The organism is Pseudoalteromonas sp. NZS100, from assembly GCF_015864815.1.
GTDB classification, from domain to species: Bacteria; Pseudomonadota; Gammaproteobacteria; order Enterobacterales; family Alteromonadaceae; genus Pseudoalteromonas; species Pseudoalteromonas distincta.
The window spans coordinates 230,685-288,050 of record NZ_JADYWM010000003.1 but is presented as its reverse complement, the minus strand read 5'-3'; the positions used below and the strand labels follow the sequence as shown (position 1 = coordinate 288,050).

The window sequence follows — 57,366 nt, the reverse complement described above, 5'->3', positions numbered from 1 at the left end:
GCAGAGCTTGATGAGTTAAGTGATTCAAAACACGAAATGAGTGGTGATGAAAAACGGAAACTCGACACTATTTTAGATATTCCCGTTACTATTTCAATGGAAGTAGGGCGCTCTAAAATCAACATTCGTAACTTACTGCAACTTAATCAAGGCTCTGTTGTTGAGCTTGACCGTGTTGCGGGTGAGCCGCTAGACGTGCTAGTTAATGGTACTTTAATCGCTCATGGTGAAGTAGTTGTAGTAAACGACAAATTTGGTATTCGCTTAACTGACGTGATAAGCCAAGTAGAGCGGATCAAAAAATTACGATGAGCTTATTAGTTGCTTTAACGACTACCGTTTTTTCAAAAGCAGATGTGGCAACACCAACTGGGGATATATTCTCTATGGTGCTGTCGCTTGTAATGGTGCTAGTACTGATTATTGTACTGGCATTTTTTGTTAAAAAGCTTAACCCTAATTTAGCAAATAGTGATGAGTTTAAAGTAGTTAGAAGTCTACCTTTAGGTTCTCGCGAGCGTTTAATGGTTGTTGAGATAGATAATGCTCAGCATTTGCTTGGTGTAACTCCCCACAGTATTAATTATTTACACAAGTTAGAAACCCCATTAAGTGAAAAAGAACTGCCTGAACTCGCTAAACGATTTGGTAAACTTTTAAACCCGCAATCAAACCAAAATAAAAAGAATTAAACCTATGACAAAGTGGCTGCTTATTATTTTTGCCATGGTGTTTGTACCAAATGTAAGTGCAGAAGGAATTGATGCCCTTACTATTACAACAAACGCTGATGGCACGCAAGATTACTCAGTAACGTTACAAGTTTTAGCAATTATGACGGCGCTGAGTTTTATACCGGCCGCCATAATTATGATGACCTCTTTTACACGAATTATTGTTGTACTCGCCATTTTGCGCCAAGCAATTGGCTTACAGCAAACACCGTCAAACCAAGTGTTATTAGGTATGTCACTTTTTTTAAGTATTTTTATAATGGCGCCTATTTATCAGCAGGTAAACGAGCGAGCTATAGAGCCTTACTTAAATGAGCAGGTTACATCAGTAGAGGCTTTAGAGCTTGCTAAAGAGCCAATGAAAGCATTTATGCTTTCACAGGTGCGTTTAAAAGATTTAGAAACGTTTGCTAAAATTGCTGGTTACGATCAGTTAAATTCGCCACAAGATACGCCATTAATAGTGTTAATACCGGCCTTTGTAACCAGCGAACTGCAAACGGCATTTATAATTGGGTTTATGTTTTTTATCCCATTTTTAATTGTTGATTTAGTGGTCGCTTCGGTCTTAATGGCGATGGGTATGATGATGCTTTCTCCCATGATAGTGTCCTTACCGTTTAAAATTATGCTGTTTGTACTTGTTGATGGTTGGAGCTTAGTGATGGGGACTCTAGCTAAAAGCTTTGGTTTAGGGACTTAGTATGCAAAGCATTAACATGACCCAACAATAGGAGTACAACATGGAACCGGAAATTTTTGTTGATATTCTGAGTGACGCGCTGTTTTTAGTTATTAAATTGGTGTCTGCAATTGTAGTCCCAGGCCTAATTATTGGTTTAGTGGTTGCTGTATTTCAGGCGGCAACATCAATCAATGAACAAACGTTGAGCTTTTTACCTCGTTTATTAATTACCATTAGTGCGCTAATTGTAGGTGGGCACTGGCTTACTCAAGAACTGATGGATTTTTTTACTCGCCTAGTATTACTTATTCCTGAAATTGCAGGTTAAACGTGGAATACCCCTTTGCAGTTGTTATTCAATGGTTGAGCGATTTTTTGCTGCCCCTGGTACGCATTAGCTCAATGATTATGATTATGGCTGGTTTAGGTGCTAAAAATGTCCCTACGCGTATAAAAATGGGGTTATCAGTTGTTGTAACTTTTCTTGTTGTTCCTGTTCTGCCGCCCGCTACATTCACTAATTTATTTTCGTTTGAGATGATTTTAGTCGTTATTCAACAAATGCTGATTGGTGTTGCTATTGGTTTTGCATCTATACTTTTATTAAATACTTTTGTGTTAGCAGGGCAAATACTTGCGATGCAAACCGGTTTAGGTTTTGCTTCGGTTATTGACCCCTCTAATGGCGCAAGCGTCCCAGCGGTTGGCCAGTTTTTCCTTATTTTGGCCACCTTGCTATTTTTTGCTTTTAACGGTCATTTAATGATGATTCAAATGGTGGTGCATAGCTTTCAAGTGCTACCCATTGATGGCACATGGTGGTCTGTAGATCATTACTGGGACATAGTGACTTGGGGCGGCTGGATGTTTACTACAGCACTTGTGCTCTCACTTGCACCGCTTACCGCAATGCTCGTTATTAATATGTCGTTTGGGATTATGACACGTGCAGCGCCGCAATTAAATATTTTCTCTATTGGTTTTCCGTTTACCTTGGTAGCGGGACTTATTATTATTTGGGCAACACTAGGTAACTTTGTTACTCAGTTTGAGTTTCAATGGTTAAAAATGGTTGAGCTAATGTGTACTTTAGTTGGTTGCTCACCTTAGGAGAAAGTCATGTCTGAAGACTCAGGACAAGAAAAAACAGAAGAACCGACATCCAAAAAGCTTGAAGAATCTAAAAAGAAAGGCCAAATAGCACGCTCAAAAGAGCTAGGTACCATGTTTGTACTTATTTTTTCGGCTATATCGCTTTTGATGTATGGTCCTGAAATTGGTAAAGGTTTATACAATGTAATGGGCCGAACCCTTAGCTTAAACCGCAACGAAGCCTTTGATACCACTAAAATGTTTGCCGTGTGGGGAGAGGTTGCAGACGCGTTAATGTTTCCTATGGCTATGTTTGTGTTAATTATCGTTTTGGCTGCATTTATTGGTAATACGTTACTCGGTGGTTTTAATTTTAGCTGGGAAGCTGCTGCACCTAAAGCGAGTAAAATGTCGCCAATGAAGGGCTTTAAGCGGATGTTTGGTCCACAAGCGGCTATTGAGCTTGTAAAGTCACTTTTAAAATTTGGTTTGGTTGCAAGTTTTGCAGTGTTTTTAATTAATACTTATTTTGATGAAATACTGCATTTAAGTTTAGAAAGTGCACCGGGTAATATTATTCATGCCTTAGAAATTTTAGGGTGGATGTTTTTAGGCCTTTCGTGCACTTTAATTGTTATTGCCGCCATTGATGCGCCATTTCAAAGTTACAACCATAACAAACAACTTAAAATGACAATGCAAGAAATTAAAGATGAGTATAAAAATTCTGAAGGTGACCCGCAAATAAAAGCGCGCATTAGGCAAACACAAAGGCAAATGTCGCAAAACCGCATGATGCAAGATGTTCCTGACGCTGATGTTATTGTTACCAATCCAACTCACTACTCTGTAGCATTAAAATACGACACGGAGCGCGCAGGTGCGCCTATAGTACTTGCTAAAGGCATTGATGAAATGGCGATGCAAATTCGAAAAGTAGCAATAGGGAATGAAGTACCTATATTAGAATCCCCCATGTTGACCCGAGCGCTTTACCATACGGCTGAAGTAGGGGAGCAAATACCCGATCAGCTATTTACCGCAGTAGCGCAAGTTTTAGCGTATGTATTTCAGCTTAAGCGCTTTAATAAAGGGCGCGGAAAACGTCCAACTAAGCTCAATAAAAAGCTGCCAATCCCCGATGCCTACAAGTATTAAACCGTTAACTGAGTAACTTGGAATAGTTATTGCAAATTCTATGTAGTGTCAATTTTTTGAAATTGTAGAATTATGAGTTTTAAAGCGGTATTACAACAACTTAACAGAGACAAAAAAGACTATGCCAAAGGGGTAGGTACACCTTTGCTTGTGCTTGCTGCCTTGGGAATGGTGATTTTACCATTACCGCCATTTTTACTCGATATCCTTTTCTCGTTTAATATTGCTCTCGCGTTAGTGGTTTTACTTGTAACTGTTTACACGATGAAGCCGGTTGAATTTGGTATTTTCCCCTCTGTATTACTAATCGCTACAATTATGCGCTTAGCACTTAACGTTGCCAGTACTCGAGTTGTGTTACTTGAAGGCCATAATGGTGGTGATTCTGCCGGTAAAGTAATTGAAGCGTTTGGCTCAGTTGTTATTGGTGGTAACTACGCTGTTGGTTTGGTTGTGTTTTTAATCCTGATCATTATTAACTTTGTAGTAATTACTAAAGGTGCTGGTCGTATTTCTGAGGTATCTGCGCGTTTCACCCTTGATGCAATGCCGGGTAAACAAATGGCAATTGACGCCGATTTGAACGCAGGCTTTATCAGCGCAGAACAAGCGCGTGACCGCCGCGAGGAAGTAACTCGCGAAGCTGATTTTTACGGCTCAATGGATGGTGCGAGTAAATTTGTAAAAGGTGATGCGATTGCAGGTATTGTTATATTAATCATCAATATTGTTGGTGGTTTATTTGTCGGTATGATCCAGCACAATTTGAGTTTTGGCAATGCAATGGAAGTATATACATTACTTACCATTGGCGATGGCTTAGTTGCTCAACTCCCTTCTTTACTGCTTTCAATTGGTACCGCGATTGTTGTAACACGCCAAAATGAGTCGCTCAATATGGGGGACCAATTTAAGAAACAACTAGGCAACGAAAAGTCACTCTTTATTGCATCTGGTATTTTGATCATCATGGGCTTAGTGCCTGGTATGCCGCATATTGCTTTTTTAAGTTTAGGTGCGTTACTGGGTTACTTAGCTTACTACACACAGCAAAGTAAATTAAAAGCTGCTGCGGCAGAAGCTGAAGAGGCCGCTAATGGCGGAAGCGTTGCAACGGGTGTTGCTAATAAACAAGAACAAAAAGAACTTGGCTGGGATGACGTTCAACAGGTTGACGTAATTGGCTTAGAAGTCGGTTATCGATTAATTCCGTTAGTGGACCAATCACAAGGTGGTGAGCTACTTAATCGTATTAAGGGTGTACGTAAAAAGCTTTCTCAAGAGCTTGGTTTTTTAGTACCGCCGGTACATATACGCGACAACTTAGAGCTTGACCCTAATGCTTACAGAATAACGCTAATGGGGGTTTCAACCGGTGAAAGCGAGCTTAAGCATGGCGACGAGCTAGCGATTAACCCAGGACAAGTATTTGGTCCAATTAAAGGGGTTGAAACAAAAGATCCTGCGTTTGGCCTTGATGCAGTATGGATCAAGCCAGATCAAAAAGATGAAGCACAATCACTAGGTTATACCGTTGTAGATTCAGCCACGGTAGTTGCCACTCATATTAGCCAGTTATTAACTAACAGTGCAGCGTTATTACTAGGGCATGAAGAAGTTCAAAACCTACTTGATATGCTTGCTAAAAGCCATCCTCGCTTAGTGGAAGGACTAGTACCTGATGTATTGCCATTAACTGCTATTGTAAAAGTACTACAAAATTTATTAAATGAAGGCGTGGCTATTCGCGATATGCGCTCAATTGTTCAAACCCTTGTTGAGTATGGCCCACGTAGTCAAGACCCTGATGTATTAACGGCTGCAGTGCGTATTTCACTGCGTAGATTAATTGTTCAAGATGCGGTGGGAATGTCATCAGAAATCCCTGTCATAACCTTGGCGCCTGAGTTGGAACAGATGTTGCATCAGTCATTACAAAATGCAGGCGATGAAGGTGCCGGTATTGAGCCAGGACTTGCAGAGCGACTTCAAGTGTCATTGACACAAGCGCATCAAAATCAAGAAATGGCCGGCGAACCTTCTATATTGCTAACGTCAGGAATGTTACGCACTGTGTTATCTCGTTTTGTTAAGTACACCATTCCAGGATTGAGAGTGATGTCTTATCAAGAGGTACCAGACGAAAGACAGATCAAAATTGTAAGCTCGGTAGGCCAACAATAAGATTTTAACAGGGGTTGAATCATGAAAATTAAACGTTTTTTTGCTAAAGATATGCGCACAGCACTTAAAGAAGTTAAAGATGAGTTAGGTGTTGATGCGGTTATTATGTCAAATAAAAAACTGGCTAACGGTGTAGAAATTGTGGCGGCAGTTGATTATGACAAAGCAGCCCCTAAAGTAGCAGCGCAACCACAACGCCCTGCAGAGCCGCGTACTCAGGCGCCACAACAAAGCATGCATAACTTTGTAAAACCAGAGCCACAGCGTGCCAAGCCTGAGCCTCAAGCAAAAGTTGCTGACAGCCTACAAGCATTATTAGAGCGTCAATCACCGCGTCCTCGTTCTCCTGAGCTTGCATCGATGTTTTCACAATCGGGTATTGATACTACTGATAACTATCAAGAACCTGATATGGGGCAGCGTACTAAAAATATGTTTGCTCCTGAAGCTGCTGCGCCAGTTCGTCCACAAACTCAAGCGGATAGCTTAGGTTTTGATGATTTAGACCGCGACTTTGATGATTTAGATAGCCCAGTAACCACTCGCCAACAAGCACCTAATAATGAAAGCGAAGAAATGACAACAATGCGTGAAGAAATGAACGCAATTCGTCAATTACTAGAACACCAAGTATCAGGCTTGATGCAACAAGATATGGCGCGTCGCGATCCAACACGCGCTTGTATGGTTGACCGTTTAGTCGGTATGGGTATTGATAAAGAAGTAGCACAGCAAATGGCATGTTTTGTACCTGATGATGTGTCTCGTAAGCAAGGTTGGAAAGCATTGTTAACTATGGTCGAAGATCAAATGCAAACAACCAATAATGAAATACTTCGCCAAGGTGGTGTATATGCGTTAGTGGGTCCAACAGGTGTGGGTAAAACAACGACAGTTGCTAAGCTTGCAGCTCTAGGCGCACAAAAATATGGTGCCGATAAAGTGGCGTTAATAACCACTGATACATACAGAATTGGTGCTTATGAACAACTTGCAACATATGGCCGTATTATTGGTTGTGGTGTGAAGCAAGTTAAAGATGCTAATGAATTAGCTGAAGTTTTATATCATTTACGAAATAAACGTCTAGTATTAATTGACACAGCAGGTATGAGCCAGCGAGATTTACGTTTAACTGAGCAATTAAACACGTTAATGCGTAACCAACGTGTAGATATTCGCAGCTACTTAGTACTTAGCGCAACAGCACAGATTAATGTATTGCAAGAAACTGTACGCCACTTTAAAAAAGTACAGTTAAGTGGCTGTATTTTCACTAAGTTAGACGAATCATTAAGTTTGGGTGAGATTATTAGTATTGCGATTCAAAATCGCCTTCCAATAGGGTATCTTACTAATGGTCAACGAGTACCAGAGGATATTCGTGTTGCAAATGCTGAGAAACTAGTTAAAAAGGCTGAGCAATTATATTTAAAAAGAACAAAAGCACAACATTCAAGGCACCAAGCAGTGGCGCCAAGCACAGTAGGGATGTATGATTAACACAGTATTAGATCAAGCAAGCGGCCTGCGCAAAATGAGTCAAAACAATAACAACGGCGTAAAAGTTATCGCTGTAACCGGTGGTAAAGGTGGAGTAGGGAAAACAAATGTTTCTCTAAATACAGCTATTGCACTTGGGCAGCAAGGTAATCGAGTATTAGTGCTGGATGCTGACTTGGGTTTAGCAAACTGTGATGTGATGCTTGGTTTACGTGTAGAGCGTAACTTGTCACATGTCTTGTCTGGTGAATGTGAGCTTGATGAAATTTTAGTTGAAGGTCCTGCAGGAATTAAAATTGTACCCGCTACATCGGGTTCGCAAAGTATGGTTGAATTATCACCATCTGAGCATGCTGGGCTAATTCGTGCGTTTAGCGAATTGAATACCGAATTTGATATTTTAATTGTAGATACAGCTGCTGGTATTTCAGACATGGTACTGAGCTTCTCGCGTGCAGCGCAAGATGTAATGGTTGTGGTATGCGATGAGCCGACATCAATCACCGACGCTTACGCACTTATTAAAGTATTAAGTCGTGAGCACGGCGTTTATAAATTTAAAATTGTTGCCAATATGGTTCGCAGTATGCGTGAAGGCACTGAATTGTTTGCAAAGCTATCTAAAGTTACCGACCGCTTTTTAGATGTATCAATGGAGCTAGTAGCAACGGTTCCTTATGATGAAAATATGCGCAAAGCAACACGTCGTCAAAAAGTAATAGTAGAGCTCTTTCCAAATTCGCCAGCCGCTCTTGCGTTTAAAACGCTGGCAACAAAAGCAGTTAAATGGCCAATACCCAACCAACCATCTGGGCATTTAGAGTTTTTCATTGAGAAACTAGTAAACGGTTAATTATGACAACAGTGGTGAATAGAGCTATGGGATATCAATCAACACAAAATTTAAATGTGATTGTTGAGAAGCATGCATCACTTGTTAAAAAAGTGGCATGTCATCTAATTGCTCGATTACCACCTAGCGTTCAACTTGATGATTTAATTCAATCAGGAATGATAGGTTTAATAGAAGCTTCGAAAAACTTTGACGCAACAAAAGGCGCAAGCTTTGAAACTTTTGCCGGTATTCGTATTCGCGGTGCTATGCTTGATGAAATGCGCCGTGGTGATTGGGCTCCTCGTTCAGTTCATCGTAAAAATCGGCAAGTTGCAGAAGCAATTACTGAGCTCGAAAGTAGTCTGAACCGCGAACCAACGGATATAGAAGTTGCTGAAAAACTTGAAATTTCGCTCAATGAGTACCATCATATTTTAAATGATGCGAATACGAGTAAAATATTAGGCATTGAAGACCTTGGTGTAGATGAGGATGTTATTACTCCCGTAGGCCAAGATTTAGCACAAGATAAACCTTTCAATAATGTTAAAAATGATAGGTTTAATGAGTCTTTGCTAAGTGCAATTAAGTCATTACCAGAGCGTGATGCAATGGTGCTTTCTTTGTACTATAACGATGAAATGAATTTAAAAGAAATAGGACATATACTCGATGTAAGTGAATCGCGTGTAAGTCAGATACATGGTCAGGCGATGATTAAGCTTAAAGCTAAAATCAATGACTGGATAAATTAGTAGTAAGTAAACAAAGGTTAATACCTCACTGGGGGATGTTTTGGATAAAAACATGAAAATTCTTGTAGTTGATGATTTTTCAACGATGAGACGCATTATAAAAAACCTGTTACGTGACTTAGGTTTCACTAACGTTCAAGAAGCTGATGATGGGTCTACAGCTTTGCCTATGTTGCAAAATCAAGTGTTTGATTTTGTAGTTACGGATTGGAATATGCCTGGAATGCAGGGTATTGATCTTTTAAGAGCAATACGTGCAGACGAGAAGTTAAAACATATCCCTGTATTAATGGTAACGGCAGAGGCTAAAAAAGAACAAATAATAGCTGCAGCGCAAGCTGGCGTGAATGGTTATATTGTTAAGCCATTTACGGCTGGAACATTAAAAACTAAATTAGAAAAAGTATTTGAACGCTTAGGCTAATGATGGGGGAGAGGCTTATGCCAGCACCAGCTGCGCCTCAAATAACGTTAGAACAAGCTCGTCAGCTCGTTGTTTTTTTAGAAAATGATGAGCAAGATAAAGCAAATCAGTTGATTTTAGAGGCTGCATCTAAAGAGCAGTCTGAATTATTTGCTGAAGTTGGAAAGTTGACTCGTCAACTGCACGAAGCTCTTAAAAGTTTTGAGCTTGATACTCGCTTAAGTGACATAACTACAGATGCGATTCCAGATGCTAAAAAGCGGCTTAATTATGTTATAGAAATGACAGAAAATGCGGCTAATAAAACAATGGATGCAGTGGAAGCGAGTCTTCCTATAGCCCAACAGTTAGCGGACGAAATATCTCATATCAAACCGACATGGGATCGTTTAATGAGCCGCGAGATTGAGCTTGGTGAGTTTAAGCAACTTTGCCATAGCATCGATAAGTTTATGAACAACTCTCATCATAAGACTGATGAGCTTCAAAACTTAATGACAAATGTATTAATGGCTCAAGACTATCAAGACTTAACAGGTCAAGTTATTCGCCGTGTTATTGAACTTGTTAGGGAAGTAGAAGAAAGTTTACTTCATCTTTTAACTGCGTTTGCTGAACAAGACGACAGTAACAGCACCGCGAATAAAGTAGAACAACAAAAAATAAAAGAACCAGTTGCCACACAAACTTTAGCAGGTCCTGAAGGCCCTATTATTGATAAAGAATCGCGTAATGATGTTGTATCTGATCAAGATGAAGTTGATGATCTTTTATCAAGTTTGGGCTTCTAAGAGGAGAGTAACTGCATGTTTGAAGTCGATGAAGATATTTTACAAGACTTTCTTGTAGAGGCTGGAGAAATCCTAGAGCTTTTATCTGAACAGTTAGTTGAGCTGGAAAATAATCCAGAAGATACCGAGTTACTAAACGCTATATTTAGAGGTTTTCACACTGTAAAAGGTGGTGCAGGCTTTTTAGCTATGACAGAACTTGTTGATGCTTGTCACGGTGCCGAAAACGTATTTGATTTACTACGTCAAGGCGTGCGAACAGTCAACTCAGAGTTAATGGATGTTATTTTACAAGCACTAGACACCATTAATGAGATGTTTGCGACTATCCAAAACAGAGACAAGCCTGAACCTGCAGATCCTGAATTACTTCATACTCTTCATATCTTAGGTCTACCTCCAACAGAAGCCGAAGCCACTGAAGCCTCTTCACAAATAGAGGTTGAACAACCTCATAATGAAGTGGTGGATACACCAGTAGCTGATGATGAAGATCCGTTTGCATTTGATGAACTATTTAGCGGAGCGCCTTCGGTTAGCGATGCTGAAATAGATGAAATCACTGAAGACGAATTTGAAAGCTTACTTGATGAGCTGCACGGTAAAGGACAAGGTCCTGCAGTTGAAAAACCAGTAGCAAGTAGTAGTGATTTTAATGGTGATATTACTGATGATGAATTTGACAGCTTATTAGATGAGTTACATGGTGTTGGCAGTTTTGGGGAAGTTACTAGCAAACCTGAACAAAATAATGCCAATAAAACACCTGTAGAACCAGCTACACCAGCTACACCAGCGGCTAATGCAGTTAATTCATCAGATGATGAAATTAGTGATGACGAATTTGAAGCGCTTCTTGATGAACTTCATGGTAAAGGTACTGCTCCTAAATCGATAGAAAGTGCGCCAACTGCAAAACAACCTGAACCTGTTTCACCGCCAGCTAAACAAGTGAGTGAACCAGTAAAAAAAGCTGCGCCAGCTAAAGCTCCTACTCCAAAACCAGTTGAAAAAGCGCCAGAGAAGCCAGCAGCTAAAGCACCACCAGCAGCAGCTCCAAAAAAATCAGCGCCACCAGCAGCAGAAACCACCGTTCGCGTAGATACAAAACGACTCGATCAAATTATGAATATGGTTGGTGAGTTAGTTCTTGTACGAAATCGTTTGGTTAGTTTAGCGACTAACTCAGACAGTGAAGCGATGGGTAAAGCAATCTCTAACTTAGATGTAGTGACTGCGGATATTCAAGGTGCGGTTATGCAAACGCGAATGCAACCAATTAAGAAAGTATTTGGTCGCTTCCCTCGCGTTGTACGCGACTTAGCACGTAGCTTAAATAAAGATATTGATTTAAAACTTATTGGTGAAGAAACCGATCTAGATAAAAACTTAGTTGAAGCACTTGCCGATCCGCTTGTGCATTTAGTTAGAAACTCAGTTGACCATGGTATTGAAATGCCCGCTGTTCGTGAAGCTGCAGGTAAGTCTAGAACAGGTAATGTTACTTTATCAGCGTCTCAAGAGGGCGACCATATTTTGCTAACCATCAAAGATGATGGTGCAGGTATGGATGCTGAGAAACTGAAAAAAATTGCAATTAGTAAAGGCGTACTCGATCATGACCAAGCGAGTCGACTTTCTGACACCGAAGCATATAACCTGATTTTTGCACCTGGCTTTTCTACAAAAGAAGAAATATCTGATATTTCAGGCCGTGGTGTAGGAATGGACGTAGTTAAAACTAAGATCACGCAACTTAATGGCTCAGTAAGCATTCAGTCTGAACTTGGTGTTGGTACTATTTTAGAAATAAAAGTACCACTTACCTTGGCTATATTACCGACATTAATGGTCGTTGTTGGCGCACAAACATTTGCGTTACCACTGGCTGGTGTTAGTGAGATATTTAATTTAGATTTAACGAAGACGAATGTAGTTGATGGGCAATTAACAATTATTGTGCGTAAAAAGGCGATACCGTTATTTTACCTTGAGCATTGGTTAGTAAAAGGCTCAGATCGTTCTCAGCGAAAATCTAAAGGTCACGTCGTTATTGTACAAATTGGTACGCAACAAATTGGTTTTGTTGTTGATTCATTAATTGGCCAAGAAGAAGTAGTGATTAAGCCGCTTGATGCGTTACTTCAAGGAACGCCAGGTATGGCAGGGGCTACAATAACTTCGGATGGTGGCATTGCACTGATTTTAGACGTTCCAAACATGTTAAAACATTACGCAGGCTAATAATAAAGTAGGTATATATTTAATATATACCTACGCATAAATTTAATAAGAGAGCTAAATGGCCGTTAAAGTTTTAGTTGTTGATGATTCAAGCTTTTTTCGCCGTAGAGTAAGCGAAATCCTTGAGCAAGATAGCGATATACAAGTTATAGGCTTTGCTGTTAATGGCAGAGAGGCTGTTGAGAAAGCAGCTCAATTGCGTCCTGACATGATCACCATGGATGTCGAAATGCCTGTGCTTGATGGTATTAGCGCAGTTAAAGAGATAATGGCGAGTAACCCAACTCCTATCTTAATGTTTTCATCACTTACACGTGATGGTGCAACAGCAACGTTTGATGCGTTAGATGCTGGCGCAATGGATTTTTTACCGAAAAAATTTGAAGATATTGCACGCAATAATGAAGATGCAATTAAGCTTTTGCAAAGTAAAGTAAAAGATATAGGGCGAAGACGTTTACCGCGAACATTTAGAGCGGCAACACCAGTTAAACCATCCATTTCAACTAAACCAACAAGTTCACTTTCGCAAAGAGCAAGCACATCAACAACTCAAATCAAGCAGCCTGATAGAAGCTTTCAAAGAGCTGCGCCTGCTGCATCGACAAGTTCAAATGTTGCCTCAATGCGAGCAAGTGGAAAACAATATCAACTTTTAGCTATTGGTACTTCTACAGGTGGTCCTGTTGCTTTGCAAACTATATTGACTCAATTGCCTGCTAATTTTCCTCACCCTATTTTACTTATTCAGCACATGCCAGCTGCATTTACACCCGCGTTTGCAGCGCGCTTAAATGGTTTGTGCCAAATAAAAGTGAAAGAAGCACAACAGGGCGATCGCTTACAACCAGGAACTGCTTATTTAGCGCCTGGCGGGCAGCAGATGATGGTAGAGGGGCGTGGAGCTAATAGAACGCTGCGCGTATTTGAAGATCATAGCGAGAGAATAAGTTATAAACCAAGCGTAGATGTAACGTTTGCTAGTGCAGCTAAAACGTATCAAGGCGATGTACTTGCTATTGTTTTAACAGGTATGGGCGCTGATGGTCGTGATGGTGCAAGAATGTTAAAACAAACGGGGGCAACTATTTGGGCACAGGATGAGAAAAGCTGTGTCGTTTATGGAATGCCCCAAGCAATTGCTAATGCGGGGCTTTCAAGTGAAAGCTTAGCATTGAGCGATGTTGCAGCGCGTATAATGAGAGAGGTAGGTTGTGGATAAACTCTCAATATTTGGACTATTGGTAGCACTCAGTGCAATAGGTCTAGGTTATTCTTTAGAAGGCGGTGTTGTTTCAGCTTTATTTAATGGCCCTGCGCTTATTATTGTACTAGGTGGCACGCTTGGCGCTGTTATGTTGCAAACCTCTGCTAGCACATTCAAAAAGATGCTAAATATGAGCTCGTGGGTTTTTGTTGCACCACAATACGATATTGAAGACGCAATAGAGCAAGTTAAACGATGGTCTCATAAAGCACGTCAAGAAGGTTACTTAGCGCTTGAGAATGAAGCTTTAGCTCACCCAGATGCGTATGCAGCAAAAGGTTTAAGCTTACTTGTCGATGGTTGCTCAGAGCAAAAACTACGTGACACGCTTGAAATTGATTTACTGCTAGAGCGTGATCGTTTGCTTGAAGCCGCGCGTGTTTATGAAGCAATGGGGGGTTACAGCCCTACCATTGGTATTTTAGGTGCGGTGCTTGGCTTAATACAGGCAATGTCGTTTATTACCGATCCACAAATGCTTGGCGCCGGCGTTGCAACGGCATTTATTGCGACCATTTATGGTGTTGGTTTAGCTAATTTATTGTTTTTACCTATGGCAAATAAGTTAAAACAGCGTGTAGAGCAAAAAATGCTTTACCATGAAATGCTTGCTGAAGGCGTTATTGCAATAAGCATAGGTGAAAGCCCAGTAAATATAGAATTAAAGCTTGAAGCCTATCGTGTAGAGCGCCCTAATTTAGTGGACGAATAACATGTTACGCCGACGACTTCGTCACTCTGCTGCTAAAAGTCAACATACCGAACGTTGGCTTGTATCGTATGCCGATTACATGACTATTATGTTTGCTTTTTTTGTGGTTCTGTATGCGATAGCGATTAATAAAGAAGAACAATTCCAAATATTGTCAGATTCCCTTGAACAGGTTTTTGATAAGTCAGCTCGCCAATACTCCCAGCAAGGTGAAGGTGTCAACGGTAATGGAATATTGACAGATAGAGTGACACCTGAACAAGAAGTTCTTTATGGCGAAAGTATATTAAAAGAAGAGCAAGGTCCTGAGCTACTCGACGGCCAAAGTGATACAAGCAACATCCAGCAAAAGTATTTAGGCAAACCTCTTGATAGTTTACTAATTAAATTACAGTCAGCGCTTATTGATGAAATCCGTGATGGAGAAGCCAGTTTAGAGCTTAACCAAGATTGGCTGATTATAGAGCTAAGCTCAAGTATGTTATTTTCAAGTGGTAGTTCAGTTGCACACTCTCGAGCAAAACAGGTCGTCAAGATTGTTAAAGATATTATTGCACCAGTAGATAACTATGTAAGAGTACGAGGTTATACTGATGATGAAAGTATTCGTAATGAGATATTTCGTTCGAACTGGGAACTGTCGGTAGCTAGAGCCACGTCAATTTTAGTAGAGCTGGAAGCACTAGGCATTAATTCAGCTAGAATGGCGATAGAAGGTTATGGCCAATATTCACCTTTTGCAAGTAACGATACAGAACAAGGGCGCGCAGAAAATCGTAAAGTTGTTATCGCACTTTCTAAGTATGGATTACCGCCAAAACAAGAGGTTAAAAGTGACGGGCAAGCTGATGAGCCTGCAGTGATTGAACCTGAAATTGAACTTCCTTCAGATGACGATACAATAAAAATAATTCGTTTGCCTCATGGCGGTATTCGCATAACAACGCGCAATGAACAGTAATTAGGATGTAATGTGAAGATTTGGACTGTCGCTAATCAAAAAGGAGGGGTTGGTAAAACAACAACCGCAGTGAGCCTTGCCGGTATTTTGGCATTACAAGGTAAACGTGTATTGCTTATAGATACAGACCCTCATGCGTCACTCACTTATTACTTTGGCATTGATTCAGAGGATTTAGAAGTCAGTGTGTACGATATTTTTGCCCGTGGTACAAGTATGCAAAGTGAAGAGATACTCCAAGCTTTATGTCCATCAACACTTCAAAACCTGGATATTTTACCTGCGACTATGGCAATAGCTACACTTGATCGAAGTATGGGTAATAAAACAGGGATGGGGTTAATACTAAAAAAAGCGCTTGCAAAAATTAGCGAACATTACGATTATGCCATTTTAGATTGCCCTCCAGTTTTAGGGGTGTTAATGGTCAATGCGCTTGCAGCAAGTGAGCGAATTTTAGTGCCAGTGCAAACGGAGTTTTTAGCACTCAAAGGGCTTGATAGAATGATGCGTACTATGGATTTGATGCAATCCTCTCAAGCAAAAGATTATCAATATACTATAATTCCTACCATGTACGACAAACGTACCAAAGCATCGTTAGAAGCATACAAAACATTGCAAAGTACATATGGTGATAAAGTTTGGCCAGGTGTGATACCGGTGGATACCAAATTTAGAGATGCAAGCTTTGCACAAAAAGTACCTGTAGAGTATTGTCCTCGCTCGCGCGGTGTATACGCATATAAAGCACTGCTAGAATATTTAATTGAACAAGGTTAATGAATGAGTAAGCAATTGTTTGCTAATGAAAAAGTAATGAAACAATACCTCGGGGCTTTGTTATGTGAAGATGAGCCTGTAGATAACCTTGAGCCAGTTGCAAAATTACTTGAGCAAATCCCAGATGATTCACAACATCATATTCATTCAAAACCTAAAGAACAATTAAAAGCAGCAGAGAGTACATTTGATAATGACTTGCTCAATGTTGAAATTGAGCCAATAGTTGAGCCAGCGTTTGAAACTGAAAAAGTTAATGAAGTGGTTGACGAGGAAGTAATAGCACCTGCAATTACTACTATAGAAAAGCCAGAGCTGGAGATTGTAACTACTAGCCAATCAGACTATTTTGATGGTGAATTTCAGGCACTGTTTTTTGAAGTTGCTGGCTTGACCTTGGCTGTGCCATTAAAAGCACTCGGCGGAATACATCAATTAGGTGAAGTAAATCATTTGTTTGGTAAGCCGAAATGGTTTAAAGGCGTTATGCTCAACAGAGAAGAAAAGCTTAATGTTGTTGATACTGCGCGTTGGGTTATGCCAGAAAAATATGATGATAAATTAGAGGCATCTTTAGATTATCAATATTTGATTACACTAGGTGATAGCCAGTGGGGTTTATTAGCTGAAAAGTTGATAAATAACATTACATTGAGTAAAGAAGATGTAAAATGGCGTACAAATAAAAGCAAGCGCCCATGGCTTGCTGGCGTTATAAAAGAAAAAATGTGTGCTTTGATAGACGTAGATAATTTAAATATATTATTAGAGAAAGGCTTAGATAGCCGTCAGTAGTAATGACCATTACGGGGTAATAGCATGAATCAAGATAAATTACTGTCAGCAAATAAAAACGCAGATAATAACGATGAAATTTTACAGTGGGTTACGTTTAAGCTAGAGGAAGAAACCTACGGCGTAAATGTAATGCAAGTACAAGAAATACTTCGTTATACAGAGATAGCTCCTGTACCAGGTGCACCTTCATATGTGATTGGTATTATTAACTTACGCGGCAACGTTGTTACCGTTATTGATACTCGCGCACGTTTTGGTTTGCTAGCTGCTGATGCAACTGACAACTCTCGCATCTTAATTATTGAAGCAGAAGAGCAAGTTATTGGTATTTTAGCCGACAGCGTATCGGAAGTGGTTTACTTGCGTAGCTCTGAAATCGACAGTGCGCCAAATGTTGGTACTGAAGAAAGCGCTAAGTTTATTCAGGGTGTTTGTAACCGCGATAATGAATTACTGATTTTGGTTGATTTAAATAAGTTACTCAGTGATGACGAATGGGATGAGTTAAGCGATATATAAGCTTTACCAAATAAATTATGGTGTTACTTAGTATAGCTATATCAGCGTTAGCGGTAGGACTTATATCGCTGGCGTTAATTATTGCATTAAAAAATAAACACGCGAATGAAATTAATGCTGTATCGCAGCAGCTTAAAGATAGCTCAGAGCAGACTCATATTTTGCGCAGTGAAATTTCGGAGATTAGAACCGGGCTCTTAAGTATTGGTAAGCGAGTGCTTGAAGTTGAACAACAAAACCAAGATTTAATGCAACAGCAAGCGGCGCAAAAATACGATGACCCTGATGCTAAAATTTACTCTCGTGCTGTAAAAATGGTTGAGTTAGGTGCAGACCTTGATGAAGTAATACGCGAGTGCGAACTACCACGAGCAGAAGCCGAATTACTATTTTCATTACATAAACAAAAAGGTGCTTAGCGCCTTTTTTTATGTGCGGATAAATTGGCTCAAGCCTTAATATTTAACTTACCTTGAAAATCCTGCCAACCTGGCGGAAATTGACCTCTTAATACATACGAAAACGCAATAAGCTCTGCAATAACATAATAAAGCTCTTTAGGAATTTCTTCTCCTAACTCTAAATGCGACAACGTTTTAGCAAGTGCTGCATCTTCGTGGATCATAATTCCTTTTAGTTTAGCCGCTGCAATTATTTCATCAGCTAATTCACCAAACCCTTTAACACTTACAGTGGGTGTGTTTCCAGCTTCGTACAAAAGCCCAATGGCTGATTTATTAATCGGTGTTTCATTCATAGCTAAACCTTAATATTAATAATTGCGTGAGATTTATAGAATGCCTGATTGTTGGCATCGCCTCTCTTTAAGTTGAGCTCGCCAACTTGTAAGCCATGTTTAGCTAGTTTTGATCTTAAATTATCTAAGTGAGGGTGAGCAATTGCACTTACTTCTTGGCTCGAGGCTAATAGCTGGCAATCGAGTGCTTTATCCATTAACTCAGCAGTAATTTGTAGCTGCCCAAGTTGGGCATAATCAAAGTTTAATCTGACAAACCATACATTTTTATCTTCTAATTTACCGGCGCTTGGCTTTTTATACTGTCCAAGTGTTATTTCTGTTTGGGCTGCTTCTGGAGGTAATCTCATCGGTAATAAAAATTGTGCAAGCGGGTTTGTGTCTGGCTGTTGATTTGGTGTTGAGACACTTACTTGGGTAAGTGTGTTTTTAACGTGTACGATTTCGCTGGCCAAAGCTTGTACTTGAGCTTGTTGAAGCTGTTCAAGCATTTTTGCTCCCGTGTTACCCATTTTAAAAGTAGGTATAAGCACTTGTAAGAGAGCATCTAAGCCAGTTTGATTATTAAAACTGATAGGCGTTGCTGATTGGCTAATCAGAGGCGCAGCTAAAATACTCACAGCCACCTGTTCAAGCCCTTTAGTGAAACTACTTTGTAGCATATCACCCGCTAGTTGAGTGGGCTGTAAAGTAGCAAGTATCTCACGCTGTATGGTTGCAGGGTTTATGTTATTACTTGAAACCATACGGTTAAATGCCTGATTAATTAAGCGAGTTAAATCAGGGGTGTCTTTTGTTGCCTTATCTGTAATATCAGTAATTTGACTGCTTAAAAGTTGTTTATTGTAAGCCAGCCTATCTATAGGGGTTGTGGCATCAGGAAGCTTTAATAATGTACTTAATAGTTTTGCTTCTATTGGTTGTAGCATTTGACTACGAGAGGGCGCATTAGATAATGGCTCAGTTAACAAGGTAATGCTTTTAGTGTTCACTGTGCTTGTGTTGTTTTGATTATTATCGTTTATTGCAAGCTGTGCTGAGGAGGTGGTAAGTCCCTTAGTGACTACTTCATTGGTAAGGTTAACCAAGGCGTTCGGTTTACTGTTTTCACTAGTAATAAGGGGTTTTAATTGGCTTGCTTTTAAATCACTTGGCTTAGCGCTCGCCACTTCACCTGGGGTAGTATTATTTGTTATTGGCGTGTAGGTTGTTGCTGTGTTTGCAGGTGTTTGCCAAACACTAACACTTCCTTTTACTAGTTGCGTTAATTGTACAATCGGCGGGAGCCTTGAAAAGTGCTCTGGCAAAATATTGCTCGTATTGTTATTTAACGCAGTACTCACACTTTGAGTAATGTTAACTCTATTTAGCGGTGATTCACTCAGTTGTATAGCTAAAGACGTTTTTTGTTGCGCGGGCGAAGTTGATAGCTGCGTTAACTCAGATTTACTTACTGTAGCAAAAGGCTTATTTTCAAAATATTTAACCGCATCATTAATTCGCGTTTTTAAATCACTAAAACTACTTTGTAGCCACGATTTTATTGGACTATTTAGGGTCAATAATGGATTTACTTTTACATTACTTGCAGAAACGGCTACTTCAGGTGCATTGCTTTTTTGCGCTAAAAGTAACTCGTTGAATGGTTTTGAGAATGAGTTGTTAAGCGTTACTTTTATATTGTTTGTATCGGTTTTAATAAATAATTTATCTGCCTGGTTCACTAAATTTACTTTAATAGGTGTATTCGGTAGTTCGGCAAGTTGTTGATTAGTGATAGGTGTTGTAAATGAACCTGACTTTTGAGGATGAGTTAAAATAGCCAGTTTTGGTGTTACTTGAAGCTGCGCACTGGGTAATAAGGCCGCGAGTAAATTAGTAAGTTTAGTTTGGCTAAGTGGTTGCGAGTGAACCGTATCAACAAAGCGGTTAATAACATTAATCTGTGCGCCTTTATTAGTCGTACTAACAACTACTTTTAAAGGCTGTTCAGTTGTAAGTAACTGGGCTACGTCTTTATTTATGGCAATACTTGCGTTGAGTTTATCAATAACTAACTTGGGAGACGGGGATACAGCAACTTTTACATCCATTGGTTGGCTTTGTACCTCAGTGCCCGTGCTTACATAATTTAACAAGCGCTGCAATTGTACCGGCTGATTTAAAGTAAGGGTTGTACTGTTTGGCGATATGTTGAGCTGCTTACCATCAGGGCTGATTTGTATGTTAGCACTGACTATTTTTTGCAGGTTTTGTGGTGTGCTTGTAGTGCCAAGCCTTAATGTTTGCCAATGCTTATCAATAAATACATCAAGCGTAATCGAGTCTTTCGAAAATTGGATGTTTTTAGCCGCAAGTACCTCACTAGGTAACTGTGGTAACTCATTGGTCTGGCTGTGAGCAGATTGATTGATAACCAATGAGTTAGATAATGTTATTTGCGTTGGTGTATTCATTATTTTAAATCAAGTTTTTGTTAATCGATTATAAAGCAATATTCGTATTACCCTATCATTATGGTAGACTAACGCCTAATTTTTGGCAGAGAGAATCGTCATCTTGTTACACATTAAGTCCGTCACCTGCATCAAGCAAGATCGTTGTTTGTTTGCGGATCTTAATTTTAGCCTTAATAGCGGTCAAATCATGCAATTAGCGGGTCCTAATGGGGCTGGTAAAACATCGCTATTGCGTATTATTGCTGGCTTTTCTGTGCCTGATGAAGGGTCTGTTCTGTTCCAAGAACAACCTATATCTAAGTACTATGAAGAGTATGCCAGAGAGCTGCTTTTTATAGGGCATAAAACAGGTGTAAGTACTCAGCTTAGTGCAGTTGAAAATGTTCGCCACTGGTTACAAATCAATGGCTACATAAATGAGCCTGATTTATATCCTATTTTAGCGCAACTTGGCCTTGTTGGACTTGAAGATGTACCCGTTAGAATGCTATCTGCTGGACAACAACGACGTGTAGCGCTTGTTAGGCTTTGGTTAAGTGATGCTAAATTATGGGTACTTGATGAGCCGTTTACCGCGCTTGATAAAAGCGGGGTCGCCTTTTTACAGCAGCGATTTACTGAACACTTACAAAGCGGTGGTGCCATTTTATTAACGACCCACCAAGACTTAACGACCCACTTTAGTAACTTACAAACGGTTACACTGGAGTATCGCCACTAATGACTCGTCAACACTCTTATTGGTTGCTATTTAGTGCGGTATTTACCAAAGATGTAAAACTTGCGTTTCGCCAGCGCGCCGAAATTGTAAATCCTATTTTATTCTTCTTAATTGTAATTTCATTATTTCCGTTAGCAATAGGGCCTGAGCCCGGTCTACTTGCGAGAATGGCGCCAGGTATTATTTGGGTTGCCGCATTACTCTCTACCATGTTGGGTTTAGATAAGTTGTTTAGGGATGATTTTAACGATGGCTCGTTGGAGCAGTTAATTGCATCCTCTTATCCATTATCGCTAACCGTACTTGCTAAAGTGGCTGCTCATTGGGTGGTAACAGGTTTACCGCTTGTATTAATGACCCCGTTGTTTGCGTTGTTGTTAAACCTAGAAAGTACGGCGTTAACAGCAACCGTTTTAACATTATTATTAGGCACACCATTATTGAGCTTTATTGGCGCAATAGGCGCTGGGCTTACTGTGGGATTACAAAAAGGGGGTATTTTGATGAGTTTACTCGTACTGCCTTTGTATATTCCTGTTTTGATTTTTGCAACGTCGGCTATCGATACCAGCACCATGTCGCTGGATTATAGTGGGCAGCTTGCCATCCTTGGTGCAATGTTACTTATTGCTATTATTAGCGCACCAATTGCCATATCGTCAGCTTTAAAAGTGAGTGTAAGTTAATGTGGAAGTGGTTACATCCCTATGCTAAAGCAGAGCGTGCATACCAGTTATGCAATACGTTACTGCCTTATTTTGCCGTAGTTACCGTAGTTAGTATGATTGTTGGATGGGTATGGGGGCTTGGTTTTGCACCTGCCGATTACCAACAAAAAGACAGCTACCGTATCATTTTTATTCATGTGCCTTCTGCCATTTTATCTATGGGCGCCTATTCCTCAATGGCTATTGCCGCCATTGTTGCACTTGTATGGCAGCTACGAAATGCCGAGCTTGCTGTTATTGCTATTGCGCCTGTTGGTGCATGTATTACTGCTATAGCGCTAATTACTGGCGCTGCTTGGGGCAAACCTATGTGGGGTGCTTGGTGGGTATGGGATGCACGTTTAACGTCTGAGCTTATTTTATTATTTTTATATCTTGGCGTGCTTTCGCTTTACCATGCATTTGAAGATAAGAAGTCAGCAGGGCGTGCGGCTTCTATTTTAGCAATTGTTGGCGTAATTAATTTACCTATTATTCATTACTCTGTTGAGTGGTGGAATACGTTACACCAAGGTGCAAGCATTACAAAGCTAGACACAAAAGCAATAGATCCAAGTATGTTTTGGCCTCTTATGGTTAATATTTTAGCCTTTGCTGCTTTTGTTGGAACAGTGACTTTAATTCGTCTTAAAAATGAAATTTTACAACGAGAAAAGCACCGACCGTGGGTGCGCTCGTTGTTAAATAAGGGGTAATTATGCAGTTTGACTCTTTTTCTGATTTTATTGCAATGGGAGGTTATGGATTTTATGTCTGGCTTTCTTTTGGTACATGCGCACTTATTTTACTCGGTATTTTAGTGAACTCTTTGAGAGACACCAAACGTATTATGGCTTCAGTTGAGCAACAAATAATACGTGAAGCGCGAATTAAAAAAGCTAAGCAGGAACAAATCTCATGAATCCAAGACGTAAAAAGCGCCTATTGGTAATCATTGCCGTACTGTTTGGTATTGGTGGGTCAATTGGTTTAGTGCTTTATGCACTGCAAGAAAATATTAATCTTTTTTATACGCCAAGCGAATTAATTGATGGCAAAGGCCCTAACAAAGAAAAACCACATATAGGTCAAAAGTTACGTATTGGCGGCATGGTTGTGCCAGGAACGGTTGAGCGTAATGAACAAAGCTTACAAGTAAGCTTTAAGTTGATAGATACAGGCCCATTAGTGACTGTGCGTTATCAAGGCATATTGCCAGACTTGTTTCGTGAGGGGCAAGGCATTGTAGCGCAGGGCGTATTAGTCGAGCCTAATGTTATTGAAGCATTTGAAGTGCTTGCAAAGCATGACGAAGAATATATGCCAGCAGAAGTTGCAGAAGCAGTTAAAGGTATTAAGCACGAAAAACCAAAATACAACTTAGATAGTGGTAATTAGCTATGATCCCAGAAATTGGTTATTTTTCTTTAACGCTTGCCATGGTGCTAAGCGTTTTACTGTGTATTTTTCCTCTTTGGGGCGCGCATACCGGTAATCTTCGATTAATGCGTGCGGCTCCATCTTTAGCAATAGGCCAGTTTGCTTTTGTACTAATCTCATTTGCTGCACTTATTTATGCAAGTTTAACAGACGACTTTACCGTATCTTACGTAGCGTATCATTCAAGTAGTACGCTGCCTTGGTACTATAAAATTACCTCTACGTGGGGCGGTCATGAAGGAGCTATTTTATTATGGTTAGTAATGCAAGCGGGTTGGACTGCTGCTGTAGCAGCGCGTTCTAAATCATTACCTTGGGTATTACGTGCTCGCGTACTGGGTGTACTTGGTTTTTTAGGTGTAGGTTTTATGATGTACACCTTACTGCTTTCAAGCCCGTTTGAGCGCCTACTTCCTTATTTTCCGGTAGAAGGGCGTGATTTGAATCCGCTGCTTCAAGATCCAGGTATGATTATTCATCCACCATTACTGTACATGGGTTATGTGGGGCTGTCGGTTGCTTTCTCTTTTGCTATAGCTGCATTGTTAACTGGTAAACTTGATAACACATGGGCTAAATGGTCACGCCCGTGGACGATGACTGCATGGGGTTTCTTAGGTTTAGGTCTTACTATTGGTAGCTGGTGGGCGTATTCAGAACTAGGCTGGGGCGGCTGGTGGTTTTGGGATCCAGTAGAAAACGCAGCGCTTATGCCTTGGCTTGTTGCAACCGCATTACTGCATTCATTAAGTGTGACAGAAAAGCGCGGTATATTTAAATCATGGACAGTATTACTCGCAATTGCAGCATTCTCTTTAAGTTTGCTAGGTACGTTTATTGTACGCTCGGGTATTATTGTATCGGTACATGCGTTTGCTACAGACCCTGATAGAGGCTTATTTATACTCGCCTTTTTAGGCATAGTTGTCGGTGGTGGCTTGGCGTTATATGCAATGCGTGTGTCACAAGTTCACAGTGAAGGACGATACAAGCTGGTATCGCGCGAAGTGGCGTTATGGCTCAATAATATATTTTTAGTTGTTGCTACATTAATTGTTATGTTAGGTACATTGTTGCCAATGGTTCATAAAGAAATGGGCTTAGGTAGCATTTCTATTGGCGAACCGTTTTTTAATAAGATGTTTGCAATAATTTTAGTACCATTTGCTATTTTGATGGGTATCGGACCACTTTTACGTTGGAAGCAAAACAAGTGGGCTTTTTTGCAAAACAAAATATTAATGGGCGTATTAGCAAGTGTTGTGATTACCTGCGCTTGGTTATTCTCAAGTTACGATTTAGTAAAACCACTTACGTTATTAACGACAACACTGGCGGTTTGGATTGCAATATCAACAGGGATTGATATTTACACCAAAGCAGCTGTGCACGGGAGCTTAAAAGAAGGCTTAAAACGCTTTACTGTAAGTTACTGGGCTATGGTACTTGGGCATATTGGTATTGCATTTATTATTGCGGGCGTAACACTTACCTCGGCTTATTCAGTAGAGCGTGATGTATCGATGAAACCGGGTGAAATAGCACAGCTTAATGAGTATGAATATCGCTTTGATGGTGTTAAAACTATCCGTGGGCCAAACTACAGCGGTCATGCGGGCGTTGTATCTGTGCTTAAAAATAATGAGCTAGTAACACGTTTACACGCCGAAAAACGTAAATATGACATTGGTATGCAGTTTATGACTGAGGCGGCAATAGATGCCGGTTTTAAACGTGATTTATATTTAGCATTAGGTGAGCAATTAAGTGGTGATGCATGGTCACTTCGCATTTATCATAAACCATTTGTACGCTGGATATGGATTGGTGGTGTGCTTATGTCATTTGCAGGTTTCATGATTTTATTTGATAAACGTTACCGTACATCAGCTAAAACAGCCCGTAAAAATGCACCGGAGAGTGTTTTATGAACCGTAAAATTTTAGCTATTGCGCCGCTTTTGGTGTTTGCTTTTGTGTGTGTATTTTTATACCAAGGTCTTTTTGCCAACCCTCGTGAAATTCAAACAGGGCGGTTAGGTCAAGAAATGCCAGCATTTAATTTACCTGATTTAATGCAAGACAATAAGCAGTGGACCAACGAGTCGTTAAAAGGCGAAGTTTACTTATTAAATGTATGGGGTACGTGGTGCCCAACATGCTTAGTCGAGCTTGGTTATTTAACTAAGTTACGTGAGCAAGGCGTTAAAATTATTGGACTATATTACGTACAAGGTTACGACGCTGATTTTGATGGCCCGTTTGATATGCAATCACTTCGCAGCGAAGTCACTGATATGCTGCAACGTGCAGGTGACCCTTACCAATTTAATATTTTAGATTTACACCGTACTTTGTCGTTGGATTTAGGCGTGTCGGGTGCGCCAGAAACTTTTTTAGTCGATAAAAACGGCACTATTTTGTTACATCACACCGGTGATATAAATCCGCGAGTATGGCGAGCTAAATTTGCGCCAATTATGCAGGAGCTTAAATAATGAAGTGGTTACTACTTACGCTTAGCCTTTTTGTAAGCATGGGTGCGTTTGCACAGCAAGATCGCTATCAATTTGATAACAACAAACAAGCAATATTGTTTGAAGAGTTAACCAAAGAGCTACGTTGCCCTAAGTGTCAAAATCAAAACATTGCGGACTCCGACGCTGTTGTTGCTAAAGACTTGCGCGATAAAGTGCTCGTATTGGTTAAAGAAGGTAAAAGCAAAGACGAAGTGATTGATTATATGATTGACCGCTTTGGCTATTTTGTTCATTACGACCCACCTGTTACACCAGCGACTTTAGTGCTGTGGGTACTACCGGTATTAATTGTAATTGTTGGCTTTGGTTTTATTGTTATTCGCCAACGAAAAGCATCAGTAAAACAAACATGGAGCAGCGACGATGAAATGCTGCTAGCGAAGCTAATTGAACAAAATAAACGTCAGGAGCAAAGCTAAATGATTTTAATGTGGGCGTGTTTTGCCTTACTCACACTGGTTGCTCTTAGCTTTGTTATGATACCTTTTTTAAAAAAAGAGCGTGTTCAAACGATTACTCATAACGCCAATGCTGAATTAATTAGTATTTATGAGCAGCGTTTAGTCGATTTGCAAACTGATTTAGATAATCAACGCATTGATAGCGTAAATCACGCAGAATCAATTGTTGAATTAAAACGTCGCTTATTGAACGAGCTATCACCAGAGAAATCACTTAACAGCAAAGGTAATAACCGTATTTTTGCTTTAACAGGCGGTGCATTTGTTCTTGCACTTACAGGGATTTTTTATAGTTTTACAGGCAGTCAGCAGCAAATTTCGGCTTGGCATGACGCAATGGATAATTTAGCTGATTATGGCGAGCGTGCTGTAATGCAAAAAGGTGAGCCGCTTAGCCAAAATGAGCTGCAGGCTTTTGCATTGGCGCTCCGTACTAAACTTAGCCGCTCTGGCGATGATGAAGTTGCTTGGATGCTACTTGGTCGAGTGGCTATGTCGCTTAATGAATTTGACATGGCGCAGCAGTCATTTGATAAAGCACTACGTATGAACCCTGATAATATGCAGGTTCTTATTAGTTACAGTCAGGTTTTATTACTTGAAGGTAGCGAAGCTAATATGACTCGTGCGGCAGGTATGCTTTCAAAAGTGCTTAACGTTGAGCCTACTAATTTAGATGCTATTTCGTTACTAGCGCTGATAGCGTATGAGCGTAAAGATTGGCCGCAAGCTAAAACTGCATTTGAAGTTTTATTGGCGAGCATGGAAAAAAATGATTCACGTTATAACATGATCTCAGAACGTATTGCTGATATTGAGCAGCAAATGCAAAGTGAAGGCTCAGTTATGCCAGTTACTACTACAACGGCTGCTATTGCAGTTACAGTCGACATTGCAAAAGAGCTTATTGATAAACAGCCAAAAGACGGTATTTTGTTTATATTTGCAAAAGCTGCAACTGGCTCACCTATGCCATTGGCTGCTGTTAAGCTGACTAAATATTCATTTCCAATTACAGTTGAGTTGAGTGATAGTAGTGCAATGGTTGCAGGGCTTAACTTATCTAGTGCAGAAAATATTATTATTTCGGCGCGTATTTCTATCGATGACTCTGTTATGCCAAGCTCTGGTGAGCTAGAAGGTCATTCACAGGCGTTAAAGCGTGAAAGTGTAAGTGACTACCAACTTCAAATTGATACATTAATACCTTAAGGACGTTAGATGTTAAAACACAGTTTTACTTTTTTATGTTTATTGATACTAGCCGGCTGTGCTCAAGTACCTCAAAGCAAAGTAGATGACAGAGATCCGCTGCAAAGTATTAATCGTCCATTATATGACTTTAATATGGATGTACTGGATGCTTATTTGTTGCGCCCAGTTGCTGTAGGTTATGTTGAAGTAACGCCTGTACCGGTAAGAAACGGTATTGTTAATTTTACAGGTAATATCACCGCACCTGTAGATATGATCAATGCGGGTTTGCAAGGTAAACCGGGTAATGCAAGTGTGAGCTTAGCACGCTTTTTAGTTAACTCTACTGTCGGTCTGTTTGGTATCTTTGATGTTGCAAGCTCACTAGGTCTTGAAATAGTCGATGAAGACTTTGGACAAACGTTGGGTGTATGGGGCGTAGGTGATGGCGCCTATTTAATGCTACCAGGTATGGGGCCAACAACAGCACGTAACCTGACCGGTGATGTAGTCGACAACTTTGTATTACCTGAAGTTGCGCTAACGACTCCACAAACTATTTTAGTATTTGTTTTAAAAGCAGTTGAGGCGCGTGCATCATTAATCCCACAAGAAGGGCTATTAAATGATTCACTTGATCCGTACTTATTTGTAAAAGATATTTACTTCCAGCGTCAAATTTATGAGCTGTACGATGGCAATCCACCTATAAAAGAAGAGCCAACTGATTTTGATGAAGACTTTTTAGAAAGTTTATAATTGAAGCCACTGATAAAAACGCCAGCTATATGCTGGCGTTTTTATTTACTGTTTATATAGAACCTAAACTTTGGCTAGAGAAAAATAAACTTAAGTATCATTATAATTCAATATATTAGTAAATACCTTAACCAGAGTTCGGGTTACTTATTTTTCGTTAACTATTAACTGCATTTGCTCATTAACCCAAGTGAGTGCTTCATGATAGGCATCAGGAACTTTTTCACCTAGGTTTAGCTCTTTCGTTAATTCGTTTGCGGCTGACCAGTTAGCTTGTTCATAATACTTAACTAAGTTTAAATATTTTGCTAGCAAGCCTTCATCGTTTAATAACGCTGCTTTTATGTCATTCGAAAGTGGAAGCTTTTTCATAACGCTTTCCATACTCTCATCTAAAATAGCATCCATAAGAGACATCATACCGGTTAAAAATGCCATGCCGGTATCTTTAAATTGTCCATGGGATATAGCGAGTAACTCACCAAAACGAGCGCGCGTAAGCGATAGCCTAATTAGCTCTACAGGTTTATCTGCTGATACTTGCGCTGCAAATAATAATGATAATAGTTTTTTAATTTCGTTAGCACCAAGCACTATAAGGGCTTGCTTAATGGTACTTATTTCAGCACGCCTTGCAAAGGCAGCAGAATTTGAATACCTAAGTAATTTGTAAGATAGGTTTACATCACGCTCAAACACATCAGTGATTTTTTTAAGATCCATATCAACGCTTGATGTTTCGTAAAGTAATTCAGCTAATGCCATTTCTGAAGGCGGTAGAGCCTTACTTTGTACCATTTCCGGTTTGGAGAAGAAAAATCCTTGGAAATAATCAAAACCAAGCTCTAGGGCTTGTTGGTAAATTTCATAGGTTTCTACTTTTTCGGCAAGTAACTTAATATGCGAGTGCAGTTTTAAATCATTAAGAACCGTTTTTATTGTACCTATATCAGATGCTAAAAAGTCTATTTTAATAATATCAATAAATGGATAAAAGTGGCGCCAAACAGGCTGATGAATATAGTCATCAAGAGCAATAGTGTAACCTTTATCTTTTAGATCTTTCACTATGGCTAATAATCGCTTCCCAGGTTGCACAGTTTCAAGGATTTCTACAACTACAGTATCTTTGCCCAGTAGTGTTGGGTAGCCCTTTGATAGCGTTTCTAGGGTGAAATTTATATAGGCGGGTTTATTGTCGGTTAAATCTTCTAAGCCGAAATTAAACTGACTACCTTCAATTAGTCGTGTAGTTGCCTCGTCACCGTCTATATCGGGAAATACGTTATCAACGCCATCGCGAAATAAAAGTTCATATCCGATGAGCTTTTTATCTCTGTCTAAAATAGGTTGGCGTGCAGCGTAAAAATACATAAACAGTTCCGTAAGAGTAATCTAATTAGGTATTGTAATAATATATGGCAAAAGACTCAAAATAGCATTACGTATATTTGCTAGATTAATAAATTATCATTAAAAATTAAGGTGTTTCTTGTATTTAATTTATTATATTTCACCAATTCGCTTTAAAATTATTCAACATGAGTGTTTTTGTATCAGGTGAGGGCAACAAGTTGGAGATTTTATTATCAAGCATGATATAGTCAGCGAGAATGGTTTTTACCCCAATAGTGTCTTAACTATAAAATTTTAAGAGTCATTATTTGGATTAAAGCCTATTATTAATAATTATGCGGAGGCTAATTTGGAAACAGGAATGATTATTTCACTAGCATTATATTTTATTGTAATGTTAGGTATCGGACTATATGCATATAAGCAATCTACTGACGATGTATCTGGTTACATGTTAGGTGGACGAAATCTATCTCCAAGTGTAGCTGCACTGTCTGCAGGTGCATCTGATATGAGTGGCTGGATTTTAATGGGCCTACCTGGTGCGATGTTTGTTACTGGTTTTAGTAGTACATGGATAGCAATTGGCTTGGTGATTGGTGCTTGGTTAAACTATCTGTTAGTTGCACCGAGATTACGTGTTTACACTGAAAAAGCAAATGACTCTATAACCATCCCAGATTACTTTTCAAATCGCTTCAATGATAAATCCAACCTATTACGTGTTGTATCAGCTGTGGTAATTATTGTTTTCTTTACTCTTTATACTTCATCTGGTGTTGTCGCTGGTGGTAAATTGTTTGAAAGCTCATTTGGTTTAACTTATGAGATGGGTTTATACATTACAACGGGCGTAGTTGTTTTATATACCTTGTTTGGTGGTTTTTTAGCTGTAAGCTTAACTGACTTTGTGCAAGGTTGTATTATGTTCATTGCACTTATTCTAGTACCAACGGTTGCATACTCTTTGCTTGAACAACCTTTAGAATCAACTTTACATAGCGTAAATCCAGATATGCTTAACTGGATTGGTGCAGGTTCTGCATTAGGTATTATTTCTGCAATGGCTTGGGGTTTAGGTTATTTTGGCCAACCACATATCATTGTTCGTTTTATGTCGGTACGTAGTGTTAAAGATATGCCTAAAGCACGCCGTATTGGTATGACATGGATGATTGTTGCTGCCATTGGTGCTGTTGGTACTGGTATATTTGGTGCAGCTTATACTTATGAGAACAACATTGTAGTTGAAGACCCTGAAACAATTTTCTTAATTCTTTCTGAATTGCTGTTCCACCCACTTATTGCTGGCTTTTTACTTGCTGCAATTTTGGCTGCGATTATGAGTACTATCTCATCTCAATTATTGGTTAGTTCAAGTTCATTAACAGAAGATTTCTATAAAACATTCTTACGTAAAGATGCCAGTGATAAAGAGCTAGTTGCTGTTGGCCGTATAAGTGTTGCCGTAGTTGCTATGTTCGCTATTTATTTAGCTTACGACAGAGATAGCTCTATTTTAGACCTAGTAAGTAATGCGTGGGCTGGCTTTGGTGCTGCGTTTGGACCACTTGTATTGTTTAGCCTTTATTGGAAACGCATGAACTTTGCTGGTGCGTTAGCTGGTATGTTAGTAGGCGCATTTACTGTGCTAATTTGGATATATGGACCATTTACTATCAATGGTGAAAGCTTAAGTAGCTTTATGTACGAAATAGTACCTGGCTTTATTTTAGCAAGTATTGCAATTGTTGTTGTTAGCTTAGTAACAAAAGAGCCTGAGCAAAACATCACTGCTTTATTTGATGAAGTAGAAAAAGAGCTTTAATTAGCAATTACTATTTATTTTAAAATGAGTAGTAATTAATACCAATCCGCAATAATACTTAATCATTTTGCGGGGCTAAACGTGTTGCTATCGGTGTTAAAAAATTCTCATTTAGAATAACTAAATATCGAATTTTTGCCTAGCTACCAACACGTTTTTCCACCCTCAAAGAGATCACTTAATTAAGCGAATTGGTATAATAAAAAAAGGGAGCAACTTAGTTGCTCCCTTTTTTATTTAGTTTGTCCCGTCCGAGGAGGGAACATTCTATGAATTAACTTACTTTTTTATCGTTGTTATCTTCAATTGATGCAACGTTATCTGACTTTTTACTTTTTGCTGGCGCTTTGGTAACAGCTGGATCTTTGCCACCTTTTAATATGGTCATAAAATCATCTTTGCTTTTCGCTATTTCTAAAGCAAGTGATTCAATTTGTTGCTCACTAAGCGGTACGTCTACCTTTTCTAGCATCAGCTCAAGTGATTCTGCTATATCGAGCATCTTGTCATAAGCATCCGCTTCTTTTTTGGTAGTAAACGTCATACGCTCGACTCCGTTTCGTTCTACAACATATTTAACAACAACAGCCATGATTTCTCCTGCAAAATTGCTTGGCACCGTGGTTTTTAAAAAACCATTAGATTACTGTTTTTATGTACAGTAATGGTTTGTAAGTAAATTTGCAAGCGCGAAGTATTAATTTTTAGGTGTCTTAAATTTGACAAAAAACGGTAACTTTACTTTAGTTAAGCAATCACTTTGTTGTACCAGCTGCATTTTCAGGATTTCGGATTATAGTGATAATGCGTTTAGGTACACTTTAAGTGATTAACTTTACAGTTCCTTATTTATTGATTTCCTGAGCAATAACCAAAATTAAGAAAAGAAGAATAAGGGCAAGTTTAATGAAAACGTTAAAAAATTTACTCATCATAAGTTTATTATGTTTACTACCCGCGACTACCGCGTACGCACAATTATCAGAAGTAACTAAGCAAATGCCTCAAGCTGAGGCAATTAGTATAAATAATGCTGATACAGAGATGCTTGCTAAGTTACCAGGTATAGGTAAGAAAAAAGCGCAGGCAATTGTGGATTATCGTGAAGAAAATGGCGAATTTAAAAGCGTTAGTGATTTATCGCAAGTTAAAGGGATTGGCAAAAAACTTTTAGCTAAATTAGAGGGGAAACTTTCACTTTAATATTTCTAAATAGTAATCAGGGTGCTAGGCGCCCTGATTAAATTGTTTTAGTGCATCGCTTAAGTGCTTTTTAGCAAAGTTAATTTCAATAGGTGTAGTTAATAGTGGATAGCACAATCCGCCAAGTATCAAAAATGGTATTAATATCCAACCTTTAAATACAGTGAATATTAAAAATAGTGGGCTAAGTAATAGCAACTTTATAATACGCAATAGAACTTTATCAGTTGGCGATAGCTTACTTAATGCAAGCGCAATTACGTCTTGACGCTGGCGTACTTTTAAATGCTTAAGCTGGGCTAATTGGCTTGAAAAAAATGTAAACATATCAAATCGACTTTTTAATTAATAAACGGGCAATAATTATAATAAATAGCGTTAGTGAGAAAATCCCAAATATCACTTCCATCCAAGCAGGCATGCTCATGCCAACAAACTGCCAATCTATATTTCCACAATCCCCGGTAGCTTGAAAAAAGCTAGGTATCCATTCATGTAGTGGCATAAATGATGGGAAATTTGGTTCAAACTCGCAGCTAAATGCAAAAGGGTCTGTGGTGGTTTGCATCTCAATATGTTCGCGAGCAATTAAGTATCCCCAAACACTCGATATCCCCCAAATAGCATACGCTATCATACGCACAGTTTTACTTTGTGGTTTACTCGAGCCTACAATCCCTGCGCCTAATAAACCCAATACTGCAGTGCGTTGATATATACACATTATGCAAGGCGCTAACCCCATTTTGTATTGAAAGAAAAGAGCGGTAACTTCAAGTAAAAAAACGATAGCTGTAAATAAAAGCCACGGGGTTCGTTTGGTAGGTAATTGTGCAAGCCAGTTCATAAAAATTCCGCGTTTTAATAGGACGTTAGATTATGACGTAGGATAAAGTATGCAGCAACAAAAAGGAAAAAAAAGCTACCGAAGTCGCTTTTTATAAGATGAAATTAATGACTACTCAATTCAGCCTTAGCAAAGGTTAAAGACATTCTATTATTTCCCCATCGATACATAAGCTCAGTTATATTGCTTACTTATACTAAGGTGATGCATCATCTAAAGAATTTTTTATGGTTGTACTTTTTCTTATGGCAAGTGCGGGATAAGTTAATTAAGCTCAGGCGCTGCGTAAATAAAAATATCTCCATAATAACAATGTACCTACAATGAATATTACTCTAGATATTCATGCATTGTAGCTAAATTAGAGAAACCCAAATTTAATTATTTATTAATTTTAAATTTCTACCCATTTGCTTTATTAATATATATTACTTTACTTGTTAGTTGTGCTTCGTCTGGTACAATCAGTCAGTTATTCGTGTAAAACGATGAGTGTTGATTAATTCGAGTGGGAACTGGATGAGAATTTTTAAAGCGAAAAGCCCAGCAGGATTTGCTGAAGAATATATAGTTGAGTCCATTTGGAACGGCGATTTCCCTCCAGGTTCAATTTTACCTGCCGAGCGAGAACTTTCAGAGTTAATTGGTGTTACAAGAACAACCTTGAGAGAAGTATTACAGCGTTTAGCACGTGATGGTTGGCTAACAATTCAGCATGGTAAACCGACAAAAGTAAATAACTTTTGGGAAACGTCTGGCTTAAACATTCTTGAAACATTAGCGCGCTTAGATGAAGACAAGATGCCAGAGCTGACAGATCAGCTTTTATCTGCACGTACTAATATTAGTGCTATTTATACACGTGCTGCAATTAAGTTAAATCCTGAACGCGTAATTGAAATTTTATCACAAAGCCATGAGCTAGAAGACACCGCTCAAGCATTTGCTGACTATGATTATAAGGTGCACCACGAATTAGCCGTTGCGGGTAATAACCGTATTTATGTATTAATACTTAACGGCTTTAGAGGCTTTTATTCAAAGATTGGTTGTCATTACTTCTCTGATGCTGGAACTCGGGAACTTGCTCGTCAGTTTTATAAAGATTTAACCATTTTGGCAGAAAATAAAGAGCATGATGGTGCTATTTCTATGATGCGTAAATATGGTCATCAAACGGGTGAGATTTGGCAAAAAATTCGTGGTGATATGCCCTCAGATATAATGGACTAAGTCTAAGCGAGAAACCTGCATTTGCAGGTTTTTTTATATCTGTAAAATTTAGCGCCACATTATATGAAATTCTAAAAGTTAAATGCATAAACCACTCCGATATTTTTAAAATTTCTACTTAGTTACAACGCAACTTACACTTTAAAATAGACCTATTATTTAAGCATATTAGTGCAAGTTGCAAGTGTTCGTTATTTTCGATTGCTCACATCGTTAAATGCGATTGTTCTTTTGTAGTGAATAACTTTAGAATGCCAATTAATTATATGTATGCGCTATTGGTTTTTAATTTTTAGCGCCCATATAAGTACCAGCATTGCGAAAGCAATTGAAAACAAACTCAAAATATTTGGAGAATAAAATGGGTGTATTAGTAGGCCGCCAGGCACCAGACTTTACCGCTGCAGCTGTTCTTGGTAACGGTGAAATTGTAGATAGCTATAACCTTCATGAAACAATTAAAGGTAAAAAAGCAGTTATCTTCTTTTACCCACTAGATTTCACGTTTGTATGTCCTTCTGAACTTATTGCATTTGATAAGCGTTTTGAAGAGTTTCAAAAGCGTGGCGTAGAAGTAATTGGTGTTTCTATCGATTCACAATTCTCACATAACGCATGGCGTAACACTGCTGTTGCAGACGGCGGTATTGGTAAAGTTCAATACGCACTAGTTGCAGACGTTAAACACGAAATTTGTAAAGCATACGACGTTGAGCATCCAGAAGCGGGTGTTGCGTTCCGTGGTTCTTTCTTAATTGATGAAGAAGGTAACGTACGCCATCAAGTAGTGAACGATTTACCACTAGGTCGTAACATCGACGAAATGCTTCGCATGGTTGACGCGCTAGCGTTCCACACTGAGCACGGTGAAGTATGTCCTGCTGGTTGGACTGAAGGTAAAAAAGGTATGGACGCAAGCCCTGAAGGCGTTGCTAAGTTCTTATCTGAAAACGAAGGCGAGCTATAATTTAGCCCTTAGTTTTAAATAAAAAAACCGCCAATTGGCGGTTTTTTATTTGTAGCGTTAGCTCACTTTAAAATAAGCTCGCAAAGTTAAAACGAGAAACTAACTTTAGTGTAGAAGTATCGGCCTCTAGGGTTGTGTACACCTGAGGCATAACCGTATAGATCAGCGTCGCCATCACCAATTGCAAATGGTGGCTCTTCATCAAATAAGTTATTTACACCTAGCGATACTTTAGTTGAGTCAGTAACACGATAAGATGTTTGTAAGTCTACCAATGTTTGCGAATCAATCATACGTGATGTATTGCTATCAAAGTCTAAATTACCGTCAAAATCAATATCTGGGGTATCTTCAAACTCACCTACATAACTGATGTTTACGTTTGTATTAAACTCGCCAATTTCCCAGTTTGTAGAGAAAATCCAGCGGTGCTCTGGATAGCCATACTCACCGGTGTAATCGCGGCCATCTTTTTCAAATTTATCTTGGTATGCCCATTCTAAATTAAATTTCAATAAACCTAAGTCATCAAGTGAGTGATTGTAGTTAGCTGAAACATCAACCCCAGATACTTCTTGCGAAGAAACGTTTTCAAATGTGCTGTAAATTTTTTGAATTGTTCCTAAGCTATCGCCACCTGTAGGTGTTAAGCGTACACATACAGTACTATCTTGGTTATTACACTCAGAGTTATAAATTGGACCAAACTCTTGCTCATCAATTTTGTTATCTTGAGTGATGCTCCACACATCGACACTCAAACCAAACTCAGCAGAAGGCGCCCAAATAAAGCCGACATTCCATGATTCTGATTCTTCAGCTTCAAGGTCAGGGTTACCAGCAAATTCAATGTTGTAATCAAGTGCATCACAATCAAGGCCCGTTGCTTCACATCGGTATGTATCTACAAAGAATTGGCTTTCTTGAGATGGACCTAAACCAACTTGTGCCAAAGAAGGCGCTCTAAAGCCTTGTGCCCAAGAGCCACGCACTGTGATTTCATCAGTAGGCGCCCAGCGAAGAGCTACTTTAGGGTTTGTTGTTGTACCGAAGTCACTGTAGTCATCGTAACGGCCAGCAAGTTGTAGCTCTAAATTATCAGCAAGAGGGATAGAAAACTCGACATAGGCAGCGTATTGTTCACGATCTGCAGATGCAGATACAGACTCTGTGCCAAATATTAAACCACGTTGAAATTGATCATCAGGAATGTCATTAACGTCTTCTTCACGGTACTCAATACCTGCAGCCATCATTACTACATCATCGCCAAAACTAAATGCTTCGCCTGTAATGTTTGCATCAAAGGAAGTCATGTGAGACTCACCACGACGCACTAAACTTGTTGTAATACGATCAATTACAGCAGGGTCGTTGTATGTGCCACCAAATGGATTGTAGTTTCCTGCATCAATTTCTTGTTGTAAGAAATCAGTACGCACCCAACCTTGTGTTCTATCACCTGTTTGAAGAGATTTACTTCGGCCTTTTTGTACAGCGGTTTCCCAGCTCCAGTCATTAAACTCACCTCTAAGCCCTGCAACAAAGCGAAGAGTATCTGATTCAATATCCCATTGGCGTGCGCCAGCATCAACTGTACGGTAACGACCAATTTGAATGTCTTCACCAAATGGATTGTTAGGGTGGCTAGCTGGGACAGTTAAGCCTGCATCTTCATCAAGTGGAGTAGGGGCTCCGGCCGCAACAGACGTATTGTGCTGTACTGCCATTTCTAAAAAGCCCGTAATGCCATTATCAAAGTTATATTCAAATTGAGAAATAGCACCCACGCGCTCAGACGCTGGTGCGATATAACCGTAAGGGCCGTAATCAAATAAACAACTGCCGCTTGAAGTTGCATTTTCAGCAGGACAAGCCGGATCAATTGTTTTAACACCGTCTACATAAAAATATCCAGGGAAGCCACGAGATGAGCGAAAATCTTCACCACCATAAGGTGATTGATTTGCTGTACCTAAGCTGCCCATTTCATCAGAAGAAAGAGATGTATTTTTAAAGTAATCGATAATAACTGACGCGCTACTTTTCTCGCTAGTAGTACCCCATACTAAACTTGCTGTTGTTTCTTCATAATTGGGACCATCAGTACCACCGTAGCCCAAATTAACTTCAACACCGTCAATGTCTTTTTTCAAGATAACGTTTACAACACCCGCCACTGCGTCTGAGCCGTAGATAGCTGAAGCACCATCTTTTAGTATATCGATTCGCTCAATGGCAGAAACTGGGATACTGTTAATATCTACAAATGAGTTTGTGATACCTTCGGCAAATGCACTAATAGATACACGACGGCCATTGATTAGTACGAGCGTAGCATCAGCACCTAAGCCACGTAAACTAACAGCAGCAGAACCATTTGCAGTTGAATCTTGGTTGTTACCACGTGTTGAGAAAGTACCGCTACCCGCGACAGGCATTCTTTCGAGGAGTTGTTGTAGGTTGTCATAACCCATGTTCTCAATATCAGCTCTTGCGATTGATTGAACCGGAGAAGGTCCTTCGATATCTGAACGTTTGATTCGTGAGCCAGTTACTTCAATGCGCTCTACTTTTTTAGCTTCTTCAGCAGCGTAAGTTGTTGTTGTAAAACCTGCTGAAAGTGCGATTGTAGCACCTGCAATTAAGCTAGGTGTAAATGCAGTTGATTGCTTCATCCTTAAGTCCTTGTTGATATGTTATAAATTTAGTTGCTCTATACCAATCCTTTTTAAATTGTTAAATAAATCCCATATTTAAGCGGATTGATATAACAAGCGACGACATTAATATCATGTAACTTAAGTGTTAGCAATTAGACTGAAATGTGATTTTAGTATGGTTTTTTGTATGTTTTTGGATGATTTTAAAGCAGAAGTTATGCGCTGAAGGAGGTTGAAATAGGCGCACATGCTTTATTTTGGAAATAACAAATACAGCCTAAATGCGAGTAATAATTAAATTAATTAATTCACAATAAAATTGTAATAAATTATTTACATGTATATTCTGAATGAATAGTAATCTTATTGTATATTAATAAAACAAATAATAGTTGGCTTTTTAATAAAAAAAAACGCCTAACTTGTTAGTTAGGCGCTGTGCTTATACTTTGTGTTTCATTAAACGTTCTTTTTCGCGAGACCAATCTTTATTTTTCCCGTCGTCACGTTTATCGTGCAACTTTTTACCTTTTGCTAGATGAAATTCAAGTTTCACCCAACATTTTTTCCAGTACATAGCTGTAGCTATTAATGAATAGCCATCTCGCTCTGTTGCACCGAGTAGACGGTCAAGTTCGCGTCTGCTTAATAGTAACTTACGATAACGCAACGGATCGCAAATTACATGGGTTGATGCACTATTAAGTGGCTGGATTTGCGCGCCAAGCAAGAATGCTTCGCCATTTTTAAGATGAATATAAGTTTCGGTGATGTTTACCTTACCTGCTCGGATACTTTTTACTTCCCAGCCTTGTAGTTCAACACCTGCTTCAAACTTATCGTGTAAAAAATACTCATGTCGCGCTTTTTTGTTTAGCGCGATGGTATTACTTGTCGATTTTGATGAATTTTTCTTAGCCATAGTGCCCTATAATATACGTAATGTGAGATGTTTTACATCGATTTTTTTAATAATGCTTTTAAAAATTAAGCTTTAATTTAAGCAGCATGAAAATTTGGGGAAACGCGCAAAGCTTGCTAAAATTCGCCCACACAGTTGGGAGTGAGTATGCCACAAATAGAAAAAAGTGCGCTGGTTATGTACAGCACTAAAGAGATGTTTGATCTAGTTAATGATGTAGAAGCTTATTCGCAGTTTTTACCAAATTGCTCAGACTCAAAAATTGTTTCACAGCATGATAATAACATGACCGCGAGTTTAGAAATATCCAAGGCGGGTATAAAAAAGTGGTTTACCACCGAAAACACCTTTGTTGATGAGCAAACCGTGTTGCTAAGCCTTGTTGATGGACCATTTAAGACGTTAAAAGGGCGCTGGCACTTTCAAGAGCTTGACGCCAAAGCATGTAAAGTTCACTTGCAACTAGAATTTGAATTTTCAAGTAAGTTAATAGAGCTTGCCTTTGGAAAGATTTTTAACGATGTAGCAAAAAATATGGTGAGTGCATTTACTCAACGTGCAAAACAGGTTTATGGAGCGAGAGCATGATTAATGTTGAGGTGGTATTTGCGTTACCAACCACGGCAACGTGTTTATCAATTGAAGTGCCACAAGGGACTACAGTCGAGCAAGCTGTTATTCAGTCAGGTATTATACAAAAGTGCCCTGAGATAGATGCTACATCGCTAACTTTAGGTGTGTGGAATCGAACTGTAAAAGCTAACTATGAGTTAAAAGACGGTGACCGTATAGAAATATATCGTCCATTAATTGCAGACCCTAAAGATGCGCGTAGAAAGCGTGCAGAAAAAGCTAAAGAAGAGGGGCGTGCAAATAAAATAACGGGTGGCCGCCCACTCGAAAAGTAACGAAAATCGGTATAAACGTGGAAAATTTAACGGATTAAATCACACGCTAACGTTGTTTAAAATGGTAAAAGCTTTTAAATAAACCAATAAAAAAGGTGAGCCATGCTCACCTTTTTTTACCACTTGAGAAATTTATTGCTCGAGCGGTGTAGTAAAGTTTTCAGGTTGGTCATAATCACCTGAGATTGAAACTAACTTTTCATTTTCAAAGTTAATTACTAACTCTTTATTTTGCTCGTTTTTACGGCCCTTATTAAAGCTGTAAATATAACGCCAAGTATTGTTATCAAAGGCGTCCTCGGCAATAGGTCTGCCTAATACGTAAACAACTTGCTCTCGAGTCATATTTACACGAAGTTTTTCAACATCCGATTGCTCTAAAAAGTTGCCTTGTGGGATGTTAATTCGGTATACCCAGCTAGAGCAACCTGCTGCTGAGCTAAGTGTTAAAGCAACGATAAGCCAAAGAGAAAAAGTTTTTAACGACTGCATTGTTAGTTGTGATCCTTATTTTTTATAATCTGCATGATACCGATTAGTCACTGAAGGTAAAACCCTTTTAAGCAATTGTTTTATGTTAAGGGCGTTAAGGTAATGTTTTGACCATTAATAATGAAAAAAGTTTACAGCACATCGAAACAAATATTTTAAAAACGGAGTCTACTTGGTTTTTATATATAGTTGAGACACGATTTGGTCATTGGTACACAGGGATCACGACTAATGTTGAAAAACGCTTTGCAACTCATCAAGCCGGCAAAGGGGCCAAAAACCTTAGAGGGAAAGGGCCGCTTTTACTTATCCATCAACAACAAGTTGGTAATAAAAGTGAAGCAAGTAAACTTGAGTATCAATTAAAAAAGCTTTCTAGAGCCAAAAAAGAAGCATACGTTTTAGCATTTAATACCGGCGACACTAAAATCATTTAGTTAATTTACTTAGATTAAACCGTATTCGCTGTGGGCAAAAGCTAGCTTTTAATATAGCTTTTGCTCACAAAGGAAATATAGCAGTTATAGCTGCTTAGCGATGTTTTTCAAAGGTAGCGACAAGTGCATCGAGTGTTTGAGCGCTGTTTGCCAAGTCACGAATAGCTTGCTCTGTATTGATTTGCTCGCTCATTGCTTTATCGCTAATTTCACTTATTTGCTCTATGTTACGACCTACATCAGCAACCACATTACTTTGCTGCTCAGTTGCAGTTGCAATAAGCGTAGCCATATCGTTTATTTGATTAGCTGTTTCGGCTATCGCATCGAGTAATTCTACTGAGCTTTGCATGGCTCCAACGCTTTGCTGCGCTTTATCTTTTGATTGGCTAATATCGTTAACTACATCATCAGATATTCTTGTAAGCTCTTCAATCATAGATTGAATTTCGGTGGTTGATTGCGATGTACGGTTTGCCAGAGCGCGTACTTCATCAGCAACAACAGCAAAGCCTCGACCGTGCTCACCTGCGCGAGCAGATTCAATTGCCGCGTTTAAAGCAAGTAGATTAGTCTGATCCGATATCCCTCTAATTGAATCCACAATACTTGCTATATCAACCGTTTTTTTAGAAAGCAAAGTAACTTGCTCTGTTATGCCATCAATATCGCTAGCTAGGGCTGAGATAGTTGCCTGGCTTTGTAATACTTGTTTGTGGCTTTGAATGGTGTTCTCACGGCTGTTATCGGTTAACTTAGCTGTATTCGCTGCGCTTTGTGCTATTTCTTGCACTGTAGCACCCATTTCGTTGATAGCTGCTGCGACAGATATTGTTTGCTCTTTTTGATTATCAATTGCTTGCGAGTTTCGTTTTGCCTGTTCAAATACATGATCAGAACTTTGGCGAATATCGTGGCTTTCACTGGCAACTTGAGTAATCGCTGTTTCTATTTTATTTATAAACTGGTTAAAGCCATTACTTAGATTGTTGAGCTCTGGTTGGCTTGATTCTGGTAAGCGGTACGCTAAGTTTGCATCGCCAGAACCTAAGCGTGAAAATAACTCAGCCATTTTAGAAAGTGGAGATGAAAGAGAGCGAGCAAGTAAGTAACTAATCAAGCTAGCAACTAACGCGGTGATTACTGTAAAAGTAAATATTTGCCATTGTAGGGTGTTTACACTTGCGAATACTTCACTTTTTGGTACTTGAGCTACAACATATAAGTCAGTGTTTTTAATTGGTGTTGCAGCTATAAGAGTAGGTTCGCCATTTAAGTTAATTTCTTCTAGTGCAAAGCCATTACTATTAAATAGTTGGTTGTGGATATTTGCAGTATATAAATCGTCAATATTTGCTTTTGCTACTTTATTGGCATCTTTATGAAGTTGAATTAATCCATTTTTATCTGCAATAAATACAAAACCTGTTTGCTCAATTTTAAATTGCTGTAATAGCTTTTGCATATCAGTGATGCTTTTTGCAAGACCTGCTAAACCAGTACCATTAGCTTGCTGATGGTTTACAAACATTTTCACATCATTGGCTGACTCTTGATAAATACTGATAGAATAAGGTTGTTTTGATTGCTTAAAAGCAAAGAACCAGCCATCGGCTGCATCATTTTTTAACACACGCAAAAACCCATTTTGGTTCCAGTACTGTGCAGTGTCTCTATTTGCCCAAGATGCTGTGGCTAAATCGTATTGCTGGGCAACGCGATTTAATTCTTTTAATAGTAATGTATCGTCTTGGTTGTTTGATTGAGCCCATTGTAAAATAAATTCGTTTGATGATAGTTGCTGAGCAGCACCAAGTAACTCGTTGATTTCACCGCCTATGTGATTGCTGATTGTTTGCAGTTTACTAGGTAGCTCTGACTCGATCATACGTTGCTCAATTATGTCTTTAGAGCTGTATAAAGAGGTCAAGCCAATCAGTGCCGCTACGCATATAGCAATAACACTGCCTAAAGCTGTGATTTTTTGAGTAATAGAAAGGTTTTGTATCGTCATGATATTAATTAATTTTACAACTGAGTAGAGGACTATACTAGCACATTATTTATTTAGAGCTAGATATTGCCTACTGTGAAATGAATAGAAGGTAGCGTGTTATGGTTAAAGTTTTATGAATATGCATAAAAAAGCCCATAAGCAAAGCATATGGGCTTGGTTTCTAACAAGCGAAACATTTATCGTTTAGGGTTAAACAATCTTTTTCATTGCTGACATGTAGCCACGTAATTTAGCACCTACTTTTTCAACTGGGTGTTCACGAAGGGCGGCGTTAATTTGAATTAATGTTTGGTTATCAACTTGGTTACTGTGCTCGCCAAGGCCTTTACCAATAACATCTGTATCAATTTTTTTCATAAAATCTGCAAGTAATGGCAAACATGCATGGTTATATAGGTAACATCCATACTCTGCAGTGTCAGAAATTGTACGGTTCATTTCAAAAAGCTTTTTGCGTGCAATAGTATTAGCAATTAATGGCGTTTCATGTAAAGACTCGTAGTAAGCTGACTCTTCAATAATACCGGCTGCTGTCATGGTTTCAAAAGCAAGTTCAACACCTGCTTTTACCATTGCTACCATTAAAATACCGTTATCAAAAAATTCCTGTTCTGAGATTTCTACATCGCCAGCAGGGGTCTTTTCAAAGTTAGTCTCTGCTGTTTCAGCGCGCCATTTAAGTAAGTTTACGTCATCGTTATTCCAGTCTTCCATCATAGTGCGTGAGAAAGTGCCGTCGATGATGTCATCTTGATGCTTATTATAAAGCGGGCGCATAATTAGTTTTAGCTCTTCGCTTAGTTCAAACGCTTTTACTTTTGCAGGATTTGAAAGGCGGTCAAGCATGTTTGTAACGCCGCCGTACTTAAGTGCTTCGGTAATTACTTCCCAGCCGTATTGAATTAGCTTTGATGCATAACCCGCATCAACGCCTTTTTCTACCATTTTATCAAAACATAAAATAGAGCCAGTTTGTAGCATGCCACATAAAATGGTTTGCTCGCCCATTAGGTCTGACTTAACTTCAGCAATAAATGATGATTTAAGTACACCAGCACGGTGTCCGCCAGTCCCTGCTGCATACGCTTTAGCTTGTGCTAAACCATGTCCTTGAGGGTCATTTTCTGGGTGAACAGCAATTAGAGTAGGTACACCAAAACCGCGTTTGTATTCTTCACGTACTTCAGAACCAGGACACTTAGGCGCAACCATGATTACAGTAATGTCTTCACGTACTTGCATGCCTTCTTCAACAATATTAAAGCCATGAGAGTAGGCAAGTGTAGAGCCTTTTTTCATAAGCGGCATAATTGCACTTACTACAGCAGTATGTTGCTTATCTGGTGTTAAATTAAGTACTACATCAGCTGTTGGGATTAGTTCTTCGTAAGTGCCAACAGTAAAGCCGTTTTCAGATGCGTTCAAAAATGATTGGCGACGCTCTGAAATAGCTGATGCGCGTAATGTGTAAGAAACATCTAAACCAGAGTCACGTAAGTTTAAGCCTTGGTTTAAACCTTGTGCGCCACAGCCTACAATAACTAGTTTTTTACCTTTAAGTGCATCAACGCCATCGGCAAATTCGCCTGCGTCCATAAATTCACATTGCGCTAATTGCGCTAATTGCTCGCGTAAAGGTAAGGTATTGAAATAATTCGCCATTGTTAGTGTCCTATAAAGTCATGTTTGTTAGATGCGCAATGTTTACTGCGCTTACAAACACCATATGTAAAATCGTTGCTTGCGTAAAATGATATATTTGAATTAAAGTGTTTCATAATATGAAATGCAGGGGGTTGGATGGAACATAAGCACTTAAACTACTTTTTAGCGTTGGCTAAAACACTTCACTTTGGGCGCGCAAGTGAGCTTTGCCACATAAGCGCACCCACTTTGAGCCGAAATATAAAATACTTGGAAGAAGAAGTTGGAGTGGCATTGTTTATCCGCGATAACCGAAGCGTTAAATTAACGCGTGAGGGGGAGTCCTTTATTGATTACGCAACGGCAACGCTTGCTAATTGGCAACGTTTTAAAACGAATGTAAAAGACCCACAACAGCATATTTACGGCAAAGTAAGTATTTATTGTTCTGTAACTGCATCTTATAGTTTTTTACATCAAATATTAGAACAACTTCGTGCGCAGCATCAGTACATAGAAATAACATTAAATACCGGTGACCCAGCACTTGCTATAAATCGTGTCCTAGATGGCCACGAATTAATGGCAATTGCAGCTAAGCCTAATAAATTACCGTCGCAAATTGCCTTTGTTGATATTGGGCACTCACCACTTTTATTAATTGGCCCAAAAATTCAATGTCCGATCACACAAAAGCTTACACAAAATAGTGATGGTATTAATTGGTCTGATTTAGAGTTTATTGTCCCAGAACAAGGTTTTTCTCGCCAAAGGTTAGAGCACTGGTGGCGCAAAAATAATATTCACGGAAAAATCTACGCCCAAGTTGCAGGACATGAAGCAATGGTATCTATGGTGAGCTTAGGGCTAGGCGTCGCAATGGTCCCTAAAATAGTGCTAGATAACAGCCCGCTGCAAGATAAGGTACAAATCCTAACACCAAAAATGCAAGCACCTGAAGGGTTTGATATCGGTTTGGCGGTATTAAGAAAAGAGTTAAATGACCCTGCAATCAGTGCGTTGTGGAATATAGCGCAAACTTTAGAAGCAAAAGCAATTTAATATGCACACAGAGCAAGCAAATTAGTTAAATAGTATTAATATAGGTTGCGTATGAGTTTACTATTACTTAACATTGAGTGCTAATAATAAAAACAATGACGCTTGAGAGTTTATTTATGAACCACGCCGTATCACTTGCTCATTCTGCTCAATGCCTTAAAAAGGCGATTCCTTTGATGGTAAAATACCGCATGCCGGTTACGCCTATCAACTATGCAATTTGGTACTGTTACATTCAAGGGAGTAACCCTTCATTAAATGCTGAATTAGACCATGTTATTGCTGAGCAACAAACATGCTCACAAGACAAAGCAAAAGAAATTTTTGATAAGCATTTAACGCAAGACGATCTGGCTTTTTTTCAAGAAATGACTGAAAAGTTCCATACAACCATGGAGCAAGTCCAGCAAGATATAAGCACCACGCTTGAGCATTCCAAAAGCTTTACAACAAGTTTAGTTGATTCACAAAATGAATTAAATATGCTTGCTGATGTAAATTCTTATAATGAAATATTAGGTTGTGTAGAGCGCTTAACCGACGATTCTATTGCTATGCAGGATTATGCTAGAGAATTTCAAACTAAGTTAGCTGTTGCTTACAACGAAATAAAAGATTTAAAAGAAGCACTTAATATTTCAAAAGAAGCAGCGGATACCGACACGCTTACGGGGTTTTATAACCGAGGTAAGTTTGATTCAGATATCGTAAAATTTTGTTTTGAATACTCAGAGAAAGCACAGGAAGATTCTCTTGCCGTACTAATTATGTTTGATATTGATCACTTTAAACGTTTTAACGATGACTTTGGTCATCAAAAGGGTGACGAAGTATTGAGGTTAGTTGCCAAAAAAGTGAGAGAAAATACAACTGAAACAGCAAATATATATAGATACGGTGGCGAAGAGTTTTGTATAACAGCTTATTTTGACACTATTAACGATATAATAGCGTTTGCCGATTGTATACGTTTAGCTATTGCGAAATTAGCGATTCGTAAAAAGCATGATGTAACAGCTAAACGTGCTATTTCTGCAAGTTTTGGTTTAGCTATTTTACGTCCATTTACTAATAGCTCAGTTTTAGTTGAGCGTGCAGATAGAGCCTTATACATTGCCAAAACACATGGCCGAAACCGAATAGAAATAGCCCCTGATATTTAATAAGCATCAGATGCATGATTTATTACGGCTAAAGCCGCTATTAACTTTGGTAACCTAGTAGGCTGTAAGGTTAATAAAATAAAGTTGTTAGAGTTGGCTTCCTGCGGATTTTATTTGAATTAAAGCATTTGCCAGGTTATTCCTCTTTTCCAAAGTTTCTCAAAGTACTACTAGCTTAGCCAACGCACATAACTAATTTGAAGGATTTGTCACTTCAAAAATATAAAAGTTAACATTTGCGTATACAAATTGTGAATAATTGTAACCAGCTAGAGCTAGTTTAAAAAGACCTTGCTAGTATGGGGAACTTACTTAATTTAATTCTTTGATGTACGCTGATGCGGTATTCCTTCTCCTTATTAACAGCTCTATGTTTTAGCACTTTGTTTGCTTGCCTTTCGGTGCAAGCAACACAGGCAAGCAAGCATGCTGACGATTATACAGAGCAAGATATAACAACCGATCGTCTGCATTTGAGTTTAAGCGTTGGGGCTGGAGTTATAACCAACCCTTTGCATGGTGGAGATAATATTCCGCTTGTGCTTATTCCACAAATTGCGTTTTATGCAGAGCAATGGTTTTTTGATAATGGCCGCCTTGGCTATTCATTTTCACAATCCCCAAAGCATCACTTTAATCTAGTTAGTGAACTCAACTCTGAATCTCGCTTTTTTATAGACTGGCACCCTAAAAATGTATTTGCATTGCAAAGTAGTGCACTTAATAATCAGTTTGTACTGCAAAATGAAGCCTCTTCCTCTCGCTACGCTGATATTGATAATTTGCATAAACGGCAAATTGCCTTGGATGCGGGTATTGCATATCACTATGTAAATGAAGACCATGTTTTTTCAGTTCAGGCTCTGCATGATATAACCGATGTTTATCGAGGTGTACGCGGTGCATTGCAGTGGCAATATCATACTGTGCTAGGAAAGCTTAAAATAAAGCCAACACTTGGAATAAACTATAAATCTGCGGAACTAAATAGCTATTTTTATGGACTTAATGAGGGTGAAACTCAATTTGGCAAAATAGACGTTGGTAGTAGTTGGCAACCTTATGCTAAAATCGACGCCCGTTGGCCACTGAGTAAGGCTGACTCTCTTCGTTTTCATGTAGCATATTACGACTATTCGGCTATGGATGGCAGTCCGCTCTTTGAACGTACTTATTCAATGACTGCATTTATAGGATTCGATCGTACTTTTTAATATGAAGTATTCAATATTAGTTGTGTTTATTACCACTTTTTTTAGTGGTTTTAGTGTGGCACAAACCCCTGTTTTTAGTGTTTCTCCAAAAGTCTGCGTGGTTTCCGAACAGCAGGATTTTTGCGAGCTTAATTTACAGTTTAAATGGCTATTAAACACCTATAGTGATGTCTGTTTGTATCAACAAGAACAACTACTTCAATGCTGGCAGCAGCAGCGCTCTGGGCAATTTAATTATAAAGCGCGTGTTCAGGTGGAGACCATATACTCCTTAATCAATCCTCATACGGGTGTGTTAATAGCAAAAACACAGGTTGAAGTACAAAGCGCCCATGCTAAAAAAAATAGGCGTAGGCTTCGCTCTCCGTGGAGCTTTTTTTAATTTAGGAGCAACTAATGCCAAAAATTTTACTTGTTGAAGATGATCTCGGTTTACAACAGCTAACAAAAGATTACCTTGAACATAATGGCCTTGAAGTCGAAGTACTAGACCGTGGTGACGAAGTGTTTAATTACCTAGAAAACAATACACCCGATTTAATGATTCTAGACGTTATGCTGCCAGGTAAAGATGGCTTTAGCGTTTGCCGCCAAGTAAGAGATAAATTTACTCTACCAATTTTAATGTTGACTGCTAAAGGTGAAGACTTCGACCAAGTGCTTGGTTTAGAACTTGGTGCTGATGATTATGTAATAAAACCAGCAGAGCCACGTGTATTACTAGCGCGGATCAATGCATTACTTCGACGTGGGCAACCAATAGTAAAATCTAGTGAAGAACTGCAGTTTGGTGATTTAGTCATCGATAAAACAAGCCGTATTGTAAAACTAAGTGATTCAGAGATTGTATTAACTTCGCACGAGTTTGAGTTACTATGGTTATTAGCGTCAAATGCGGGTGAAGTACTAAGCAGAGAGCATGTGCACCAACATATGATTGGCCGCCAATACGACGGACTTGATAGAACTGTGGATGTACGCGTATCACGAATTCGTAAAAAATTAGGCGATAATAGTGATAAGCCGTATCGCATAAAAACTGTATGGGGACAAGGCTATTTATTTGTTTCTGATGCGTGGGATCTCTAGAACTATTTAAGGTTAATCGGCTGTAATGGGAAAACTGTTTACCAGCTTATACTTATATATCATTGTTTCATTATTTGTTGTAAGTGGTGTTATTGAGCAGCTGTGGCCCTATGAAGAGTCACAGCAGCAGGTCTTCTTAGACGATGAGTTTGGGCAATCACTCTGGTTGCTTTCACAAACCCCAAATGGTCTTAAAAAGCTAAAGCATAACTTTGAAAGTAAAGTGATTGAACGCCGTGATTTAATACTCCCTCAAAAACAACAATCGCAGCTAAATCAAAACCACTACTTATATTTGTATGATAAGCAACAACGCATTGTTTGGTATGTAGATCTCGGTAATGATTCATTACTTCAAGTAGGACCGGTAGGCGTATTAACGCAGCAATCATCTTCTGTTTGGCCGTATTTATTACTACTTATTATTGTAGGTATACCAGTTGGGCTGTGGAGCTTTTTACTTTGGCGTGACTTTGCAAAGCTACGTAAAGCGTGTGAAGCGGTAGAGGGTTTGCAAGACTTTCAACTAAATGACTCTTCTAAGTCTTTCTTTTTACCTATAACTGATACATTAAAGGTAATGCAGCAACGTATTGAGTTTTTGCTTAGTGCACAGCAAGAGCTTACCTCATCGGTATCACATGAATTTAGAACGCCATTAGCACGTTTAAAATTTGCAATTGTAATGTTACAAGAGCAAATGCTTGATGAAAAAGGCGAAAAATACCTAACCAATATGCAAACAGATATTAGTGAGCTTGAGTCACTAGTCTCTGAAATGCTTGAATACGCGCGATTAGACTCTCAACAACCAAGTTTACAGCCAATAAACTGCGATTTAGCTGGGCTGGTAAAAACCACTGTTGAAAAGCTAAATTTTGAAGCTAGAACAACACTCTCTATAAACCTCCCTGAGCATTTAAATTACTACTGTGATAGCCATTTTATGGCGCGAGTATTTCAAAATTTAATTGGCAATGCGCTCAAATACACTCATCAACAAGTCAAAATTTCATTGCTACAAGAGGCAACTCACATAGTATTGATTGTTGAAGATGATGGTGAAGGGATTGACCCCGTTGAGCGAGAAAACGTATTTAAGCCTTTTACTCGATTAGATAAAAGTAGAGGCAAGGACACTGGTGGCTTTGGTTTAGGGCTTGCTATAGTTTCTAAAATTGTGTCGTGGCACCAAGGAGAGTGTAAAGCAGAAAGCTCAAGCTTAGGTGGTGCTAAATTTATTGTATATTTACCTCTCAAATTTAAGACATAAAAAAAGCGCCTAAGGCGCTTTTTTTGCGGTTAAAAACCAAAATCAACAAGTAGCAATATAATAGACCGCAAGTATTTAAAAAAGTTCTCAATTATTTTTTATTTTTTTCAAGTAATGGCATTAACATTTGCTCAAGGCCATTTAGTTTAACCTCATACATCATCGCTAGTTGGCTACCAAGTTTTGAGTCAGGAAATCCCTGCTGTTTGAACCACACCAAATAAGGTTCTGGTAGTAGTAATAAAGGGCGCCCAGCATACTTCCCAAAAGGCATCGTTGTATTTACAGCTATTTTTAATTGTTTTGGATCCATAAGAGTTACTTAGGTTTTAAAGTCTGCGTAAGTGTAAGGGATTTTAGAAATATAAAATAGGCTGTGACGGGCAAGAAACAGCCTATTTTGCGAGGGAGTAGGCCCTCTGATTTTATAATTTTTTGTTGATTAATATAAACCTAGTTGAACTTTAATTAGCTGGGATCTAATTAAGTTATTATTAGAACATGGGTTTTTATTTAACCAACATGGATAGTCTACCTGTTTTTTATGGTCGTGGTGAAATGGCTTGTAAAGGAATGTAAATAGAATTGCTTTTCATTTAAAAACTAATAACAAAGCCTTAATGATTTTAAGGCTTTGTTATTTATAGACGTTATAAAAAGTGATTATTCGTTAAATAGCTCTTGTTTAACGTGCTCTGCAAAACCACTACCTGCTTCTAAGTAAAAGTTATAAGTAGAATGAACACCCATTTCTTCTAGCTCTTTTTGTTGATCAGGGTAGTTTGCAATAGCTGTTACTTGGCCTTTATAACCTGAGGCTTGTAGTTGCTCTAGCGCAAAAATATTTTGCATATGCTTTGGCATTGCAAGCATGACCATTTCTACTTGCGAATGATTTACTCGTTGCCAAAAGTCAGGATCTGTTGCATCAGCAATTAAGACGTTGCGACCTCTGTTAACGTGCTTATCTACCACTTCAGGTTTTATATCTATGCCTGCAACAACATTTGGGTGAGTCGCGTTGATTGTTTCATAAGCACCAGTACCAATACGTCCCATACCAAAAATGACTATTTTAGTATCGTTTAGGTTAACGGGTAGCTCTTCAGCTAAACGAGTTTTGCTTTCAAACTTTAATAGCCAGTGCTCTATTTTTACGTATAGCTCGTTTGAGCGCTTATTTAACGGCGAGGCAATTACAAAGGTAATAGAAACAGCAATTGCCATTACGGCCAGCCACTCAGAAGTGATCATGCCTGTGCTAGCTGCTACTGCACATACAATTAACCCAAATTCACTGTAGTTAGATAAACTAAAGGCGGTAAGTAATGATGTACGCGCGCGTAGTTTGAATATATTTGTGAACACGTAATAAAGCGCTATTTTAATAGGTAAAACTAAAACAAGTATAATAGCAACGATTAATGAGCTAGTGGTTAGCTCTGCGCTCAAGCCAATACTTAAGAAAAAACCGACTAATAATATGTCTTTTAAATTAAGCAGAGATTTTGATAGTTCTCCTGCTTTTTTATGTGGTGCAAACATCATCCCAATTATGAGTGCGCCTAGGTCGCCTTTTAATCCTGCAAATTCAAATGCATGATAACCAGCAACTAAAGCAAAGAAAAAACCAAATAATGGTAATAGTTCACCATGTTTAGAGCGATTTAATACGCCATACATGACAGGTCGTAATAAAGGCAGAGCAATTATTAATGCAATTGCCCATACATTTGGAATTTTACCAGTACTAATCGCTAAAAAGATAACAGCAAAGATATCTTGCATGACTAGTATACCAATGGCTATTTTACCGTGAAGGCTTGCCATTTCTCCGCGTTCTTCAAGCACTTTTACTGCAAATACAGTACTTGAAAAGCTAAGCGCAAACCCAACTAATAAAGCACTTTGCCAACTTAAATCAATAAACAGTGGAATAGCGAAAACACCAAGCAATAACATAAAGCCACTAAAAAGCGCGCTGCTAAAAATAATATGCAATGTTGCAGGCGCCCACACTTGGGGTTTAATTAAACTGTTTACCTTTAGCTTTAAACCAATACTAAAAAGAAGAAGGGTTACGCCAAGTGCTGCTATTGTATCGAGCAACTCCGTACTTTTATAACCCGATAAATTTAAAGCAAAACCTGCTAATAAAAATCCAATAAGAGGAGGCAGCTTTAACTGATAAACAGCAAAGCCACACACAAACGCGGCGGCAAAATAGATTAGTTCCATAATTCTTAATATCACTTCATTTGGGGTTGCAGTGTAACGAAAAATTTATACCATTGAAAATAAAAATAGACCTAAAAATGAACGCGTCTAATCAAATACTTGCCTAGCTGTGTATAAAAAATGCGCATCAAACATATATTTAATCGTAAATAGTATGTAAATAACATTTTTTCACTGACATTGGCTTTTAAATATGGTTAAGATGCGATAACGAAGAAGTTTAAGCGAGAGCAAATAATAGAACCGCTCAGCTTAAGGAGAAATATATGTTTAAAAAGATTTTAGCGTCGGTAGGTATTGGTGCTGCAAAAGTAGATACTGTTTTAGAGACTGAACACCTTCAACCTGGTCAGCTTTTTAATGCACAAATAGTCATTACCGCAGGTGATGTTAGCCAAGATATTGCAGGCTTAGATTTATTACTTATGACCCGTGTTAAAGTGGCAGGTGATGATGGCGATTATTTTACCAATCATGTGATTGACCAATGGCGAATTACAGATATAGGTACAATTGAGCCGGGCGAAGTTAAAAGTATCCCTTTTGAAGCACGTCTTCATTCTGAAACACCTATTACAGAAATTAATGCAGGTTACAATCAATCTCATGTGTGGCTTGAAACAGGTTTAGATATTGATTTAGCACTTGATCCGAGCGATAAAGACCATTTACATATTTACCCTAATGAAGCTGTTAAAACGTGCATGCAGGCGATGGAAAAGCTAGGTTTTAGCTTAATGAAGGCTGATGTAGAAAAAGGCCATTTGCGCGCTTCAACATTTCAATCGTTATCGGGCTGTTATCAGGAACTTGAATATAAACCAAATAGCCGTAGTTTATTTGGCATTCAAGAGATTGAGTTGTCATTTGTACCAGAGGCACATAAAACTCATGTGCTTATAGAGCTAGACAGGGCTTTTAGAGGCGATGGTTATGTAGATTTAACGATAGAGCATGACCACGTGAATTTATCGCAGTTGTGCGACCAACTAGAGCGCTTATTTGCTTAATATAAACTAACAAGTGAATATTTTTATTAAACCCGGCCTAGGCTGGGTTTATTGTTTATAGGATTTTAAATGCAATTTAAATGTGATCAGTTTAATGCTTTAGATGCGCATACTCTTTTTACTATTATGCGAGGACGTGTAGACGTATTTGTTGTAGATCAGGCGTGCCCTTACCCTGAACTTGATGATGTAGATATTGATTTAAATACACAGCATTTATATACACTAGACAATGGGCGGCTACACTCTTATGCGCGATGCTATGAAAAAAATGAGCAATACAGCGCAATAGGACGCGTGCTGGTAAGTAAAAGCGCGCGTGGCAAAGGCGACGCCACTTTACTTGTAAGTAAAGCTATAGAGTGCTGTAAAGAGCGGTGGCCTGAACGAGATATTTATATTGGCGCACAAACCTACTTACTTGATTTTTACCGCTCCTTTGGCTTTGAAGATTACAAAAGTGAATATCTAGAAGACGGTATACCTCATCAAGATATGATTTTAAAACTCACTCAATAAATCCAATTGAAGCAGCTATAAAAAAGCCCACTAATGTGGGCTATTTTATTTAAAACTATTTTAAGGCTAAGGTATCATTTAGCTCAATAGTGAATGTAAAAACACCATGCCAATAGCCAGTGGACATACAAACTTAGTATACCAAGGCCATATTTTCCAAAACAATGTATTGTGAACTTCAGGGTTACCCTCTTGAATTGCTTTTAGTAATGAGCCTCTATACCAAATCCAGCCTACAAATATACAACACATAAGACCAAGTAAAGGCTGAGCTACTTTTGTAGTGAGAGTGATTACTAAGCCAAATAAGCTGCTAAGGTTACACACAATTGTAATACTGACGATAGCGATTAGCGCCCCAATTAACCACGTTGCTTGAACGCGTTTCATCCCAAAGCGCTCTACGGTGTATGATACTGGCGCCTCTAACATTGAAATAGATGATGTTAAAGCGGCAATACTCATTAACGCAAAAAATGAAAAACCCACAAATAAGCCAACTTCGCCCATTCCATCAAATAAAGCGGGGAGTACCTGAAACACTAATGTATCTTCAGAGAGTAGCTTACCCGTTGTGGCCGAGAATATTTCAACGCCTTGAGCTTGTGCTACGTACATAGCCGGAATAATCAGTAAACCTGCAACAAAGGCTATAAATACATCAATAAGGGTTACATAGGCACCTAAAGAAACGAGGTTTTCTTTTTTACTAATGTACGAGCCGTAAATAATCATTACGCTAGTGCCAAGCGATAAAGAGAAGAAAGCTTGCCCTAGTGCACTTACTAATAGTTTTGCGTCAAAAATAGATGAAAAGTCAGGAACTAAGTAGGCTTTTAAGCCTTCCATAGCACCATCTTGCGTCATTACGTAGGCAATAAGTGCAAATAAAATGCCTAAAAGTGCAGGCATTAAACGCTTAGACCACTTCTCAATACCGTTTTCAACGCCTCTACTTATAATAGCGACAGTTAGTACGATAAAGATCATAGTAAATATAATATTTCGAGTAAGTGATTGCTCGCTTAACCATGTAGATGCTGTGTTGGCACCAACTAAAGTGGCTATGGGTTCAGCTGTGGCGCTGAGCATCCAACCGGCAACAATGGCGTAAAAGCTTAGTATAAAGCCAGCGCATAAAATACCGCCAAAACCAACAGCAAAGGCAAAGTGTTTTTGCCATGGCTTATTAGATATTTTTTTAAGTGATGACACTGCGTTTGCTTGGCCATGACGTCCAATCATAAGTTCAGCCATTAAAGCGGGGTAGGCTAAAAAGAACGCAAGGACTAAATATGCGACTAAAAATGCAGCACCGCCATTACTTGCTGTTTGTGTAGGGAATCCCCAAATATTGCCCAAACCAACGGCAGAACCCGCGGCGGCCATAATAAAACCAAAGCGAGAGCTAAACTCGCCTCTAACTGCGCTCATATTATTGTACTTCTCTATTGTGTGACGGCGGTGACAATCTACTGGAAATGTAAAAAAATAAAAAGTGCTTATTTGCTGATCTAGCACAAATTAATAAGTAAAGTGTATGTTATAACCATCGATTTTAATTGTTGTTATTAAGTCGTTTAAAATAACGAGTTGATTTTGTTTAATAATTGTTAATTACAGTCTGTAACTATTGCTTTACGGATTATGGTGCTGTGCAATAGTGAGAGTAAAGCACGCACCACCTAACTGGGTGCTTTTACTTACTTTAACGCTGCCATGATGCCAATCAGCTACTTTGGTAACAATGGCTAAGCCAAGGCCATAACTCTTATCGGCTCTGTTACGGTGATCTTCCTCTCTAAAAAATGGGCTAAATACGTTATTAAAGTTTTCTTGTGCGATACCAGGGCCGTCATCTTCTACCGTTATTATAAGCTGTTGCTCGTGTAACTTTGCACTGAGGTAAATATGTTGGTTTGCAAAATCACATGCGTTAGTTAATAAGTTAGTAATTGCACGAGCCAGCCAGTGAAGATCTGCATTTATTATTTTATCTGTACTATTGAGTTGTACGTTGAGCATTTGCATTTCAAGTTTTGGTGCAAGTTGAACTAAAATATCTTCAAGGTAGGATTTAATATTGGTTGATGAATAGGTTAGTTTATTCGCGTTTTGCTCTAATGTAGCAAATGCTAAATAGCTACTAAGCATCGATTCCATATGATCTAAATCGTTCTCCATACGAGTTAAATACTGTTTTACTTTTTGCTCATCATGGCTATCTAATGCCGCATCTAAACCAAATCGCAGGCATGCGATAGGAGTGCGTATGTCGTGAGACAAGCTTGAGGCCATTAGTTTGTTTTCGGCGACAAGTTTCTCTATTTGGCTAGCCATGCGGTTAAAAGTAAGTTCTACATCTTTTATATAGGTAAAATGCGATACCTTTATTCGGGCTTGAACATTACCAGAGGCAAACTTTTTAGCGGCTTCATTTAAGACAGTTAGCCGTTTAGCTAAGGGCGCGATAATAAACCCCATAAATACACATAGGCCTGCGTAAAATAGTAGAGTTAATATAATGTCGTTATGCTGCTCGCTATCAAAAATTTTATCTAAACGCATTGATAAGTGAAAAGGATTTAAAACGTCGCTACTATAAAGCATATAAAAGCCTTGCTGATCTTCTAAAATCAGCCCACCTGGCGTGTGCATTTGTAATAATAAAGAAGGTGGTAAAGCGAGTGACTCATTTGGCTTGTAGTCAATTAAAACATCAAACTCTCGGGCTAGTTGTTTTACATAATCGCTGCGCTCAGATGTAGGTATGTTAGCTAACTGCTTATTAAAACCCAT

60 protein-coding genes (2 of these 60 running past the window's edge) are annotated in these 57,366 nt (G+C 38.9%); 45 read left to right on the top strand and 15 right to left on the bottom strand.

What is annotated here, in order from left to right; all coding sequences use genetic code 11:
• The 20 genes from fliN to I6E69_RS04650 all read left to right on the top strand — a co-directional run.
• Positions 1-312 carry the 3' portion of a flagellar motor switch protein FliN gene (gene fliN, locus I6E69_RS04745; RefSeq protein WP_002959332.1) on the top strand. Its footprint begins 87 nt before the window's first position, so the window shows 312 of its 399 coding nt (coding positions 88-399); the start codon falls outside the window, past its left edge; its stop codon occupies positions 310-312.
• Entirely contained in the window at positions 309-692 is a 384-nt protein-coding gene (gene fliO / locus I6E69_RS04740; protein ID WP_197120742.1) for a flagellar biosynthetic protein FliO, read from the top strand. Before fliN ends, fliO begins: the two co-directional genes overlap by 4 nt.
• Before the next feature lie 4 nt (positions 693-696).
• Entirely contained in the window at positions 697-1,437 is a 741-nt protein-coding gene (gene fliP / locus I6E69_RS04735) for a flagellar type III secretion system pore protein FliP (protein ID WP_002959327.1), read from the top strand.
• A 40-nt stretch (positions 1,438-1,477) separates the two neighbouring features.
• Positions 1,478-1,747, top strand: coding sequence for a flagellar biosynthesis protein FliQ (gene fliQ / locus I6E69_RS04730; RefSeq protein WP_002959325.1), 270 nt, complete (start codon positions 1,478-1,480; stop codon positions 1,745-1,747).
• Between the two features lie 2 nt (positions 1,748-1,749).
• Entirely contained in the window at positions 1,750-2,529 is a 780-nt protein-coding gene (gene fliR, locus I6E69_RS04725; RefSeq protein WP_024596364.1) for a flagellar biosynthetic protein FliR, read from the top strand.
• Between the two features lie 9 nt (positions 2,530-2,538).
• Positions 2,539-3,669, top strand: a complete 1,131-nt coding sequence (flhB, locus tag I6E69_RS04720; protein ID WP_024596365.1) for a flagellar biosynthesis protein FlhB — start codon at positions 2,539-2,541, stop codon at positions 3,667-3,669.
• 72 nt (positions 3,670-3,741) lie between these two features.
• The gene (gene flhA, locus I6E69_RS04715; RefSeq protein ID WP_039484610.1) at positions 3,742-5,853 is read left to right on the top strand and encodes a flagellar biosynthesis protein FlhA; all 2,112 of its coding nucleotides are present in this window, start codon (positions 3,742-3,744) and stop codon (positions 5,851-5,853) included.
• Between the two features lie 21 nt (positions 5,854-5,874).
• On the top strand, positions 5,875-7,356 hold the full coding sequence (flhF, locus tag I6E69_RS04710) for a flagellar biosynthesis protein FlhF (RefSeq protein ID WP_138488711.1): 1,482 nt from the start codon (positions 5,875-5,877) through the stop codon (positions 7,354-7,356).
• A complete protein-coding gene (locus I6E69_RS04705) occupies positions 7,349-8,209 on the top strand; it encodes a MinD/ParA family protein (protein WP_002959312.1) in 861 nt (286 codons plus the stop codon). The genes flhF and I6E69_RS04705 overlap by 8 nt, the downstream gene beginning before the upstream one ends.
• A 26-nt stretch (positions 8,210-8,235) precedes the next feature.
• On the top strand, positions 8,236-8,946 hold the full coding sequence (locus I6E69_RS04700) for an RNA polymerase sigma factor FliA (RefSeq protein WP_002959310.1): 711 nt from the start codon (positions 8,236-8,238) through the stop codon (positions 8,944-8,946).
• A 40-nt stretch (positions 8,947-8,986) separates the two neighbouring features.
• Positions 8,987-9,370 (top strand): chemotaxis response regulator CheY, encoded by a 384-nt coding sequence (gene cheY / locus I6E69_RS04695; protein ID WP_004588308.1) that lies wholly within the window; start codon positions 8,987-8,989, stop codon positions 9,368-9,370.
• Positions 9,371-9,387: 17 nt separating this feature from the next.
• Positions 9,388-10,161, top strand: coding sequence for a protein phosphatase CheZ (locus tag I6E69_RS04690; RefSeq protein ID WP_002959305.1), 774 nt, complete (start codon positions 9,388-9,390; stop codon positions 10,159-10,161).
• 15 nt (positions 10,162-10,176) lie between these two features.
• Positions 10,177-12,405, top strand: a complete 2,229-nt coding sequence (locus I6E69_RS04685) for a chemotaxis protein CheA (protein WP_197120741.1) — start codon at positions 10,177-10,179, stop codon at positions 12,403-12,405.
• Positions 12,406-12,463: 58 nt separating this feature from the next.
• Positions 12,464-13,627: a chemotaxis response regulator protein-glutamate methylesterase gene (locus I6E69_RS04680; protein WP_182724514.1), complete on the top strand. Its 1,164-nt coding sequence runs from the start codon at positions 12,464-12,466 to the stop codon at positions 13,625-13,627.
• Positions 13,620-14,384 (top strand): flagellar motor protein, encoded by a 765-nt coding sequence (locus tag I6E69_RS04675; protein WP_024606204.1) that lies wholly within the window; start codon positions 13,620-13,622, stop codon positions 14,382-14,384. The genes I6E69_RS04680 and I6E69_RS04675 overlap by 8 nt, the downstream gene beginning before the upstream one ends.
• A 1-nt stretch (position 14,385) precedes the next feature.
• Positions 14,386-15,345, top strand: coding sequence for a flagellar motor protein MotB (locus tag I6E69_RS04670; RefSeq protein WP_197120740.1), 960 nt, complete (start codon positions 14,386-14,388; stop codon positions 15,343-15,345).
• Between the two features lie 12 nt (positions 15,346-15,357).
• Positions 15,358-16,128, top strand: coding sequence for a ParA family protein (locus I6E69_RS04665; RefSeq protein ID WP_002959298.1), 771 nt, complete (start codon positions 15,358-15,360; stop codon positions 16,126-16,128).
• A gap of 3 nt (positions 16,129-16,131) precedes the next feature.
• The gene (locus I6E69_RS04660) at positions 16,132-16,923 is read left to right on the top strand and encodes a chemotaxis protein CheW (RefSeq protein ID WP_197120739.1); all 792 of its coding nucleotides are present in this window, start codon (positions 16,132-16,134) and stop codon (positions 16,921-16,923) included.
• Positions 16,924-16,947: 24 nt separating this feature from the next.
• The gene (locus tag I6E69_RS04655) at positions 16,948-17,445 is read left to right on the top strand and encodes a chemotaxis protein CheW (protein ID WP_002959294.1); all 498 of its coding nucleotides are present in this window, start codon (positions 16,948-16,950) and stop codon (positions 17,443-17,445) included.
• A 17-nt stretch (positions 17,446-17,462) separates the two neighbouring features.
• A complete protein-coding gene (locus I6E69_RS04650; RefSeq protein ID WP_024595394.1) occupies positions 17,463-17,864 on the top strand; it encodes a DUF2802 domain-containing protein in 402 nt (133 codons plus the stop codon).
• Between the two features lie 29 nt (positions 17,865-17,893).
• Here the strand turns inward: I6E69_RS04650 and I6E69_RS04645 are convergent, their stop codons facing one another.
• Together I6E69_RS04645 and I6E69_RS04640 are read right to left on the bottom strand one after the other, a co-directional pair.
• Positions 17,894-18,202, bottom strand: coding sequence for an EscU/YscU/HrcU family type III secretion system export apparatus switch protein (locus I6E69_RS04645; RefSeq protein WP_182737869.1), 309 nt, complete (start codon positions 18,200-18,202; stop codon positions 17,894-17,896).
• Between the two features lie 2 nt (positions 18,203-18,204).
• Complete coding sequence (locus tag I6E69_RS04640; protein WP_197120738.1) at positions 18,205-20,658, bottom strand: flagellar hook-length control protein FliK; 2,454 nt, start codon at positions 20,656-20,658, stop codon at positions 18,205-18,207.
• A gap of 103 nt (positions 20,659-20,761) precedes the next feature.
• On the opposite strand from I6E69_RS04640, the gene ccmA reads away from it, so the two are divergent.
• From ccmA to I6E69_RS04590, 10 genes are read left to right on the top strand one after another with little or no spacing between them, the layout of a single operon-like run.
• A complete protein-coding gene (gene ccmA, locus I6E69_RS04635) occupies positions 20,762-21,382 on the top strand; it encodes a cytochrome c biogenesis heme-transporting ATPase CcmA (protein WP_100218342.1) in 621 nt (206 codons plus the stop codon).
• On the top strand, positions 21,382-22,068 hold the full coding sequence (gene ccmB, locus I6E69_RS04630; protein ID WP_002959286.1) for a heme exporter protein CcmB: 687 nt from the start codon (positions 21,382-21,384) through the stop codon (positions 22,066-22,068). The genes ccmA and ccmB overlap by 1 nt, the downstream gene beginning before the upstream one ends.
• The gene (locus I6E69_RS04625) at positions 22,068-22,805 is read left to right on the top strand and encodes a heme ABC transporter permease (protein ID WP_002959285.1); all 738 of its coding nucleotides are present in this window, start codon (positions 22,068-22,070) and stop codon (positions 22,803-22,805) included. Before ccmB ends, I6E69_RS04625 begins: the two co-directional genes overlap by 1 nt.
• 2 nt (positions 22,806-22,807) lie before the next feature.
• Positions 22,808-23,011 (top strand): heme exporter protein CcmD, encoded by a 204-nt coding sequence (gene ccmD, locus I6E69_RS04620; protein WP_002959284.1) that lies wholly within the window; start codon positions 22,808-22,810, stop codon positions 23,009-23,011.
• Positions 23,008-23,487, top strand: a complete 480-nt coding sequence (gene ccmE, locus I6E69_RS04615; RefSeq protein WP_002959283.1) for a cytochrome c maturation protein CcmE — start codon at positions 23,008-23,010, stop codon at positions 23,485-23,487. The genes ccmD and ccmE overlap by 4 nt, the downstream gene beginning before the upstream one ends.
• Before the next feature lie 2 nt (positions 23,488-23,489).
• Positions 23,490-25,460 carry a heme lyase CcmF/NrfE family subunit gene (locus tag I6E69_RS04610; protein ID WP_197120737.1) on the top strand — a complete coding sequence of 657 codons (1,971 nt, stop codon included), beginning with the start codon at positions 23,490-23,492 and terminating at the stop codon, positions 25,458-25,460.
• Complete coding sequence (locus I6E69_RS04605; protein ID WP_002959281.1) at positions 25,457-26,026, top strand: redoxin family protein; 570 nt, start codon at positions 25,457-25,459, stop codon at positions 26,024-26,026. Before I6E69_RS04610 ends, I6E69_RS04605 begins: the two co-directional genes overlap by 4 nt.
• Positions 26,026-26,487: a cytochrome c-type biogenesis protein gene (locus tag I6E69_RS04600; RefSeq protein ID WP_002959280.1), complete on the top strand. Its 462-nt coding sequence runs from the start codon at positions 26,026-26,028 to the stop codon at positions 26,485-26,487. The genes I6E69_RS04605 and I6E69_RS04600 overlap by 1 nt, the downstream gene beginning before the upstream one ends.
• On the top strand, positions 26,488-27,741 hold the full coding sequence (gene ccmI / locus I6E69_RS04595; protein WP_197120736.1) for a c-type cytochrome biogenesis protein CcmI: 1,254 nt from the start codon (positions 26,488-26,490) through the stop codon (positions 27,739-27,741). It begins immediately after the preceding gene.
• Positions 27,742-27,750: 9 nt separating this feature from the next.
• Entirely contained in the window at positions 27,751-28,482 is a 732-nt protein-coding gene (locus tag I6E69_RS04590; RefSeq protein ID WP_039484557.1) for a VacJ family lipoprotein, read from the top strand.
• Between the two features lie 147 nt (positions 28,483-28,629).
• On the opposite strand, the gene I6E69_RS04585 is transcribed toward I6E69_RS04590, so the two are convergent.
• Positions 28,630-29,856 (bottom strand): EAL and HDOD domain-containing protein, encoded by a 1,227-nt coding sequence (locus I6E69_RS04585; RefSeq protein ID WP_197120735.1) that lies wholly within the window; start codon positions 29,854-29,856, stop codon positions 28,630-28,632.
• Positions 29,857-30,187: 331 nt separating this feature from the next.
• Here I6E69_RS04585 and putP point away from each other — a divergent pair, with 331 nt between their 5' ends.
• Entirely contained in the window at positions 30,188-31,666 is a 1,479-nt protein-coding gene (gene putP, locus I6E69_RS04580) for a sodium/proline symporter PutP (protein WP_149602304.1), read from the top strand.
• Between the two features lie 274 nt (positions 31,667-31,940).
• Here the strand turns inward: putP and I6E69_RS04575 are convergent, their stop codons facing one another.
• Entirely contained in the window at positions 31,941-32,258 is a 318-nt protein-coding gene (locus I6E69_RS04575; protein ID WP_004335683.1) for a YebG family protein, read from the bottom strand.
• Positions 32,259-32,572: 314 nt separating this feature from the next.
• On the opposite strand from I6E69_RS04575, the gene I6E69_RS04570 reads away from it, so the two are divergent.
• The gene (locus I6E69_RS04570; RefSeq protein ID WP_039484552.1) at positions 32,573-32,869 is read left to right on the top strand and encodes a helix-hairpin-helix domain-containing protein; all 297 of its coding nucleotides are present in this window, start codon (positions 32,573-32,575) and stop codon (positions 32,867-32,869) included.
• 24 nt (positions 32,870-32,893) lie between these two features.
• Here the strand turns inward: I6E69_RS04570 and I6E69_RS04565 are convergent, their stop codons facing one another.
• Together I6E69_RS04565 and dsbB are read right to left on the bottom strand one after the other, a co-directional pair.
• Positions 32,894-33,196: a DUF6170 family protein gene (locus I6E69_RS04565; RefSeq protein ID WP_004335687.1), complete on the bottom strand. Its 303-nt coding sequence runs from the start codon at positions 33,194-33,196 to the stop codon at positions 32,894-32,896.
• Position 33,197: 1 nt separating this feature from the next.
• Positions 33,198-33,716, bottom strand: coding sequence for a disulfide bond formation protein DsbB (dsbB, locus tag I6E69_RS04560; protein WP_197120734.1), 519 nt, complete (start codon positions 33,714-33,716; stop codon positions 33,198-33,200).
• Between the two features lie 519 nt (positions 33,717-34,235).
• Here dsbB and fadR point away from each other — a divergent pair.
• Positions 34,236-34,949 carry a fatty acid metabolism transcriptional regulator FadR gene (gene fadR, locus I6E69_RS04555; protein ID WP_004335692.1) on the top strand — a complete coding sequence of 238 codons (714 nt, stop codon included), beginning with the start codon at positions 34,236-34,238 and terminating at the stop codon, positions 34,947-34,949.
• A gap of 361 nt (positions 34,950-35,310) precedes the next feature.
• Entirely contained in the window at positions 35,311-35,916 is a 606-nt protein-coding gene (locus tag I6E69_RS04550) for a peroxiredoxin (protein WP_007378637.1), read from the top strand.
• Positions 35,917-36,002: 86 nt separating this feature from the next.
• Here I6E69_RS04550 and I6E69_RS04545 read toward each other — a convergent pair whose 3' ends face one another.
• Positions 36,003-38,594, bottom strand: coding sequence for a TonB-dependent receptor (locus I6E69_RS04545; protein WP_182695461.1), 2,592 nt, complete (start codon positions 38,592-38,594; stop codon positions 36,003-36,005).
• Positions 38,595-39,021: 427 nt separating this feature from the next.
• Positions 39,022-39,501, bottom strand: coding sequence for an SsrA-binding protein SmpB (smpB, locus tag I6E69_RS04540; protein WP_004335699.1), 480 nt, complete (start codon positions 39,499-39,501; stop codon positions 39,022-39,024).
• A gap of 147 nt (positions 39,502-39,648) precedes the next feature.
• Between smpB and I6E69_RS04535 the strand changes: the two genes are divergently transcribed.
• A complete protein-coding gene (locus I6E69_RS04535; protein WP_004335701.1) occupies positions 39,649-40,089 on the top strand; it encodes a type II toxin-antitoxin system RatA family toxin in 441 nt (146 codons plus the stop codon).
• Complete coding sequence (locus tag I6E69_RS04530) at positions 40,086-40,409, top strand: RnfH family protein (protein ID WP_004335703.1); 324 nt, start codon at positions 40,086-40,088, stop codon at positions 40,407-40,409. Before I6E69_RS04535 ends, I6E69_RS04530 begins: the two co-directional genes overlap by 4 nt.
• A 132-nt stretch (positions 40,410-40,541) precedes the next feature.
• Here I6E69_RS04530 and I6E69_RS04525 read toward each other — a convergent pair whose 3' ends face one another.
• The gene (locus I6E69_RS04525; protein WP_004335706.1) at positions 40,542-40,901 is read right to left on the bottom strand and encodes an outer membrane protein assembly factor BamE; all 360 of its coding nucleotides are present in this window, start codon (positions 40,899-40,901) and stop codon (positions 40,542-40,544) included.
• Positions 40,902-41,008: 107 nt separating this feature from the next.
• Between I6E69_RS04525 and I6E69_RS04520 the strand changes: the two genes are divergently transcribed.
• A complete protein-coding gene (locus tag I6E69_RS04520) occupies positions 41,009-41,338 on the top strand; it encodes a GIY-YIG nuclease family protein (RefSeq protein ID WP_004335709.1) in 330 nt (109 codons plus the stop codon).
• A gap of 94 nt (positions 41,339-41,432) precedes the next feature.
• On the opposite strand, the gene I6E69_RS04515 is transcribed toward I6E69_RS04520, so the two are convergent.
• Positions 41,433-43,352: a methyl-accepting chemotaxis protein gene (locus I6E69_RS04515; RefSeq protein ID WP_197120733.1), complete on the bottom strand. Its 1,920-nt coding sequence runs from the start codon at positions 43,350-43,352 to the stop codon at positions 41,433-41,435.
• Positions 43,353-43,544: 192 nt separating this feature from the next.
• Positions 43,545-45,017: a ketol-acid reductoisomerase gene (ilvC, locus tag I6E69_RS04510; protein ID WP_197120732.1), complete on the bottom strand. Its 1,473-nt coding sequence runs from the start codon at positions 45,015-45,017 to the stop codon at positions 43,545-43,547.
• Between the two features lie 138 nt (positions 45,018-45,155).
• Between ilvC and ilvY the strand changes: the two genes are divergently transcribed.
• The 6 genes from ilvY to I6E69_RS04480 all read left to right on the top strand — a co-directional run bounded on the left by ilvY (position 45,156) and on the right by I6E69_RS04480 (position 50,800).
• A complete protein-coding gene (gene ilvY / locus I6E69_RS04505) occupies positions 45,156-46,061 on the top strand; it encodes an HTH-type transcriptional activator IlvY (protein ID WP_197120731.1) in 906 nt (301 codons plus the stop codon).
• Positions 46,062-46,177: 116 nt separating this feature from the next.
• Complete coding sequence (locus tag I6E69_RS04500; protein WP_175413886.1) at positions 46,178-47,224, top strand: GGDEF domain-containing protein; 1,047 nt, start codon at positions 46,178-46,180, stop codon at positions 47,222-47,224.
• 401 nt (positions 47,225-47,625) lie between these two features.
• Positions 47,626-48,438: a MipA/OmpV family protein gene (locus I6E69_RS04495; RefSeq protein ID WP_197120730.1), complete on the top strand. Its 813-nt coding sequence runs from the start codon at positions 47,626-47,628 to the stop codon at positions 48,436-48,438.
• A gap of 1 nt (position 48,439) precedes the next feature.
• Positions 48,440-48,820 carry a DUF3019 domain-containing protein gene (locus I6E69_RS04490; RefSeq protein WP_197120729.1) on the top strand — a complete coding sequence of 127 codons (381 nt, stop codon included), beginning with the start codon at positions 48,440-48,442 and terminating at the stop codon, positions 48,818-48,820.
• Positions 48,821-48,834: 14 nt separating this feature from the next.
• Entirely contained in the window at positions 48,835-49,527 is a 693-nt protein-coding gene (locus I6E69_RS04485) for a response regulator (RefSeq protein ID WP_004335729.1), read from the top strand.
• A gap of 25 nt (positions 49,528-49,552) precedes the next feature.
• Entirely contained in the window at positions 49,553-50,800 is a 1,248-nt protein-coding gene (locus I6E69_RS04480; RefSeq protein WP_197120728.1) for an ATP-binding protein, read from the top strand.
• 91 nt (positions 50,801-50,891) lie between these two features.
• Here I6E69_RS04480 and I6E69_RS04475 read toward each other — a convergent pair whose 3' ends face one another.
• Positions 50,892-51,113, bottom strand: a complete 222-nt coding sequence (locus I6E69_RS04475; protein ID WP_024606183.1) for a DUF3820 family protein — start codon at positions 51,111-51,113, stop codon at positions 50,892-50,894.
• A 350-nt stretch (positions 51,114-51,463) separates the two neighbouring features.
• On the bottom strand, positions 51,464-53,038 hold the full coding sequence (locus tag I6E69_RS04470) for a cation:proton antiporter family protein (protein ID WP_004335737.1): 1,575 nt from the start codon (positions 53,036-53,038) through the stop codon (positions 51,464-51,466).
• Positions 53,039-53,304: 266 nt separating this feature from the next.
• Between I6E69_RS04470 and I6E69_RS04465 the strand changes: the two genes are divergently transcribed.
• Together I6E69_RS04465 and I6E69_RS04460 are read left to right on the top strand one after the other, a co-directional pair.
• The gene (locus I6E69_RS04465; protein ID WP_004335740.1) at positions 53,305-54,048 is read left to right on the top strand and encodes a sporulation protein; all 744 of its coding nucleotides are present in this window, start codon (positions 53,305-53,307) and stop codon (positions 54,046-54,048) included.
• Positions 54,049-54,117: 69 nt separating this feature from the next.
• Complete coding sequence (locus I6E69_RS04460; RefSeq protein ID WP_197120727.1) at positions 54,118-54,567, top strand: GNAT family N-acetyltransferase; 450 nt, start codon at positions 54,118-54,120, stop codon at positions 54,565-54,567.
• 78 nt (positions 54,568-54,645) lie between these two features.
• Here the strand turns inward: I6E69_RS04460 and I6E69_RS04455 are convergent, their stop codons facing one another.
• Both I6E69_RS04455 and I6E69_RS04450 read right to left on the bottom strand, forming a co-directional pair.
• Positions 54,646-56,001 (bottom strand): sodium-dependent transporter, encoded by a 1,356-nt coding sequence (locus tag I6E69_RS04455; protein ID WP_193226641.1) that lies wholly within the window; start codon positions 55,999-56,001, stop codon positions 54,646-54,648.
• Between the two features lie 204 nt (positions 56,002-56,205).
• Positions 56,206-57,366, bottom strand: the 3' portion of a protein-coding gene (locus tag I6E69_RS04450; RefSeq protein WP_004335747.1) for a HAMP domain-containing sensor histidine kinase. The gene runs 132 nt beyond the window's last position; 1,161 of the gene's 1,293 nt are visible here — the last part of the coding sequence; its start codon lies off the right edge, out of view; it ends in the stop codon at positions 56,206-56,208.

What these genes read in the sequence shown, in the direction of transcription:
- I6E69_RS04465 (WP_004335740.1), top strand. Translation starts at nt 53,305, where the DNA reads ATGTTTAAAAAGATTTTAGCGTCGGTAGGTATTGGTGCTGCAAAAGTA.
- I6E69_RS04480 (WP_197120728.1), top strand. Translation starts at nt 49,553, where the DNA reads ATGGGAAAACTGTTTACCAGCTTATACTTATATATCATTGTTTCATTA.
- I6E69_RS04475 (WP_024606183.1), bottom strand. Translation starts at nt 51,113, where the DNA reads ATGGATCCAAAACAATTAAAAATAGCTGTAAATACAACGATGCCTTTT.
- I6E69_RS04610 (WP_197120737.1), top strand. Translation starts at nt 23,490, where the DNA reads ATGATCCCAGAAATTGGTTATTTTTCTTTAACGCTTGCCATGGTGCTA.
- I6E69_RS04650 (WP_024595394.1), top strand. Translation starts at nt 17,463, where the DNA reads ATGGTGTTACTTAGTATAGCTATATCAGCGTTAGCGGTAGGACTTATA.
- I6E69_RS04525 (WP_004335706.1), bottom strand. Translation starts at nt 40,901, where the DNA reads ATGCAGTCGTTAAAAACTTTTTCTCTTTGGCTTATCGTTGCTTTAACA.
- I6E69_RS04660 (WP_197120739.1), top strand. Translation starts at nt 16,132, where the DNA reads ATGAGTAAGCAATTGTTTGCTAATGAAAAAGTAATGAAACAATACCTC.
- ilvY (WP_197120731.1), top strand. Translation starts at nt 45,156, where the DNA reads ATGGAACATAAGCACTTAAACTACTTTTTAGCGTTGGCTAAAACACTT.
- I6E69_RS04500 (WP_175413886.1), top strand. Translation starts at nt 46,178, where the DNA reads ATGAACCACGCCGTATCACTTGCTCATTCTGCTCAATGCCTTAAAAAG.
- I6E69_RS04590 (WP_039484557.1), top strand. Translation starts at nt 27,751, where the DNA reads ATGTTAAAACACAGTTTTACTTTTTTATGTTTATTGATACTAGCCGGC.
- I6E69_RS04645 (WP_182737869.1), bottom strand. Translation starts at nt 18,202, where the DNA reads ATGAATGAAACACCGATTAATAAATCAGCCATTGGGCTTTTGTACGAA.
- fliQ (WP_002959325.1), top strand. Translation starts at nt 1,478, where the DNA reads ATGGAACCGGAAATTTTTGTTGATATTCTGAGTGACGCGCTGTTTTTA.
- I6E69_RS04515 (WP_197120733.1), bottom strand. Translation starts at nt 43,352, where the DNA reads ATGACGATACAAAACCTTTCTATTACTCAAAAAATCACAGCTTTAGGC.
- I6E69_RS04485 (WP_004335729.1), top strand. Translation starts at nt 48,835, where the DNA reads ATGCCAAAAATTTTACTTGTTGAAGATGATCTCGGTTTACAACAGCTA.
- I6E69_RS04575 (WP_004335683.1), bottom strand. Translation starts at nt 32,258, where the DNA reads ATGGCTGTTGTTGTTAAATATGTTGTAGAACGAAACGGAGTCGAGCGT.
- flhF (WP_138488711.1), top strand. Translation starts at nt 5,875, where the DNA reads ATGAAAATTAAACGTTTTTTTGCTAAAGATATGCGCACAGCACTTAAA.
- I6E69_RS04685 (WP_197120741.1), top strand. Translation starts at nt 10,177, where the DNA reads ATGTTTGAAGTCGATGAAGATATTTTACAAGACTTTCTTGTAGAGGCT.
- I6E69_RS04585 (WP_197120735.1), bottom strand. Translation starts at nt 29,856, where the DNA reads ATGTATTTTTACGCTGCACGCCAACCTATTTTAGACAGAGATAAAAAG.
- flhA (WP_039484610.1), top strand. Translation starts at nt 3,742, where the DNA reads ATGAGTTTTAAAGCGGTATTACAACAACTTAACAGAGACAAAAAAGAC.
- I6E69_RS04470 (WP_004335737.1), bottom strand. Translation starts at nt 53,038, where the DNA reads ATGGAACTAATCTATTTTGCCGCCGCGTTTGTGTGTGGCTTTGCTGTT.
- I6E69_RS04680 (WP_182724514.1), top strand. Translation starts at nt 12,464, where the DNA reads ATGGCCGTTAAAGTTTTAGTTGTTGATGATTCAAGCTTTTTTCGCCGT.
- I6E69_RS04570 (WP_039484552.1), top strand. Translation starts at nt 32,573, where the DNA reads ATGAAAACGTTAAAAAATTTACTCATCATAAGTTTATTATGTTTACTA.
- ccmI (WP_197120736.1), top strand. Translation starts at nt 26,488, where the DNA reads ATGATTTTAATGTGGGCGTGTTTTGCCTTACTCACACTGGTTGCTCTT.
- ilvC (WP_197120732.1), bottom strand. Translation starts at nt 45,017, where the DNA reads ATGGCGAATTATTTCAATACCTTACCTTTACGCGAGCAATTAGCGCAA.
- flhB (WP_024596365.1), top strand. Translation starts at nt 2,539, where the DNA reads ATGTCTGAAGACTCAGGACAAGAAAAAACAGAAGAACCGACATCCAAA.
- I6E69_RS04600 (WP_002959280.1), top strand. Translation starts at nt 26,026, where the DNA reads ATGAAGTGGTTACTACTTACGCTTAGCCTTTTTGTAAGCATGGGTGCG.
- I6E69_RS04655 (WP_002959294.1), top strand. Translation starts at nt 16,948, where the DNA reads ATGAATCAAGATAAATTACTGTCAGCAAATAAAAACGCAGATAATAAC.
- I6E69_RS04605 (WP_002959281.1), top strand. Translation starts at nt 25,457, where the DNA reads ATGAACCGTAAAATTTTAGCTATTGCGCCGCTTTTGGTGTTTGCTTTT.
- smpB (WP_004335699.1), bottom strand. Translation starts at nt 39,501, where the DNA reads ATGGCTAAGAAAAATTCATCAAAATCGACAAGTAATACCATCGCGCTA.
- I6E69_RS04530 (WP_004335703.1), top strand. Translation starts at nt 40,086, where the DNA reads ATGATTAATGTTGAGGTGGTATTTGCGTTACCAACCACGGCAACGTGT.
- ccmD (WP_002959284.1), top strand. Translation starts at nt 22,808, where the DNA reads ATGCAGTTTGACTCTTTTTCTGATTTTATTGCAATGGGAGGTTATGGA.
- fliP (WP_002959327.1), top strand. Translation starts at nt 697, where the DNA reads ATGACAAAGTGGCTGCTTATTATTTTTGCCATGGTGTTTGTACCAAAT.
- dsbB (WP_197120734.1), bottom strand. Translation starts at nt 33,716, where the DNA reads ATGAACTGGCTTGCACAATTACCTACCAAACGAACCCCGTGGCTTTTA.
- fliO (WP_197120742.1), top strand. Translation starts at nt 309, where the DNA reads ATGAGCTTATTAGTTGCTTTAACGACTACCGTTTTTTCAAAAGCAGAT.
- ccmE (WP_002959283.1), top strand. Translation starts at nt 23,008, where the DNA reads ATGAATCCAAGACGTAAAAAGCGCCTATTGGTAATCATTGCCGTACTG.
- I6E69_RS04705 (WP_002959312.1), top strand. Translation starts at nt 7,349, where the DNA reads ATGATTAACACAGTATTAGATCAAGCAAGCGGCCTGCGCAAAATGAGT.
- I6E69_RS04690 (WP_002959305.1), top strand. Translation starts at nt 9,388, where the DNA reads ATGCCAGCACCAGCTGCGCCTCAAATAACGTTAGAACAAGCTCGTCAG.
- I6E69_RS04535 (WP_004335701.1), top strand. Translation starts at nt 39,649, where the DNA reads ATGCCACAAATAGAAAAAAGTGCGCTGGTTATGTACAGCACTAAAGAG.
- I6E69_RS04545 (WP_182695461.1), bottom strand. Translation starts at nt 38,594, where the DNA reads ATGAAGCAATCAACTGCATTTACACCTAGCTTAATTGCAGGTGCTACA.
- I6E69_RS04460 (WP_197120727.1), top strand. Translation starts at nt 54,118, where the DNA reads ATGCAATTTAAATGTGATCAGTTTAATGCTTTAGATGCGCATACTCTT.
- I6E69_RS04565 (WP_004335687.1), bottom strand. Translation starts at nt 33,196, where the DNA reads ATGTTTACATTTTTTTCAAGCCAATTAGCCCAGCTTAAGCATTTAAAA.
- I6E69_RS04625 (WP_002959285.1), top strand. Translation starts at nt 22,068, where the DNA reads ATGTGGAAGTGGTTACATCCCTATGCTAAAGCAGAGCGTGCATACCAG.
- I6E69_RS04670 (WP_197120740.1), top strand. Translation starts at nt 14,386, where the DNA reads ATGTTACGCCGACGACTTCGTCACTCTGCTGCTAAAAGTCAACATACC.
- I6E69_RS04490 (WP_197120729.1), top strand. Translation starts at nt 48,440, where the DNA reads ATGAAGTATTCAATATTAGTTGTGTTTATTACCACTTTTTTTAGTGGT.
- I6E69_RS04700 (WP_002959310.1), top strand. Translation starts at nt 8,236, where the DNA reads ATGGGATATCAATCAACACAAAATTTAAATGTGATTGTTGAGAAGCAT.
- fadR (WP_004335692.1), top strand. Translation starts at nt 34,236, where the DNA reads ATGAGAATTTTTAAAGCGAAAAGCCCAGCAGGATTTGCTGAAGAATAT.
- I6E69_RS04550 (WP_007378637.1), top strand. Translation starts at nt 35,311, where the DNA reads ATGGGTGTATTAGTAGGCCGCCAGGCACCAGACTTTACCGCTGCAGCT.
- I6E69_RS04640 (WP_197120738.1), bottom strand. Translation starts at nt 20,658, where the DNA reads ATGAATACACCAACGCAAATAACATTATCTAACTCATTGGTTATCAAT.
- ccmB (WP_002959286.1), top strand. Translation starts at nt 21,382, where the DNA reads ATGACTCGTCAACACTCTTATTGGTTGCTATTTAGTGCGGTATTTACC.
- I6E69_RS04455 (WP_193226641.1), bottom strand. Translation starts at nt 56,001, where the DNA reads ATGAGCGCAGTTAGAGGCGAGTTTAGCTCTCGCTTTGGTTTTATTATG.